Below are 57,484 nucleotides of genomic sequence, written 5' to 3' on the forward strand. Positions count from 1 at the left end.
TTCCGGGCATAGAATTGAATTGTTTTATGATGTCGTAAAGACAGAGGTAGAAGAACATCGACGTTCTGTGCTCAAGAATCAAACGTATAAAGCATGGGCAAAGGGTATTTCACCAAGGCGTTTCGATCATGTCAATATTCATACAGCTGCGCCGGAGAATACAGCTTATGATTTCTTTATTGAAGAATTAGGATTCCGCATGAATGAATGTATTGAAACCGAGGATGGGAAAATATTGGCGGGTTGGATGAGCGTTACTCCATTGGTGCATGATGTCGCACTTGTTGCTCATGAATCATTGGAAACAACAGCACGCTTCCATCATATCTCCTACTGGTTGGACAGTTCAGGGGATTTAATGCGGGCAGCTGATATTTTAAAAGAACATGACCTGAAATTCATAGGACCAGGTAAACATAGCATTTCGCAGGCTATCTATTTATATGTTATTGATCCGGGAAGTGGATGCAGAGTTGAATTATTTACAGGTGGATACTTAATATTTGAACCTGATTGGGAAACAGTGGTTTGGCGCCCGGAAGAAAGGGCTTTTGGCAATACGTATTGGGGAGATAGCATTACGGGAAATCCGTTAATTGTTCCAACAATTGAAGCATAGGGAGGCATGGGTAAATGGCAATGACAAAAGAGGTAACCATTACATCAAAGCATCTGAAAACAGGTCATTATACAACATGGATAAACGAAGCTGGTAAAGGAAATGCAGAAACCATTTTATTTTTACATGGTTCTGGACCAGGGGTAACATCATTGGCTAACTGGAATTATGCATTACAGGAATGCGCTGATTCTTTCTATTGTTTAGCACCAGATTTATACGGTTTTGCCCAAAGTGATCATCCGGCTGAGCCATTAAAAAATCGCCAAATGTGGATGGATTGTTGGATTGAACAAATCATAGAGTTGCTCGATTATTACGAATTAGAGAAAGTGCATGTTGTTGGAAACTCCTTAGGCTGTTCTATAGCCCTGGAATTGCTGTTGGAGTATCCAGAGCGTTTTGACCGAGTTGTCCTGATGGGGCCGGGTGGTACACCAAATACTAAACTAAGTTTTGAGCTGGCACGTGCTAAAGCATTTTATGATAACCCGTCAAAAAAACGACTTCAACAAATTATGAGCTGGTTTGTCTACGACAAGGAAGCAATGCAGCCAGTCATTGATGGGCTTACGGATTCCCGATATGAAAATGCAATGCGTGAAGAAGTTCGCCGTTCAAACAATTCTATTTTTTCAACGGCTGCTGTCCCAGTCCCAACCGTGGCATTACGCAGAATTAAGAACCAGATCTTACTGGTCCATGGCCGTGATGATCAAGTATGTTCGATTGAGTCAAGTTATTATTTATTAGAGCATCTAAATGATGCCCAACTCCACGTTTTTAGTAAATGTGGGCACTGGACACAAATTGAAAAGAAGAATGAATTCAACAATCTTATTCAGCAATTCTTTAAAGGTATTTTATGAAACTCTTATTAAGCGCTTACAAGATGGATAGGAGTGAATAAAATGAGCGAAGCAACAGACATTGTGGTGGTTGGGGCTGGAAATGCTGCTTTGTGTGCTGCGATTGCGGCAGCAGAAAAAGGAGCCCATGTGACGGTACTTGAAATTTCTTCAGAAGAAGAAAAAGGGGGAAACACGGCTTATACACATGGTTCGATTCGCTTCGCCTACAATGATGGAGCACAGGTTCGATCGCTAATGCCAGAAATGACAGATAAGGACTTCGAAATAACGGAGTTTGGGACATATATAGAAGGAAAATTTTTTGATGACTTGTGCCGGATGTCCAATTATCGCACAGATTACGATTTGGCTTCCATCATGACAAAGAAGAGTTATGAGACTGTACTATGGCTAACAGAGCACCATGTGAAATGGCTTCCGATTTATGGGCGCCAAGCTTATAAAATGAATGGGAAATTCGTGTTTTGGGGCGGCATGGTCATTGAAGCTGTGGGTGGAGGAAAGGGCTTAGTAGATTCTCTGCATAATGAAGCCAAGCGTTTAGGCATAACGATTCATTATAATACAGCAGCGGTCGAGCTTGTCACTGAGAATCGGACGATTGAAGGTGTGATTGTCCGTTCGAATGGAAAAGAGCGCAAAATAGCTTGTCAAGCAGTCGTGCTGGCATCCGGCGGTTTTCATGCCAATGTTGAAATGCGAACAAAGTATTTGGGGGCTGGTTGGGATACTGTCCATACACGCGGCTGTAAATACAATGTTGGTGACGGCCTGCGAATGGCCATGTCATTAGGTGCACGAACAACCGGCAATTGGTCTGCGGCACATGCCGTAAGTGGTGATCGATACTTAGCTGATTATAAAGAAGGGTTTCAAAAATTGAGCTTTCCATTCGGAATTATGGTCAACAAGGATGGCAAGCGTTTTATTGATGAGGCTGCTGATTTTCGCAATTATATTTATGCAAAAGTAGGACGTGAAATTTTAAAACAACCGGGTCAGCATGCATGGCAAGTGTATGACGCTAGAGCTAAACCTTATTTACGTGAAGAATATAATGGTCGTCATGTTTCAAAAGTGGCTGCAAATACACTCGAAGAATTAGCAGAAAAAATGGAAGGCATTGATGCCGATAGTTTTTTGAGAGAGATTGAGAGGTATAATGACTCGATTGATCAGAATATACCATTTAATCCAAACCAGTTAGATGGGAAAAAAACAACAGGCCTTTCTGTTCCTAAATCAAATTGGGCGAATCCAATTGATGAAGCGCCGTTTGAAGCATACGAAGTTACGTGTGGAATTACCTTTACTTACGGCGGTTTGAAGATTAACAAACGAGCGCAAGTGATCCACAATGATTTCACGCCTATTGAAGGCTTATACGCAGCCGGTGAAATAGTAGGGGGATTATACTATGACAATTATCCTGGCGGAGCCGGTTTAACCTCAGGTTCTGTATTTGGAAAAATTGCTGGGGAGAATGCGAGTCTATATAGTACGAAACGAAAAAATAAGATGTCGATTGTGAATAAAATGTAGTTGTAAACAAAGGAGGATTCTTATGACGATTTTACAAAGAAAAGTGAAAACCGGAGATTATGAAACCTATTTTCATGAAGGAGGTTCGGAAAATAAAGAAGTTGTGATATTAATTCATGGTTCCGGACCGGGGGCAAATGCAAAAGCAAATTGGCAATTTGTTTTAGAAGATTATGCGAAAGATTTCCATGTCATTGCACCTGATCTAGTTGGCTTTGGAGAAACGGATCATCCTGAAGTATATCCAGAAAACGGAGTACAGTGGATGTCATGGCGTATCAAACAAATTTTAGATTTAATGGATGTTTTAAATATTGAAAAAGCGAATTTAGTCGGCAATTCACTCGGTGGCGTCGTATCCATGTATTTAAATATGCAGGCTCCGGAGCGGTTTAACAAAATCGTATTAATGGGCGCCGGTGTATTGTTAAAGGAGCCGACACCTGAATTACTAAAATTAACAAACTTCCACTTAGATCCGAGTAAAGAGAACTTACGCAATCTATTAAGCTGGTTCGTTTATGATTTAGATAAAATGGAGGATTTCGTGACCCAAGTGGTCGAAGCACGTTTTGAAATGTTCCAGCGTCCAGAAATTTTCCGTTCTTATCGTGAAAACTTTACCAAGTCATCCTTAACCGAAATGCTGATTCCACAAACGGCACTTGAGAGAATGAAAAATGAATTTTTATTAATCCATGGTTACTACGATCGGTTTGTTCCTTTACAAAGCAGCCTTTACGCTTTAGAACACTTACCAAATGCCGAACTGCGCGTATTTAAAAAATGCGGCCACTGGGCCATGATTGAGCAACGTGAGGAGTTTTTACACGCAACCAAACATTTCTTTACAAAGGATAAAACGCAAGTTGAAATTTAAGAATATTCAAAAAGTGGGGGTGAACTTATGAGTGAAACTATAGTAAAAAGAGAAGAAATCAGCGAGGTATTAATCGAAAAGGCGCGTTCGCTGCAAAAGCAATTACGTGATGCAACCCTTGAAATTGATCAAACGAGCAAAATATCAGACGAGATTATTCAGGCGATACGTGAGAACGGATTACTGAAAATCCTTCGACCAAAAATGTTCGGAGGCTTTGAAACAGATATGCGTACGTATTTTGATGTAGTCACAGAAATTAGCCGCGGAAATCCGTCAGCCGGCTGGTTCGTATCGTTAAGCAATATTCGTGATTACATGATTTCATATGCATTTGGGCGCGAAGCTCTGCACGAGATTTTTGGACCGAATCGTGACCAGGATGTCGTTCTAGCCGGGAACTTCAAACCGATTCGTATTGATATTGAAAAGGTCGATGGTGGTTATTTTATCAAAGATGCACAATGGCCATTTGTTTCTGGATCTCCATATGCAGACTGGTTCTACTTTGGGGCACCGGTAGATGATGGGAATGGCGGAGTAGAAATGGCGATTTTAGTCATCCCACGGAGAGATGTAGAAGTAATGGATGACTGGAATGTAGTTGGTTTACGTGGTTCAGGCAGTAATAGTGTAGTAGTCAAGGATGTCTTTATTCCTGACCATCGTGTGTCATTAGATCGACTGGCACAGCAAGGTCACTATATTATTGAAGAATTACAGGGGAATCCATTATATCGAACGCCGTTTGTGCCATCCTTAACCTTGTCTATTGCAGCCCCAGCACTGGGAATTGCCCAAGGTGGATTTGATCTACATAAGGAGCGTGTGTCAAAAGCAAGCATTGGAAATACCTTTTATTCCAAAATGAGCGAGGCTGCCGTGACACATTTACAAATTTCTGAGACTGATATGAAACTGGAATGTGCTCGCATGCTGTTTAATCAAGCTATCAATGATTTAGATGATTATTCAACACGCGGACAGGATTTCACACAAAAGGAAAGTATTCGAATCAAAGCTATGTTTGGATATGCCAACCAGCTCTGCAAAGAAGCTTTTGATCTCATGCTTGCAGGAGCAGGATCTGTATTTGCTTACAATAATAATGTATTCCAAACCTTTTATCGTGATTTTATTTCTATGCATTTACACGGCTTCATTACTCCATCGAGTTTATTAGAGACATATGGACGCACTATGTGTGATTTGGAACCAAATACGTATTTTGCTTGATTGATAAATAGGAGGTAGGGAAAATGAGTAAACCGGAAATTTCAAAATTAGGGCATTTTGGATTAGTAAGTACAGATTTAGAGAAATCATTATGGTTCTTTAAAGAAGTTATTGGTTTGGAAGAAACAGATGTTCAGGATGGTGTGCATTATTTGCGCGCTTGGGGGGATTTTGAGCATCATACATTAACGATTCGTGCAGGAGAAGAATCCCATTTGGATCATATTGCCTGGCGTACAAAACGTCGTGAAGATGTGGATCTATTTGCGGAGCAGTTGCAAAATAGTGGTATGACAATCGAATGGGTAGAAGAAGGGGCAGAAAAAGGACAGGGGAAGGCATTTCGCTTTAAACTCCCTAGTAATCATACATTTGAAATTTACTTCGATATGGAAAAAACCTTGGCTTCACCTGAAACACGTTCTGTATTAAAAAACCAAACACATAAGTCTTGGAATCGTGGGGTTTCACCCCGAAGGATTGACCATGTTAATCTATTAAGCTCTCTTCCGGCTAACGAGCTATCCGATTTTATGCAAGAACACTTAGGTTTCAATTTACGGGAATATGTAGAAGCACCGGACGGTACCTATGTAGGTGCCTGGTTAAGTGTGACACCGCTTGTCCATGATATTGCATTTAGCTTTGATCCGAATTCACCATCCACACATGAAGTTCACCATATTGCCTATTGGTTGGATAACGCACAGGATTTATTGCGTGCAGCTGATATTTTGAAGGAGAATGGAATTTACTTCAAAGGACCAGGGAAGCACGGAATCTCGCAGGCTATGTATATTTATGCCATTGATCCAGGCAGTGGGGTAAGGCTGGAGATCTTCACAAATGGTTATCTCATTTTTGAACCGGATTGGGAGCCAATTCGTTGGACAGTCGAAGAAATGGAGATTGGTTTCACCTATTGGGGAGACCAAATGGACGCCAATACTGAAAACAATCCAACCATTAAAGCATAAAAAGGAGGTTAACCAAATGGATGATCGTTTATTTCGAAATGCAATGAGTAAGTTTGCTACGGGCGTGACCGTCATAACAACAGAGCATGAAGGACAGGCTCACGGTATGACAGCAAATGCATTTATGTCCGTCTCACTCGATCCGAAATTGGTTGTCATTTCAATCGGTGAAAAAGCGCGTTGTTTAAATAAAATCCGTGAAAGTAAACAGTTTGCGGTCAATATTCTGGCAGAGGATCAACAAGACTATTCAATGATTTTTGCTGGACAGAAGAAAGACGGTGCTGCTATTACATTTGATCGATTGGCGGATGTTCCGGTATTAAGCGGTGTTTTGGCACAGATTAGTTGTGACGTTGTTTCAGAGTATGTTGAAGGAGACCATACCTTATTTATTGGTAAAGTCCGGGCAATCCAGCTTGAAGATAAAAATCCCCTTGTATTCTTTGCGGGGCAATACAGGTTATTAGAGTCTTTAACCGTTTAAGGAGGCCATTTAAATTGGATATTCAAAAAGCAGCTTTCGATTTACTTGTAGCTGAACGTTTGAAAACACCGATTGAACCTTTTACATCGTCAACCGATCTCTCGGTTGACGATGCTTATCGTATTCAGCTTTTGCAAATTAATGAGAAGTTAAAAGATGCACATTTGGTAGGAATGAAGATTGGTTTAACAAGTAAAGTTATGCAAACGATGTTTAATGTCGATACTCCTGATTTTGGGCATATTTTAAATACGATGGTATTTGAAAATAGACAGACACTTTCGGTTTCTCAATTTATTGAACCGAAAGTTGAATTTGAGCTGGCCTTTGTTTTGAAGGAAGATTTAAAAGGTCCTGATGTGACCAGTGAACAAGTTTTGGCAGCGACTGAGGCAATTGTCCCTGCCATTGAAATCATTGATAGCCGTATTAAGAATTGGCAATTTAAATTTCAGGATACGGTTGCAGATAATGGATCCTCTGCCGGTGCAGTATTGGGGGAAAAACACCCTGTGCCTTCATTGGAGCAATTAGCTAATATTCGAGTTGTCGCCAAGAAGAATGGTGAAGTATTTGATGAAGGTATGAGCAGTGCAGTGATGGGAAATCCGGCCAAAGCGGTGGCCTGGTTGGCCAATATGCTTGCAGACTATGATATTACTTTGAAGGCAGGGCATTTTATTTTAGCCGGTGCGATTACGGCTGCGGTACCATTTGAATCAGGAGATGTCTTTGAAGTGGATTTTGGTTCCTATGGAGAAGTGAAACTATCTTTTACGGAATGAGGTGAGCATATGGAAAAGTTGAAAGTAGGAATCATTGGTTCAGGAAATATCGGGACAGATTTAATGTATAAAATCGAACGATGCGATGCTTTGGAAATGTCAGTTATGGTCGGGATTGATCCTGAATCGGAAGGTTTAAAGCGAGCCCGTGACCGGGGATATGTCACAATTGATAACGGTATTGAGGGTTTATCTGAAAAAATGGAACTGATCGATATCGTTTTTGATGCAACAAGCGCTTATGCTCACAAGGCAAATTATGAAGCTGTTAAATCAGCGGGAAAGAAAATGATTGATTTAACACCGGCGGCAATTGGACCATACACGGTGCCGCCGGTTAATTTAATGGAACATTTAGATAAAGATAATGTCAATTTGGTAACTTGCGGAGGCCAGGCTACGATACCAATCGTTCATGCAATTGGCCGGATTGTTCCTGTAGAATATGCAGAAATTATAGCAACAGTCGCAAGTAAAAGTGCAGGACCGGGCACACGCGCCAATATTGATGAATTTACAAGGACAACCTCTAAAGCAATAGAAGTTGTCGGAGGAGCTAAGAAAGGTAAAGCAATCATTATATTAAATCCAGCAGAACCGCCGATTATCATGCGCGATACGGTTCATGCCATTGTGGAAGCGTCAGGACAGGAAGCGGAAATTACACAGTCCATTCAAACAATGATTAAAGAAGTTCAACAATATGTACCTGGTTATCGGCTGCGGGGAGAACCTATTTTTGAAGGGAATAAGGTTTCTGTATTCCTCGAAGTAGAGGGTGCAGGAGATTTCTTCCCTTCCTATTCTGGGAATCTGGATATAATGACAGCTGCGGCTGCCCGTGTAGCTAATGAAATGGCGAAGAACATTGTGATGCAGGGAGGTGCTATTTCATGAGAGATATTCACGTATTAGACGTATCCTTACGTGATGGGAGCCATTCAATGAAACATGCTTTCACAGAGCAACAAGTCCGGAATATTGCGAGTGGTCTGGAGCGAGCGAATATTGAATATTTCGAAGTGGCACATGGAGATGGACTAGGTGGTTCAAGTCTGCAATATGGTCTATCTGCGGTTGATGAACTGAAATTAATAGAAGCTGCGGTAGAAGAATGCACCAATGCAAAAGTGGCTGTGTTACTCATTCCGGGAATTGGGATTAAAGATGACCTGAAAGAGGCGGTAAAAGCAGGTGCTAAAATGGCAAGAATTGCGACACATGTAACGGAAGCTGATATTGGAGCGCAACATATAGCCATGAGCCGTGAATTAGGTTTGAAAACGGTTGGTTTTTTAATGATGGCCCATATGGCACCGACAGATGTTATCGTGAAGCAGGCTCAATTATTTGAGAGCTATGGAGCTGAGATCGTATATGTGACCGATTCGGCAGGAAATATGTTACCTCATCAGGTGACAGAGCGGATCCGTGCATTGAAAGAAAATGTCGGAATTGAAATTGGTTTCCATGCACATAACAATCTATCTCTGGCTATGGCTAATTCATTAGCCGCGATTGAAGCAGGTGCCACGTATATCGACGGCTCACTGCGTGCACTTGGGGCGGGCAGCGGCAATACACAAACAGAAGTCCTGGTAGCTGTTTTGCAAAGACTTGGTATTCAAACGGGTGTTGATTTATATAACATAATCGATGTTGCCAATAAGATGGTTGCGCCCATCCTGCCAAGACCGCAAGAAATCTCAGGTTCCAGCCTTATTATGGGCTATGCGGGAGTTTACTCAAGCTTCTTATTACATACAGAAAAAGCTGCCCGACAATTTGGAGTGGACGAACGAGATATTTTAATAGAATTGGGTGAACGCAAAACGGTTGGGGGACAAGAGGATCTTATTTATGAAGTTGCCCAGCAATTAATGTTAGCTAAATAGATCTATAGCAATCTCTAAGAGAAAAGAAGGAAGATTAATTAGCGATCTTTCTTCTTTTTTCAAATTCTATCGATTTTTTGAATCATGAATGGTAGTTCCACTAAGAATTTTACCATTTGTAAGATTAATTGGCAGATAAGGTTTCAGGTGGTAGGGGAAATACTTTACTGGTTTTTAGATTATGGTGATGATGGCTTCTGTAAGGCACGGACATCCGAGTAAATGGATTTCATGCAGTTAAATTTTAATGAGGGATGGTGAATAGAAGAACTTCGATTAAATTGACACACTATCCATAAACGTAGGTGATGAAAATATGAAAAAATGTGGACAGTATCGTGCTAAATTTGGTAAAGGCCCCATTTGGCACGAAGCGTATGGAATTATGTGGCTGGATATCGCTTCTAAACGAATTATTACGTATAATCCCGCAACTGAACAAGAGAATGTATATGATGCTTTAGGCTGGATTAAGGCGATCATTCCATTAAAGGATGGAAGATTTATTGGTATATATAAAGACGGTTTATATCATTTAAACTTTAAACAGGGAATTAAGTCTCCTTTTGTTATACAGGAATCATGGAATAATATGTGTTATTTGAATGATGGAAAGTGTGGACCTGATGGACAAATTTGGGTTGGTTCATCGGATGGCTTTTTTAAAAGCTTTAAAGAATCACCTCATACTGCCTTTTCGCAATATCCTTTTTCGAATTCAAAATTATATTGTATAAATACGTTCGGTAATGTTTCAGTACAAGTGGATGGAATCACGCTATCTAATGGATTAGATTGGGACAGGAAAACAAATAAATTTTATCATATTGATTCGTCGAAATACTCTATTTACCAATATCAACTTATGGAAAACGATCAGATTCAATTTGAAAAAATTGTGTATACATTTGAGATGGATGAAGGGTTTCCTGCTGGCATGGCAGTAGATGGAGAGGGAAACTTGTGGGTTTCCCTTTTTAAAGGTGGAATTGTGGCATCCATTTCAAAAAAGCCGACTCGTATTGTTTGTATCAATCCGAGGAAGATGCAGGTTATTAAGGAAATTGTGATTCCCTTATCCCATATATCTTCGTGTACGATTGGCGGAGAGAAAATGGATACCTTATTTGTTACCACGGCCTATGAACCACTTTCTGAAGAAAAAGTGAAGCAGGAACCGTTTGCGGGTTATTTATTACAAATGAAGATTGAATCTATCGGTGTAGCAAACTATGAATTTGCACTGAATAATGAAAATAGTAAGAGATAAAATTCGGTATATTTTTATGGAAAATCAATTAGTTTTAAGAAAAATGCTGTGTAGCTATCCGTATTGTTGTTTTGTAAGATTAAAACGAAGTAAGCGGAAGGCTCAGATAAATAGAATTGTAGCAAGGAGGTCATGGAGAAGATGAAGCCGGAAATTGCAAAGCTTGGGCATGTTGCACTTGTGACAAGTGATTTAGAGAAGTCACTATTCTTTTTTAAAGAAGTCATTGGTTTGGAAGAAACAGAAGAAGTAGATGGTGTCCATTATTTACGCGCGTACAGTGATTTTCAACATCATACATTAAGTGTTGAAGCTGGTGACAGCGGTTACATTAAGCGGATCGGCTGGCGTACAAAAACACCTCAATGTCTGCAGGGATTTAAACAGCTGCTGGCAGATCAAGAGGTTGAAGTAACAGAATATCCAAAAGGGACAACAGTAGGTATTGGAGAGTCCATACGTTTTAAAATGCCAAGTGGCCATACTTTTGAATTGTATTATGATGTTGAAAAGCCAAAGGCACTCAATGGGCATGCTTCCGTTTTGAAAAATCAAGTTTATAAGTCATGGAGGAAAGGGATCTCTCCACGTCGTTTTGATCATGTTAATATACACACATCTACTGATGCTGATCAATCTTATGACTTTTTAATCGATGTCTTAGGATTCAATATGAGAGAGTATATGCGTGGGGATGAGGGGATTTTGGCAGGATGGTTAAGTGTTACCGCATTGGTACATGATGTTGCCTTATTAAAGAAAGACACGTTACCAACCCCTGCACGCCTACACCATATTTCATACTGGTTGGATGATTCGCAGGATATTTTACGTGCAGCTGATATTTTAAAAGAAAATGGAATGACGTTTATCGGTCCTGGAAAACATGGTGCATCACAAGCAATTTACTTATATGTCATGGACCCGGGCAGTGGCTGCCGGGTGGAACTGTTTTCCGGCGGTTATTTAATTTTTGAACCAGACTGGGAGCCGGTTGAATGGACATTGGAAGAACGCTCATTATGTAACACATATTGGGGAGATACCGTCCAAGATAAAGAGCTTAACAATATTACTATCGAAGCGCGGTAATACCTAAAAAGGCAGGGGAGGAATATGAAAACGATTATTGTCAACGAGAAAAATCTATCCATAGTGCAGGAGAATAGTCAGCAGAATGTCATGGCTTTAGGATTTTTTGATGGAGTTCATAGAGGTCATCAAAAAGTAATTATGCGTGCTAAAGAAATAGCAAATGAGAAAGATTGTTCTCTTGCCGTAATGAGTTTCTTTCCACACCCCAAAACGGTGTTTTCAAACCAGGAAGTTGATTATTTAATGCCAATGGAACAAAAGGCAGAGCGGCTAAAAGAGTTGGGTGTAGATATTTTTTATATTACTGAGTTCACGAAGGACTTTGCTGCTCTTTCACCAGAAACATTTGTACAAGAATATTTAGTGAAGATGCAAGTGAAACATGCTGTGGCTGGCTTTGATTACACCTATGGTAAAAGGGGAGCTGGCACCATTCATACGATTGCCCCGCACAGTCAGTTTAAGATTGGTGTTGAAGTTGTTGAAAAGTTTGAGATGTATGGCTCAAAGGTGAGTTCAACCAACATCCGGGAACTTCTTCAAAATGGTCAGATCGACACCGTCACAAAGTTACTGGGCAAGCCTTATCAAGTCAAATACTCCTTTAAAGAAGGCGTTGCGCCGTACTATACACTTCCTGAAAAAGGTCTGTATTATGTAAGCATTATTTTTGAAGGAAGAATGGTTTCGCAAACAATTTATGTACAGGATTGCCACACTATACTTTTTAATCGAGAATTCTCCAATCAAGATTGTACAATCATTTTTCATCAGCGAGTAACCCAGCATGAACAAGTAATTAGTTAAGGGATTGAACTGATATGATATCAAAAACAAAACAGTTTCAACATTTATTAAATCGTTCTGAAACATTTATTTTGCCAGGTGCTTATGATGCGATGACTGCCCGATTAGTCGAAGAAGCTGGATTTGGAGCTATATATGCGACAGGTGCAGGAATATCAAATGCCCAGCTAGGTTGGGCCGATGTTGGTTTAACCACGTTAACAGAAATTGCACAGGTAGTTGCCTGGATGGCTGATGTAACAACTGTTCCTCTTGTAGTGGATGCAGATACGGGGTTTGGCAATGCCATTAACATGCAAAGAACGGTCAGAATATTGGAGCGTGCCGGTGCGGCAGCCATTCAAATCGAGGATCAGGTGATGCCCAAAAAATGTGGTCATTTTAATGGAAAAGAAGTGATCTCTAAAGAGGAGATGATAGGAAAAATAAAAGCAGCCCTTGATGCTCGGGCCGATGAAGACTTTGCGATTATCGCGCGTACAGATGCACTGGCGGTCCATGGGATTGAAGAAGCGGTTGACCGAGCGAATGCGTATAAGGAAGCTGGTGCACATGCCATATTTGTTGAGGCACCAACTGCCATCGATCAGATAGCATCCATTCCAAAGTTAGTGCCGGATATTCCTTTAATATTAAACTTGGTGGAAGGCGGTAAAACACCTCTTATTTCAAAAGAAGAAGCCCAGGCAATGGGATATAAAATTGTGCTTTGTGCCAATACAGTGTTACGAGGTGCCATTAAAGGGGCAATGGATGCACTGCGAGTGTTGCAGCAGGACCAATCACAAGAAAATATTCATGACTATATATGCTCATGGAAAACAAGACAGGAGTTATTTAAATTACATGAAATAAATGAATTGGAAGTAAAATATTCTGAATCTTTAAAAAGTGGTGATTCCAGATGACTGAAGTAGATTACGATTTAATTATTGTTGGTTGTGGTGCAGCCGGAACAGCCACGGCTTTGGCGGCTGCTGAAAAGGCTAAAGAATCAGGAGAAAATATGTCAATTGCTATTCTCGAACGTGCGCCATTTGAAAAACGAGGCGGGAATACACGGTGGACAGCAGCTTATATGCGCATGGAAAACATTGATACACCTGCTCCAAACTTCGTTGAAGACATGTTGAATTTTTCGGATCAAGCGATGGGCCGCGAATATGCAGAGACCTTACAAAGCGAAGCAGGACCGACACTGCGTTGGGTTGAATCAAAAGGGGTGGATTTTGATTTTCTGCCAACCATGTTTTTGACAGCTTCACGTCCGCGTTTACTGCCTGTTGGGGGTGGGCGTGCCATCATCGATACCCTAAGTCAGCGTGCCCGTGCTTTGGGAGTAGAAATTATTTATGAAGCAGCAGCCTGGAATTTGTCCCTAAATGATGAAGGAGCTATTAACGGAATCTTCGTACGTTCTGCAGATGGAAGCAGTATGCATTTGAAAACAAATGCTGTTGTTTTGGCTGCTGGTGGATTTCAGGGAAATAAAGAAATGATGGCCCGGTATATAGGCCATGACGCTCATAAAATACCTCCCGTATCAGAAGGAGGGCTCTTTAATAAAGGTGAAGCTATTCGAATGGCTTTAAATATTGGGGCAGCGGGGAATGGCCAATTTGATTCCTTCCACGCTGAAACGGTTGATCCACGCAGTAAACGTGAGGAAGCCGGAGTCATGTTGTTTCCGTATGCTATTTTAGTAAATCAAAATGGAGAGCGTTTTACGGATGAGGGTGTAACCACCATTGATGAACAATATGAAGAAGTGGCCCGTAAAATCTTCTATACCTGTGAAAATCATATTGCCTATATGATTACAGATCAAAAAATGTATTCGATTCCAAACTATGAAGAAGCACTTCAGACAGATATACCAGCAGTTGTCGCTGATTCTATTGAACAATTGGCCGAAAAACTAAATGTGAATTCAGAGAATCTCGTAAAAACGGTGGAGGAATTTAATAGCGCTTGTCCGGAAGGTGAATTTATCTATAACCGGTTAGATGGATTAGCAACCAATGGATTGACTTTAAATAAATCCAATTGGTCCATTCCTATCAACGAAGGTCCCTATATTGCTTACCCAGTTCATTGCTGCAATGTGTTTACAAATGGCGGATTAGCTACTGATACAGATGGAAGGGTGTTAACGGGAGATGATATTGCTATTCCGGGTTTATATGCAGTTGGTGAAACTTCAGGCGTATACTACGGGAAATATCCGGGTGGTACATCTGTGCTTCGATGTCTGGTATTTGGTCGACGGGCTGGTAAACATGCGGTCTCGTATATTTCCAGTTTCCAAACAACCCGGTAAAAAGGAGATGATTGGGTGGAATTAAAGGGAAAAGTGGCTCTTGTCACAGGTGCAAGCCGTGGAATTGGTAAAGAAACCGTCGCTTTATTGGCTTCTCGTGGCGCGGATATCGCCATCTGTGCACTGGATCAGGAAGAGTGTGAAAAAGTTGCTGATTTTATTCGTACAACCTATTCAGTAAAAGCGATAGCTGTATCTTGTGATGTAGCCAATCAAGAGGAAGTAAAAAAAGCCGTATATGAGGTTAACAAGCAATTGGGACCGATTGATATATTAATTAACAATGCAGGTGCCATGCTGCTAAAGCCATTTACAGAAACGACAACCGCAGAATGGATGAACATGTTTGATGTTAATGTACACGGACCATATTATTTCTGCCGTGAGGTTGTGGACTCGATGAAAAATCGCCAGGAAGGGATTATTATAAATATTTCTTCCATTTGGGGAACAAAAGGCGGTCCCAATCGCAGTGCATATATTTCCTCTAAGCATGCAGTTATTGGTTTTTCAAAGGCATTGGGAGAAGAATTGAAACCTTTTGGCATACGCGTTAATGCAGTTTGCCCCGGTCCGGTAGACTCACAAATGACGGATGCATTGGGGACTAACATTGATAAAACAGGCTGGCTGCAGCCGATTGATATTGCTCATGTTATAGCTGATTTAGCACTGCCAAAAAGCAAAGCTATTACCGCTACTTCGGTTGAGGCTTTTGGTGCCGGAACGCCTGTCGGTATAGCAAAATAAATAATAAAGGGGATAGGATCATGAAAGAATTTACTTATGCTTACACGCAACAAACGATTACATTGGAACTAGCCAAAGCTATGCTTGAAAAAGCAGAGGAAAAGGGAAGAGAACTGGGAATGAAATTTGCGATTTCTATTGTTGATAAAGCAGGTAATTTAAAAGCATTTTCAGCAATGGATGGAGCACCTGTATTGGCATTGGAGATTTCTCAAAACAAGGCATTTTCAGCTGCAGCATACAATCGTGCAACCCATGAGTGGTATGATCGCTTAAAAGATGATCCACCTTTAATGACAGGTTTAGTACATACCAATCGCCTGGTCGTTTTTGGCGGCGGTTATCCAATTCACGTTAATGGTGAGTGTGTAGGCGGAATAGGCGTCAGCGGCGGTCACTATACGCATGATATGCAGCTTTGTGAGGCAGGATTAAGTGTAGTCGAGGCAGTAAAGGAAGTGTAGCTTTTTGAATCAGTTTGATTTGATTATTGTTGGTGCTGGCATGGCAGGTCTTTGTGCAGCTGTTGAGGCATCAGAGCGAGGTGCCAATGTTGTCATTTTCGAAAAGCAGGCAGACATCGGTGGCAGTTCATTGCTTAGCGGTTGTTTTATGGCGTTTGCTGAAACAGAACTTCAAAGTAAGCTTGGCATAAGTGATACTACCGAGAGTTTGATGAATGATTTGTATGTTGTCGGTCAATTTAAAAATGATAAAAATCTGGTTCAGGCATATGGGAAACATCAGCTTTCCACTTATAACTGGTTAGTTTCACATGGAGTAATATTTCAAAATTGTCAGGCCGTAAGTGGCCATTCAAGCCCTCGGGGGCATACGATCATTCCTGATCAGGCCATTCAAACACTGAAAAACCATGCTTTGAATAATGGTGTTTCACTGCATGTTAATAGTCCTGTCGTACGTTTGCTAACTGAGCAACAAAAAGTAGTGGGTGTACTTTATCAACAAAATGGCGAGCAAAAGGAATGCTATACATCTAAAGGGGTCGCTTTAACCGCAGGTGGATTCTCACAAAGTGAAGATTTATTAGGAGCCTTTGCACCACAGCTTGAACACACAATCAGGTTAGGTGGAGAAGGGAACCATGGAGATGGCATTAAATTAGCAGCTTCCGTAGGTGCCTGGTTAGAGGATTTTCCATACTTAAAAGGAACATACGGCTTTCATCCGAGTTCTACTAATCAAAAGAAACGGCAGGCTCATGCCTTTTATAAAGGCGGCATCATTGTGAATGAACAGGGGAAACGATTTGTTAATGAGTCGATTTCCTACAAATTATTGGGTGATGCTGCATTGCAGCAGCCTAATCAACATACATTTCAAGTTTGGGATCAAACGGTTATGGATCAGGGTGTCGAACATGATGCGCTATATGATTTTCAATTATTGTTTAATGAAGGCTTAATTATCCAGGCTGAGACACTTGAGGAATTGGCCGAAAAAACAGGTCTCCCAAGTCAATCTCTTCACCAAACGATTGACTCATATAATAGGCATCTTATTACCAGTGATGACCCATTCGGTCGTAACACATTGACCCATACATTTGGTAAGCCACCCCCGATTCAAACCGGTCCTTTTTACGCAATGGAAACAGTGACTGCTATGCTCGCTACATATGCAGGAGTTCGTGTAAACGAGGATGCAGAAGTTTTAAATCCGTTCGGCGACCCAATTAAAGGATTATATGCAGCCGGAGAAATGGTGGGTGGCTTCCATGGAGCGGGTTATATGACAGGGAGCTCGCTCGGAAAGGCAGCTATTTTTGGACGTATTGCTGCTGAACAAGCCCTTCGAATAAAGGAAGAGGAGGTAGCGCGATGAAAATTTGGCATCAAAGCTTAACTTCCATTGAAGACATACCTGAATATCGTGATGCGGTCATACAGCATGTATCCAAAATTGCTCGACCAGATGTTGATGTCGTCTTACATGGAATGACAAAGGAGACTTATCCTGCTCAATACCCGGGGCACTATATTACCTACAACTATCTGCAAAGCCTGCATAAAGAGCAATTTATTCGAAACACATTGATTGCTGAAAGGGCAGGGTATGATGCTGTTTTTATAGCTACCATACCGGATGTCGGCTTGATTGAGGCTCGTTCATTAGTGGACATCCCGGTTATTGGCTACGGCCAGGCATCCATGCATATTGCCTCAATGCTTGGAACAAGAATAGGCATCGTGAATTTTTTAGCTCCACTGGCAGATCAGTTACGTTTTAATGCGAAGCAATATGGTCTTGAACAAAAATTGGGCCCGATTATTCAGGCGGATATTGGATTTTATGATATTTTGGAAGGATTTAAAAATCCTGAGCCGATTTTGGAGAAATTTAAAGCTGCCGCAAAAACAGCTATTGCCGAAGGGGCAGATGTCATTATTCCTGGAGAAGGTCCGATGAATATATTTTTAGCAACCCACGGTATTCATCATATTGAAGATGTCCCGATTATCGATTCATTCGGCTCGGCCATTAAAATGTGTGAATCACTTGTCGATTTGCAGAAAATTAGTGGTATGACGACTACGCGAAAAGGGTATTATCATGCAAAACCACCCGAAGAGATTGTTGAAAAACTGCGTGACTATTATCAGTTGCAAGCTATAACCAAGGAAATGGATTTTGGATTATCCGTGCGTGAGTTTGCTGCTAATTAATACAATTGAGCATGATTATATTGATAGAATATAGCATAAAAGGTCTTTCCTAAGTTTTTGGAAAGACCTTTTGCGTACATTATTTTGTTGGAGCTGCTTCTTTTACAGACGCTACTCTAAATGTAGTTTGTTGGCTTCCTAACATAGGAGAGTCCTGTTTAGCTTCATCCGGTTTGCCTTCCGGACGTTTGTGCGCTTTTTTGAAGGAGTCGCTGTTTTTCCAGGCAAGGAAGCTTTCTTCATCCTCCCAGTACATATTGACGCTCATCTCATCATATTCTGTCAGGCCCTCTGTAAGTAAAACCTCTACTTTAACAAATCCTTTAAATTTATCTAATTCGTTACCGGAAGTGAAACGGCCTGCCATTTTTTCTGCGAAACCTGGTTTGGTTTTAATTTTGTTTTGAACAACAATCATGTGATCATTCTCCTTTTATTTTTATTTTTCTGGAAAATATATCAGATTACTTCTTTGAAAATCACTCTTACACTGCTATTATATATCTTTTTCGAAGATTTTGAATTCATTATGCTTTAGGATTTGCTAATCATGGCTCTATCATATTTTTTCTATATGATTGAAAAGCATTGCATGATGAAATAACCAACATAGTTCGTTCATCCTTCTATATAACCCTTCAAATAGATTAGTAATCAATTTTTCTATTATTTTTTGCAAAAAGATCTTAAATTAAGAGTTTTCGAGACTTACGAGTCAAAATTTGAGTGACTAAATGACTGTATAAGCTAGATTAGTCTAGTAATCCAGCCGATTTTCGCAGGAATTGAGCGGAAATTGATATTAATTGAGCGGAATTCCATATAATCGAGCGGAAATGGAGTGGAATTGAGCGATTTTCGTAATAATTGAACGAAACTCAACATAATTGCTCTAATTTACTTATTTATGAGCGAATTGAAAAGGAGAAAAGTGAAAATAATAGTAGATGAAGCGACTGTTTTTAAAACGTTTTCGTAAATTTTTATGGTGAACTATGTCCGTTGTCTTAAAGTATTTGCACGCTTGCATGGACTTATACATAAATTGTAAATAATTTTCCATTGAACACGAACGTATATTCGCTTATCATTAAGAATATAATAAAGACGAACATACATTCTATTTAAAAGAAGGTTTTTACATGATTGATTACAGTACTTTACCGCATCATTATGTTATGTGCGTGGATATGAAAAGTTTTTTTGCCAGCTGTTCAGCGGTGATGATGGGACTGGATCCGCTTGAATGTTATTTGGCTGTGGTGAGTGACACGGAACGGAGCGGCAGTGTGGTGCTGGCTTCATCGCCCAAAATGAAGAAAGAGTTTGGCATCAAGACGGGCTCAAGATTGTTTGAGATTCCGGATGATCCGCGCATTATAAAGGTTAATCCTAATATGGCTACGTATTTGCGTATCTCTACTGAAATCAGCCGTTTATTCAATCGATATGTACCTAAAAGCGCAATTCATACGTACAGTGTGGATGAAAGCTTCTTAAAGGTGGATGGGACGACTCGTCTATGGGGAGATATCGTAGAAATTGCTGAAAAAATCCAAGATGAAATCGATCGGGAATTCCAGCTTCCATGCGCGATTGGGATCGGTCCGAATATGCTGCTTGCTAAGCTGTGTCTTGATTTAGAAGCCAAGAAAAAAGGAATTGCCCAATGGACCTATGAGGATGTACCAGAAAAATTATGGCCCTTATCCCCCTTGAGCGAAATGTGGGGAATCGGAAAGCCGATGGAAAAGAAACTGAATGGAATGGGGATTTTTTCAATCGGTCAATTGGCGCGTTATGATCTGGAGACGCTTGAAAAGAAGTTTGGGATAATGGGCAATCAATTGTACCACCATGCCTGGGGTGTTGATTTATCGGATATCGGTGCTCCGATTATGGAAGGACAAATCAGCTTTGGAAAAGGCCAGGTATTACTGCGTGATTATAAAAAGCCTGAGGAAATCAAGCATGTCATTCTGGAAATGAGTGAGGAAGTAGCAAGAAGAACACGTGCAAGCGGGATGGCGGGCAGAACCGTCAGCTTGGGAATTTATTATAGCCAGGATGAATTTGGAGGCGGATTTCATCGCTCTATGACAAGAGAAACGCCGACCAATATTACGATGGATATTTATGAAATGTGTTTAACCTTGTTTGAACGGTTTTATACAGGCAAAACAGTTAGGAAAATTTCTATTACACTTTCGAATGTTATCCCCGATCGAGAGATGCAAATCAGTCTATTTGACCAGGATAGCTGGCGCAAACGCGAACTTGGCTTTGTGATGGATCGAATGCGTAAAAAATTTGGATCGAATGCGATTTTACGTGCCGTGTCGTATACAGAGGCAGGAACGGCCAAGCATCGAAGTACGTTGGTTGGAGGACATAGAGCATAACAGACAAGTGAAATGGAGGCTGCAGGGAATGATTCGAGATCGCGGAAAAATAAAATGGACATCAATGATGCTTCCTGAACACGTAACAATGCTTAGAGCATGGGCACATGAGGACAGCTATGAAACAAGGAATGAGCTTGATGAACAGCAAGTGGAAGCGATGAATACGATAATTATGGAGGCTTTGGAATATGGGAAGCCTGTGATGATCCGCTATTACCGTACAGCCAGTCGCCGGTACGGTACGGTGGAAGGACATATTCATTATTGCAATGAACAGGCTCAAAAGCTTCATATCGTTGATGAGGACGGAGATGTTTGTTTTGTATTTTATCAGGAAATTATGGACGTACAATTGAAAAATTGATGGCCTGCAATTTGCTATAAGCTTATGCATATGTTGGTTATGGCTCTTCTTTTTTGTTCTAAATAAACTTTACTACCCAATTTTGAGGACATGAAAACGCAAATATTAGACAAAATTCCACAAAAAGTTTACTATGTATATAGACCTAGAAGTAAGAAATATACAGATAATGAATTTTTAACATCGATTTCAGTTCTGATAACTTTGCCATGGGATATCAAAACAAAAGGGGTAAAGAAAAATGGAAAAAGAAAAATATAGCACGATTTATCAAGCACCTTATGGATTAGTTATAGGAGAGTTAAAAAAAGAAATGACTAAAGAAGATGCTGTAGCATTAGGGCAAAAATATTGCTCAGAGAATGGTTTCAGTTATAAAGGTACGTATACTGGCGATGAAGCAGTGGCGGCTTTACAAAGTTTGATACAAAAACATACGAGAGCAGTTCATTAAGCTGAACGTTCATTTTTAAGACATAGAGGCAGTGTTCATTGAATGCTGCTTTTTTTATTTCAGATTTAATTATTAACAGGTTTGCGGGTTAAGTGAAATCGGGAACCTATGAGATAAATAGAGAGAAAGCATGGTGGACAACAGTGGAAATTACATGGACAGACGCAGCATTAGAAAAGGTAAAAGACAAGCTGACAGATCAAGAAGGCGTATTTTGTTTGAAGTATGAAACAGAAGGCTGTGGCTGCGTAGTAAGCGGTGTAACCAATTTATATTTTGTTAAAGAAACTACTTCTCAAGAAGTAAAATGGGAAACCAATGCCTATCCTGTATGGTTAAATAAATATCATGAAATCTTTTTAGATGAAAAGCTTATTATTGATTATTCCAGCAGTACAAATAGCTATCAGCTGAAAAGCCCTAATCAGTATTTAAATCCAATGATGAATGTCATCTTTCAATAGGCTCTATAAGGAGAAAATTCAAAAGGTTCAGTCAGAAATTTTGACTGAACCTTTTTTTAAACGAAAGCAAAGGGAAATCCCACTCATTTTTTTGTATAAAACACCTTAGAAATAAGCAGCCCAATTACGCCAAGTATGATGAATAATATTGCTTTCCAAACTACATCTATACCTGATAGGTCGTAGAAAGTAACTTTTAATAGCGTAATAAACAGGAATATTAAGCCGATGTTTTTCCAAACTTTTTCTTTAAAGTAACTAAATAACCCGTATGTTACTCCAACGATAATGATCCAAGATAATGACAAACCGATATTCTTAATCATTAAAGAAGAATCATCTGTGAAATAGTATGCCATTTTGCTTATAAATATGATCAGTAATACTTCTATTATATAGGGTAAAGTAGATTTCATTATATTTCTGTCGATGATTTTTGTTATTGTTTCTTTTATATAGAGAACAAAGAAGAAGCTGATTATGATCATCCATACAACAAAAGTTTCTAGTGATAGCATGTATCCCGGCTTGTCGAATAATTGTACCAATACGGATAAGAGCAGTATTATGCTAGCTATTGTCCCTAATATACTCTTCCTTATTTGAGCAAAATAGTAAACTAGTACGGCTTGCATGGTAAAGAGGATTAATTTTGATGATGGATCAATCACTATATCGTTTAGCAGTATAAATATGTAGAACATCGAAATAACAAAGAAAATGTTTTTTAGTTCAGTGTGACTTTTATTTTTCACGTAACTAAGCAAAGAGTATACGATGGCCATTATTGAATAGAACGTGTATTGGTAGCTTGGTGTTTGATCAAACACATCAACTCCGATTAAGAGCATGAATAATGAACCGATCGTGATAGCTGGAATATACATATTTTTAACAAATATGTTGTTTGTTTTAAATGTTAAATAAATAATAAAGAAATGCTGAATAGCGATTGTGAGGAACGTTAAGGTTGAAATTTCCCCACTGCCTACTAATCCAAAAAATAATACAGTGAACATAAATGCATAGTTTGCCACATTCCAAGTGATTTTATATTGCCCTCTAAGAGATTCTAGTATTAATCCTATAAATACAGCAGTTTCGTATATATAAAATACATATTCATTCCCTTTGTCTCCTGCAAATAGGAAAGGGTAAAAATAAGCACCTACTCCTATAATGGTAAGCAAGGATTGAGATTTGTATTTTCTCGATAGATAAACTCCTATATATATTCCGAGCGCTAATAAACATACAGTCACATAGAATGGGATAATGTGGTACAAAACATTACCGGAGAAGACAGATATAAGATAAACAATTATACTTCCGCCTAACAATACTATTCCTAACGTATTCTTTGCCTTTTTATATTGCTTTTCTCCAATGATATATAAGAATCCAGCTAATAAGAAACCAACTATTACACGAACCACGGGATTTATCCATCCGTTTTCAGATGCTGCCATAAAAGCCCAAATAACACCTAAAATAAAAACGAATATAAATATTCTAGGTAACCAAGTTGAGATCATAGATTCAAAGCTGATTAATTCTTTTTCTGGTTTTATTTCAGGTTTTTTGATATTTCTTTTTATCTCAACTTTTTCACTTTTGTTTTCCACATTAAGATTAACTTCATTATGTATGGTTCTTAACTCTTTTTTTAACTCCACTAACTCTTCTTCCATATATCTTATTCGTTTGGATAAATCATAAATTTTATCGTCCAACCATTCCGCCTCTTCTCTGTTTAATCATTTACACACCTCTAAACTCAGAATTTTCAGTATCTCGTTTCCCTTATTATACCAGTATTTTTTCTGTAAACATATGCTAAAAGGAGGTGGGTATTAATAATTCAATCTTTATGTTATTTACGTTTCGAATCCTAATGTGTTTATTTAAATTTTCCCTTTTTCACTAAATAGGTCTAACAGTATGGGAAAAACAACTTTAAATATTCAGATTATTGTGTTAGTATTAATCATCTTTAAAATGGAATTTTATAGGAGGTTTGTTATGTTAGTCTTTGTCCCGGTTGGTTTAGGTGTAATTATTGGCATTATCTTTATTGTTATAACTTATTTTCTTAAGAAATATCAAAGCACTTATACAAAATTGCCCCCTTTTTTATCCTTACTAACTTCTGTTGTGATTTTCATCATCAGCTTTCAAGTAAGGGGTTTTGAAGGTGCTGCATATGGAATACTTGCAATTACTCTTTTATTTTTCACACCGTTTATCTTTGCTATGTCTTCTATAGGCAAAAAAAAGGATGCATTCTTGTAAACAATGATTAACAGTTTTATCAATAAATTATTAGACGTTGAGAATAAATGTATTTAAACAAACAGGGCGTTGATTTAAGAAGAATTAATGCCTTTTTGTGTTGAATTTCTAATGGAAGAAGGGACAGGTTAGCTCAAAAGGGACTATGATAAAATTACAATAATAAATGTATATAAAAACCAATTAAGGTTTTAATCCGGGGAGATAAAGTTAATCGAAAACGATTTTATGGGGGATATTTAAATGATTAAATATAATGAAGGTTATTTATGTGGCTGCTGTGGAAAGTTTCACGATGAACTCCCTATGAGCTATAGTAGCCCTGTTCCTGACTATTGTTACGATATACCATTAGAAGAACAAGAAAAACGGATTGAAATGAATGATGATTTGTGCATAGTGGACGATGAACATTTCTTTATACGTGGATGTATAGAAATTCCTGTGAAAGACGGAGATGGACCGTTTATTTGGGATGTCTGGGTTTCATTGAGTGAAACAAATTTTAATAAAACAATTGAATATTGGGCTGTGGAAGGAAGAGAAGATAAACTAGAACCGATGTTTGGTTGGTTATCAAATGATATTCCATGTTACCCGAATACAGTAAATTTAAAAATAAATGTACAAACTCGACCACTTGAGTTCCCCCCTTACATAGAGGTGGAACCAACTAAGCACCCCTTAGCTATTGAACAAAGAAAAGGTGTAACAATGGAACGTATAAAGCAGGTTGCTGAAGAATTATGTAATGAGGAGGAACAATAATACCTCATTCTAATTCAGCTGACGAAGGCATTGATTCAAGAAGGTCAATGCCTTTTTATAATGGGCTTATAATTGGATTGGTAAAGATCAACGAAGTATCAAACAAATAGGGCGTAATAAAAGAACTCATAAGATAGGATATCAAAGGAGATTCTAAATAATAGAATTGCTTTTTTCGACATGGACAAATTTTCAGAGCGAGTATTTACCAAAATGGTAATTATATTTAAGGAGATGTGATAAATGCTTGGTATTTTACTTTTGATTTTGGGCTTGGCGGCGTATCTATATTTTAAGCGTCAAAAAGAAAGCCCAGTAAATCGAAATCAACAAACGACGCGTGAGGCTGAACCAATAAAACAAGAAACTATACAGACCGTTATGCCGCCAAAAAATGAGACTGCACAAGACGCTGAAATCTTAAAACAAGAGCAAGCGCCCGTTGTATCTATTGAACCTGTTGAACAATCAAGCCCGGTTGAAAAGCTGGAAAAAGAAACCGTTACCGTTACATTTTCAGATGGAACAACTAAGGAATATAACCTTAACTTAACACTTAATGACAGCCATATTTGCTTGTTATCTGACGGCGGGAAAACGTATCATACACACGTTAATTGTTTTAAGAACTGGCCTGCCGAATATCAAGAAAATTTTAAAGGATGGAAAGCAATAGCAACAGATGAAGCAGAAAAAATGGGCTACAGAAAATGCAAATATTGTAATGAAGCTGATAGAACAGAATGGGACTATTACAAGGACACTAAACCCCTTAAAACTTTCACTGTCACTCATAGGGATGAATTTGCTATTACAGAGATTTATAACGTAGGTAATGAAGTAAATACGGGCTATGATTTTGAAAAGGACAAAGACACGTTAGAAATAGACTATGAAGAAATTTGTTATATGCCAAAAAGCGCAAGAGATTTCTTTGATGAGAATTACGGCGATTATAAAATGTTTGTATTAGATGTGTATGAAAATGACAATGGAAAAGTGAAGCTTAAGATTGGAATATTTGAGGAATTAGGGAAAAATAATTGATGATAAAGTATAAAACCGCCTAATGGATAGGCGGTTTTATTATATGTAAGGCGAGGGTATCCTTAACGGGTTCTGTTGTGTAATACAAAAATGAACCTATTTCTAAGGTAAAGAAGTATAGTTATTAATTTTAGATATACATCGAGCTTCTAAAGTGTTAGATAAGAACAGCCCATATCTCTTATGGTTAAGTAAAGTCGATATTTTGATTTTTACATATGTTTAATTAACTAAGGGGGCAGTAATAAGAAAAGTAAGGGATATGATATAGAACTTTGTAGAATATGAAAAATCAGAAGAAGTTTTTAATTTCTATACCAATAGATTAGATGAAAAGGGACGATAGATAGTGGAGAGTTGCATTAAAACGAACTGGAGCATAGATCTAGGGAGGATTAATGTTCTTTTCTGTTGAACTCTTAAGGAAGAAATGGAATTCGCAATGGTTATTATTGAACATGAGCTTTCTGGGAAACGAGTTGAAACTATGAATGGTTTTACTGTTAAAGGCAATCAAGGCTTTATCCGAATTGAATCACAAAATATAAGTGGTTTTCCTGAAGATACAAGTCATTTTGGTGGTTATGATGCTGTGGGCATCGTTGAAATTAAGAGCGGAAACTATTATGTCTTAGGTGAATTGTGGTTTACGACTGGGGATATATATAAGTTTTATAAGCAATTAGATAAGTGCTATCGTGAACTTAAAGGAATGGCTACTTTTTGGAATTACGAAACTTCTCTTAAATTAGAGGTTGTATTCAATCAAATGGGGCAAGTTGTTTTACAAGGTTACTTTAAGGAAAAAGCACATATGGAAAATGAATTACACTTTGAAATGGAATGTGACCAAACTTTTTTATCCTCAACATTAGAGGACTTGAGATCATGTTGACCATTACGGAAATACAAATGGAATAAAAAAGTAAGTTCTTATCTTACTTAGGGCATTGTTCTAATATCAGGAGCTGTGTAGGGGCAGGTTAGCGAAAGAAATAATTATTATAAGATATATAATACAAATGCCGTATAAAAGGAGGAGAAATGATGGAGCTTTTTGTTGGTCTTATCACTGCAGGGTTTCATTTTTTGCTTGCTTATATCATTTGGGGAAAGGGGAAAGTTCATATTTTAGCAGGATATGTGGAAGGTCAGGTTAAAGATAAAAAGAAACTTTCAAAGTATGCGGGCATATTATTTATTGGCCTGGGCATTATATCTGTTTTTTTTCCTTTGGTTCCGGACAGTTTTTTCTATTACGTATTTGCATTATATATTTTATGGCTTTTGATTGGTATTGTTGTTATCAATGTCAAAATAAAATAGAACATATCCTTGGTCAACCTTATAATACGAATGGGGTTTAGTTGAATAACGAGTTAAATGAACAATAGCAAAAATAATCCTTACGAAAACAGCCATTAAAAAAGTGCCACCCTAGAAGAAAGGGGGCACATGTGCTTTAAGAAAAGAATCGATTACTTTTTCATAAGCTTCAGGATTCGTATTATAGGATTGGGCATGTTGGCCTTTTTCGGCTAGGTATAGCTGTTTCGGTCCTTTTTTGTGTTCATATAATTCCTCGCTCATGGTTGAGGGAATATACGCATCCTCTAAACTATGGATAAAAAGAACAGGGCTTTTAATATTCTCTACTGCCTTTAAAGGAGAAACCTCTCTAAATGAATAGCCATCTCTCCGTTTAAGCCACCAATCCCCGAAGGGAAGAACCATCCATTTTGGAAGACGAAAGTCTTTTTTTAGGCGGTAAGCTATTTGCTCGGAGAATTCGGAGAATGGACAATCCGCTATGTAAAAATCAGCTCCATCCTCAACGGTGCCGGCATATAGTAACAGGGTGACCGCACCCATTGATTCACCGTGGATACCAAGCAAAATATCATGACCCTTTTGAGCCTTTAATTCATCAACAATAGCGGCAAGATCATCTTTTTCATAATATCCGTAGCTGCTTGTTTTTCCTTCCGAATCACCATGGCGGCGATGATCATAAATGACGGTGTTAAATCCTTTTTTTGCAAATAAATTGACATAGCGAATCGAATTCCACTTATTTTCAGTGATTCCGTGCGCAATGATCATCCATTTTTTTGATTCCTTATGTGGTTCTGCAAATATAGCATGAATCCGGTATCCATGTTTGGATTGAATCCATTTCTCCTCCTGAGGCAGTTTTTGAAAGGAAGCAGTGTCAAAACGGCCTGCCTCGATTTCACGTTTCCGAACGACCTCAACATCTTTTCGTTTCATATACATCAGCATGTTAGAGAAGAATACGCCAATTCCGATTATGTATGCAATCATGACACCGAAGATAAAATACCATCTTTTCTTTTTCAAATGAAACCCTCCGAAAAACACATTATCATCCTTTAGTTTACCATTCTGCAGAGAAAACAAACATTGAAATAATAGGCAGATTCACAAACGAAAAAACCCTATATTGCTATAGGGATAGATGCTATTGTTTAATTATTGTTTAGTGGCATGCATGAGCCAGACAAATGTATTTAGCTGCTCAAATGTTACATGAAATTGATGCTTTTCCAGGATTGATTTCAAGTAAGGGATCGTCGTGTAATATTCAGTTCGTAAATCCTCTGCTAATCGATCGAAATTGTTGCGCTCAGCGTTATCAATGACCGCCTGCTGATCCTCTTTCGTTAAAAACATCGTATCCGCAAAAACGATTTTTCCGCCTGGTGTTAGAAGATTGGAGTATAGAGCAAAAGCTTTCTCTTTTTCCTCATCGGTTAAATGGTGAAAGGCATAGGTGCTTACAAATGTGTCGACTCCATTTTCAACCGGAAAGTGAAAGAAATCACCGTCTACAATTGATAAGGATCCGAGCTTTTTCTTTGCCTTTTTTCTCATTTCTGTGGAAGGCTCAATTCCGAGAACTTGGTTTCCTTTTTCCAGTAGCCGTGCAGTCAAATTCCCTGTTCCGACTCCGAATTCGATTACAGAGCCATCCGCATGGGATGCAACTGTTTCTAGGATTTGTTCATAATGTAAAAAAACATCGGTATATTGGTCATCAGAACCGGATACCGTTTCATCATAATTAGCAGCCCATTCATCAAATAGCTGGTCAAATTCTCTGCCCATCATACCCCTCCTTTAGTTCCTAATAAATCATATCATATTTATATGAATAATATGGTATAAAGTTACAATTTTTACCTTAAATAGGAAAAAGGAAATAGAGGCTATTAAAAAGTATTAAAACCATACCTGACTTAATTTGACTGACCCATTATAATAGAAAGAAAAAAGGAGCTAATATCCGATGATGAAACATAAACCATCCAAGAAAAACGATGATGGCTCAATTAGCTTGGGAGATCTGCTAAATCAAGATATTTTGAGCCAATTGCAGAATAAAAAAGGTGAATTAAAGGAAGAAGAGCAACGTCGAATACAGCAAATGGAAAAACAAAAGCGTGAGGAACGAAAACGCCGCGAGAAAAATAAAAGCTTTGAAGAGCTATTAAATGAGAGCAATCTGAACTGGAAGCAGTTTAAGGGATAAAGGAAGGGACCACCCTAAATGTAATGCACTCTTAAAAGGAAGTTGAACACTACCTTTTCGAGGCACTGCAAAGCAGGGTGGTCTTTTTATTTGTATAAGTAAATAGTTCTAACCACTATTTACCATTATTTCTGCAAAAAATTATAGGTTTCTCCACAAAATGGTTACATATTACGCAGAACTGGCCGATATAGATAACGGGAAGATATATCGGGAATTTTTGGAGGAATTTTAGAGATGAATATCAGGCGAAAAATTGTTATCACTTTTATCAGCGTTACTGTTTTAAGTTTAATAGTAGCTGCTGTTCTCGCTTACAATCTGTATTCGAATGAAAAGCGCATTCAGGAAATAAATAAGAGTTCCTTAGAGATTGTACTACTAACAGATCAAATGAAAGTCAATGTTATTCAGGTGCAGCAGGTATTCAAAGGAATCAGTGCTACGAAAGGCTCGGACACGATTGATACTTATTCGTTGGCTGATACGTATGCAGAAGAATTTAAGAATCATGCCGAGGATTTAAAAAAACTGGGTGTATCATCCGGAAAATTGGATTCATTAGCAGATTCCTTTACCGAGTTTTATCAATCCGGGCAGCTAATGGCTGAGAGTTTCACAGAAAAGGGGATAGAAGCTGGTAATGAGCCTAAGGTGATCTTTACTCAATTTGAACAAACTATGGAACAGCAGCTTGGTGACTTACAGAAACAGGCTGTTGATGGAATTCATAAGGATATAAATCAATTGACAGAGCAGACGAGAAAGGCCTTAACGACTGCGTTAACGGTTTTTGTTATGAACCTAGCGATCGGCTACACCATGGTTTATAGAGTGACACGTCCGGTTACTCGGGGAATAGAGAAGTTATCTAAACAAGTCATGTTGATTGCCAAGGGAAATTTAACAGAACCAATTGTTGCAGAAACAAAGGATGAAATCGGCACACTTGCGAGTGGAATGGAACAAATGCGTACAGAGCTTGTGTACTTAATAGGTGCCATCAAGGAATCATCTGATAAAATCCATGCCAATACCGTTAAGATGGCAGAGGGTACTCAGCAAACCGGTGTGGCTGCTGATCAAATTGCCACCACTGTTTCGTATATCGCATCTGGAATTGATACTCAATCACATAAAGCTAACCATATCTTTGAGACAATGGTGAATATTACAAAACAGGTTGAAACAGGGACTTATTTTACAAAAGAAACATTGGGCAATGCAGAGGAATCATCACTTATAGCAAGGGATGGACAAGTGATGATTCTCGAAGGACTGCAGGTATTAGTAGCACTTGGTGACGATATTGCTCATGCCAACGAACAAGTGAAGCATTTAGGCGAACGAGCAAATGAAATTGAAAATATAATTCGGTTTATTACAGATATTTCGGCCCAAACGAACCTATTGGCTCTGAATGCAGCTATTGAAGCCGCAAGAGCGGGGGAGCAAGGGAGAGGCTTTGCAGTAGTGGCAGATGAAGTACGTAAGCTGGCCGAACAGACAAATAAAGCTACTGAAGAGATCAAGGATTTAATTAATAAAATTCAAAAAGACACATTTAACACGATGAACGTTATGGAAAATAATTTAAATCAGTTCCGTACTCAGGTTGAAACAGTGATGGAAGGCAGCAGTACACTGACAATCATAAATGAAAAGGTTGGGTATACAAAGAATCATTTAGAGAAATTAACTGAGTCCTTTCAAATGATTAATGAAGATGTTAAAAGAGTTGAGGGCATGATTGAAGAGACATCCACAACCATTCAGGAATCAGCGGCTTCTGCTGAAGAAGTTTCTGCATCCGCAGAGGAACAGAATGCGATGGTAAAAGAGACAGCAGAATATGCTAATGGACTTGCTCAAATTACAAATGAACTTATTGCTCTGACAGGGAAATTTAAAACTGAGAAATCAATGGAAGAATAATGGAAGGCCCTCATCACTGAAAAGTGATAGGGCTTTTTTGTAAGAAAGTACTATTTTCTCCACGGCAATAACCAATAGGCTTTTTATTCATATACTGTTACTGACTTATGCAGATAGAAGGTGAACAGGATTGCTGAGGGCAAGAATTGGAAATCATCAGCGAGAATGGTTTGGAGAGCTGGAGCAATATTTCCATGATTTTCGCAAATACATTATAGGAAATGACAAAACGTTTTCAACCCCATACGGAGAAAAGCCGATTATATATGCGGACTGGACAGCAAGCGGAAGATTATATAAACCGATAGAGGATAAAATCACGAAGGAATTTGGACCGTTTATGGCAAATACCCATACGGAATCAAACCAAACCGGCTCATTCATGACGAATGCGTATCATCATGCAAAGAAAATCATAAAAGAGCATGTAAACGCTGGTCCGGATGATGCGATTCTTCTTGATGGCTTTGGAATGACGTCGGTCATTAACAAATTTCAACGTATACTTGGCTTGCGCATACCAGAAAAATGGGAATCGAGGCTTGAACTAAAGCCTGAGGAAAGACCGGTTGTATTTATTACCCATCGGGAACATCATTCCAACCATACCTCCTGGCTTGAGACGATTTCCGATGTAGTTATCGTGGAACCTGATCAAAAAGGGAATGTCAGTCTGGAGCAATTAGAACGGCAGTTACAATCGTATTCAAACAGACCGTTGAAAATCGGTGCTTTTACCGCATGCTCCAATGTAACCGGACTCATTACTCCATATCATGAACTGGCAAGCGTGATGCATAAGCACGGTGGTATCTGTGTGATAGACTTTGCTGCATGCGCTCCATATGTAAATATCAATATGCATCCCGAGAATCCTGCAGAACAGCTGGATGCGATTTGTTTTTCTCCGCATAAATTCCTGGGCGGACCCGGTACGAGTGGTGTTTTAATTTTTAATAAAAATTTGTATCACAACCACATACCTGATCATCCTGGCGGCGGCACTGTCAATTGGACGGATCCGTGGGGAAACAAAAGCTATTATGAGGATATTGAAACGAGGGAGGACGGTGGAACACCAGGAATCCTGCAATGCATTCGAACAGCATTATGTATAAGGCTAAAGGAGGAAATGGGGGTAGACAATATGTTGGCAAGAGAGAAAGAATTGCTTTCCATCCTTCTTCCGGGATTGTTATCCATACCTGAAATTAAGGTTCTCGAACCAGAGAAAGAAGAACGATTGGGTATTATTTCATTTATGATTCCGGGGGTACACTATAATCTGATTGTTAAACTATTAAATGACCGGTTTGGAATTCAGGTACGGGGCGGATGTTCCTGTGCGGGAACGTATGGGCATTATTTATTGGGAATCTCCAAGGAGAGTTCCCAACAAATCATGGAATTGGTTGATCAGGGCAATTTAGAGGTTAAACCTGGATGGATTCGATTTTCCATTCATCCAACCATGACGAATGCGGAAGCCTACCAATTTATTTCAGCCATGAAATGGATTGTTGACCATTTCGAAGAGTGCCAGCAGGATTATGTGTATGATTCAAAAACGAATGATTATTTTTATTGTGATTACCAACGGGAAGATTTCGACTGGTTATTCTATGTATAGGATAAAAATAAGAAAAGGAATCAGGCTATTTAGATGAAATAGCCTGACTCCCGTTTAATCGCGATGTGTCTCATATTTATTTGCTTTAGTTAAGGAGCGCAATAGTTCCAGCTCTTCGGCTGCTAACGGTTTGCTGTTTATAGCCTTTATATTTTCAAGTAATTGTTTTTCGCTGCTTGCCCCAGGGATCACAGCAGCTACCGCTTTAGAAGAGAGGATATATTGTAAAGCCAGTTCATTCATGGAACGGCTCGCTATTTTTTCTTGAATGGATGGAAGCAGAGACTCTAGCTCCTCATATGTATAGTCCAAATATCCATTTTCACGGATAGAATCGGAAGCTTTATTTAACATTTCCTCTGTTAAAAGGCCTTTTGCTACAGGACCTCTGGCAATGATGCTGATTTGATGCTCCTCCAGTAATGGCATCCATTCCTCCGGTCTTCGATCGAGAAGACTGTATTGCATCATGACCGATATGATACTTGAGTGGTTTGCAAATTCCTTGATGACATTGGGACGGATGGAGGAAATGCCGTACTCACGTATATAGCCTTCTTTCTTTAATTCTTCAAAGGCGGAAATGGTTTCATCCAAGGGATCGTCTATTGTACCGCCATGAAGCTGGTATAAATCGATATAATCGGTCTGTAAACGCTTTAGGCTATCCTTTACGGCCTGCTTAATATAGGTTCGCGAAGGGTCCCAGGACCATGAAGTTTTCTCGTCATTCCATCTGTTACCTGCCTTTGTAGCTAATATCAGGTTCTGTCGATATGGTTTTAACACCCTTCCGACCATTTCCTCATTAAGGCCAAAATCATACAAATCGGCTGTATCAAAATAGTTGATTCCGTGTTCGATAGCTGTCTCCAGTATTAGTCGGGCTTGTTTTTCGTCTTTGCCGAGAGACATGCATCCTAGTCCCATCTCCGTAACATATAAGTCAGATTCTCCAATTTGTCTCTTTTTCACAGGAAATCTCCTTTCGCTATTACAGTGTGTCTTTTCTTTATTGTAATGGAAGGAGTTAAATCCGTCATTTTATTTGCCGAGCGGCCTGCAGCCAGTCCGTAACATACACATATTGATTGCTATATTGCTTTAATTTCTCTTTTACTTCCCAAGCTTTTCCGCTCAAAATGATTTGATTGTCACTGATCCATATTTTCATAACGCACCCCTTTGGACATGCTATATGGTAAAATGTATGAACAGAGGAATGCTTTTTAGAACAAAAGGAGAGATTTAACGATGTACAAATATGAAGAGAAAACGATCAAATCAGAACCTATTTTTAAAGGAAGAATTTTAGATGTACGTGTGGATGAAGTGCTTCTTCCGAATGGAAAGACGTCGACCAGAGAATTAATTAAACATCCTGGAGCGGTCGCAGTGATTGCCGTTACAGATGAAAATAAGCTCGTGCTTGTTGAGCAATACCGTAAGCCGATGGAAAAAGCGTTAGTTGAAATTCCTGCCGGTAAATTGGATGCCGGTGAAGATCCAAGAGATTGTGTGGTTCGCGAGATGGAAGAGGAAACCGGATATGCCTGCGAGTCCATTGAACATATTATTTCCCTCTACACATCGCCTGGATTTGCAGATGAGATTGTACATATTTACCTGGCTAAGGGTCTTTCTAAAAAGGAAGATGCAAGAGGCCTTGATGAGGATGAATTCGTGGACTTGATGGAAGTCACATTAGAAGAGGCTTTGGAACTGATTAAAGAAGAGAGAATTCAGGATGCCAAAACAGCCTATGCGGTTCAATATTTACAGCTCCAAGAGGCACTGTCTAAATAAATGAAGACATATTACGCGGATTTTCATATTCATGTGGGGAGAACGAAATCTGGGAAGCCTGTCAAAATTACAGGAGCGCGGACCCTAACGATTTCAACTATTCTTGAATATGCTGCGACAAGAAAAGGACTCGATATGGTTGGGGTCATCGACTGCCATGTTCCTGAGGTGATAGAAGAACTTGAGGGGCTCATGGCAAAAGGAGAGATGAAAGAACTCGAGGGCGGCGGTCTTCAACATAAAGACGGTACCGTTTTGATTCCTGGGAGTGAGATTGAAATCAATGATGCAAACTGCAAAGGGCCCATTCATGTGCTGGCTTATTTTCCTACTCTTGAAAAAATGAAGCTGTTTTCGGAATGGTTTGCAGCGAGAGTTAAAAATAATACTCTCAGCTCTCAGCGTATTTATGAGAGTGCTACCGTATTGCAGAAAAAAGTAAAGGATTTGAGCGGGTTATTTATCCCTGCACATATTTTCACTCCCCATAAAAGTTTGTACGGCAGAGGGGTCTTAAAGAGCCTAAACGAGGTTCTGAATCCAGACTGGATTGACGCTGTTGAGCTGGGGCTCAGTGCTGATACGACAATGGCATCCAAGTTAAGCGAGCTGAACCGCTATCCCTTTTTAACAAATAGTGATGCACATTCGTTGCCAAAGCTGGCTCGTGAATATCAAAAACTGTTGCTGCAGGAGCCTAACTTTACCGAATGGCATAAAGCACTTCAACAAGAAGAAGGACGTGCCATTTTAGCTAATTACGGACTGAATCCGTATTTAGGTAAATACCATGAAACAGTTTGCGAGAATTGCGGCGAAACTCTAGCTGTGTATTCAGAGCGCTGTCCTTATTGCGGCTCTAATCAGGTGACACGTGGAGTAGCTGAACGTATCAATGATCTTGCAGATGCAGAGCTGGGAGATGTTCTGCAAGAGAGACCGCCTTATATTCATCATATCCCGCTTGAGTTTATTCCAGGGCTAGGACCGAGAACATTGGATAAATTAGTAGCTGGTTTTGGTTCAGAAATGGCTGTCATCCATGAAGCCAGCCTGGAGGAGCTAAAGGGGCTAGTTCCTGAAAAAATAGCCATGCTCATCTATCAGGCACGGGGTGGTACATTGTCTCTGCAAAAAGGCGGAGGCGGTATTTACGGGAAGATTATTACGGATTAATGGAGAAAAAGGACAGTGAATAGCATTCACTGCCCTTTTTTCTATTTTACAAATCACTTCTGATTTTAGAGAAAATGCATGTATCACGAAGGGAGGTACCTGTAGAATCATAGCTGTCGTGTCTTAATGTCCCTTCAAGAGTGTAACCCAGTTTTTCAGGAATCCGTCTGGAGTTTATGTTTTTTGAATCACAGCGAATTTCCACCCGGTTAGCTAGTAATTTATCGAATGTGAAGTTCGTCAATAATTCAACAGCCTCTGTCATATATCCTTTTTTAGTGTAACGAGAATCCATCCAATATCCGATCTCGAACTTTCTTGTTTCCCAATTCATTCTATGTAGTCCGGTGGAACCAAGGAAAATATTATCTTCTTTTCTCATCACATATAGACGTATATCTTCTCTTAAAATAAACTCTGCCTGTGCTCTTCGTAAATTGTCCTCTGTCTCCTCTAATGTCTGATCTCGATTAGCCCAGGGCATCCAGGGTTTTAAATCTTCTTTTGAAGCCAATATGGCATCATGGACCATAGGCCCGTCTCCCGGTTTGCAAGAACGCAAATAAATTCGGCTTCCATCAAGTTTTTCTGGTATGTCCATCAGGATCGGATTCATGCCAATCTCCTCCTTTTATGTAAATTAAAGAGATTATATCATACTATTTAGACTAGTAAGAATTTATTTTTTACTAGAATACAATCTCTAGTAAATACATAGAATCTAGTAATGGAACCGGAGAGGAGAATTCCCCTGTGAAAAAATCGTATTATAAAAGAGCTTTGCTTTTTCATATTAAAGATCATTTATCTATTTTCATTTTTATTATGGTCCTATTCCTGATGGGAATCATTTTTGGGGCAATTATTGTCAACAGCTTATCTTTAACTCAGAAAGAGGACCTGTTTTATTATTTGTCTCAGTTCTTCGGAGAATTAAAGCAAGGGAAAGTCAGTGCAAGCAGTGAAATTTTCATCTATAGCTTTCAGGAGAATGCGAAGTTTATTATCTTAATGTGGATTCTTGGAATCTCGATTATCGGGTTACCAATGATTTTAATTCTTCTTTTTATAAAAGGAATCGTGATCGGCTTTACTGTCGGTTTTTTGGTTAGCCAAACAGGGTGGCAGGGCTTTATGCTTGCGTGTGTATCCATTTTACCTCAGAATATCATCCTTGTACCCGTAACCATTATCATGGCATCATGCGCCGTCATTATCTCCATTAAAATGATTAAACGCCAATTTTTAAAATCAAGCCGCGAAAAATTAAGGCCTTATTTTTTCCAGTATTCTCTGTTGCTTGGAATGGCCTTAGTGTCTTTTGTTGTTGCAGCCTTGATTGAATCCTTTTTATCACCGGGGCTAATGAAAGCTGTAATTGATAATATGAGTTAATAATAATTATTAGATAATAATCATTATTATAAGTTGTTTATAATTATTATATTTTACATGGACGTTTTTTTTGCTATACTATAAATGGTGATAGAAGGCCGGACTCATAATCCCTTTTTGCCTTCTTCTATAATATGATGATGAAATCCGGACAGATTCAGCGGCGAGGAGGAAAAGGGTTGGAATCTAGATTAGATCGAATAAAAAAGCAATTACATTCTTCAAGTTACAAGCTGACGCCGCAGCGAGAGGCCACGGTTAGAGTGTTGCTCGAGAATGAAGAAGACCATTTAAGTGCAGAGGATGTATATTTGCTCGTTAAAGAAAAAGCACCGGAAATCGGTTTGGCAACTGTATATAGAACGCTTGAATTGCTTACTGAGCTTAAAATAGTAGATAAAATTAATTTTGGTGATGGGGTATCCCGTTATGATTTGCGACAAGAGGGAGCAGCGCATTTTCATCACCATTTAGTCTGTATAGAATGTGGAGCAGTAGATGAAATTCTTGAAGATTTATTAGATGATGTAGAACCGATTGTTGAACAGAAATTCAGATTCAAAATTAAGGATCATCGCCTGACATTTCATGGGGTTTGCCATCGTTGCCAAGATAAAAAAGAAGAGCCGGAGACTGCAGGGTCCGGGAATAACCATGCAAGATAAGCCTTTCCGTTGTGGAAAGGTTTTATCTTTTACTCATAAAACGTGGATGATATGTATAAAACATGTCCAAACAGGCATAAATTGATAAAAAGGCCTGGAGGACTAGAGAATTATGAGAAATTTGATTAAATTATTTTGGCAAACAAGCAAGGTATTCATCATGTTTGTTGGCTTTACGATATTATTTTATTTTGCTATTGTTTGGTTTAATGAGGAATATGAAAATTATCATCGCTATGACGAGCCTAAGGGAACGGCTGTAAAGGTTTTTCAATCCATCAATGATGAAGAGGAGCCTGGATGGAGAGAAAGACTCTTTCTATTTTATTTAGATGGGGAGTAAATGAAAATGAAAGATCCATTGCAGGATTTTATCCATTATTTAACAATCGAAAAAGGGTTGGCTAAAAACACCCTCCTATCGTATAAACGAGATTTGGATTCCTATTATAAGTTTTTGAAAAATCAACAAATTGACAACTGGAAGGACGTTTCCCGTGTTCATATTGTCCAGTTCCTGGGTAAATTAAGGGATGATGGAAAATCGTCCAAAACGCTGGCACGCCATACAGCTTCCATTCGATCCTTCCATCAATTTTTATTAAGGGAACGTATTTCGGAAACAGATCCGTCTGTCTTGATTGAAAGCCCTCATACTGAGAAATCATTGCCAAAGGTTTTAAGCCAGGAGGAAACGGAGGCATTGCTGAATGCACCTAACCCAGCTGACGCTTTCGGTATACGGGATAAGGCTATTTTAGAGCTGCTCTATGCAACTGGTATGCGGGTTAGTGAATTAATAGAGTTAAATATTGATAATGTACATATAGAAATGGGATTTGTTCGCTGTATAGGGAAGGGAAATAAAGAGCGAATTATCCCGGTGGGGCAAATGGCCCTTGATTCGATTACCACCTACTTAACATCAGGTAGACCTAGATTGGTTAGCCAAAAGAATAAATCGGATGCTTTATTTTTGAATCATCACGGCGGACGTCTCAGCCGCCAAGGGTTATGGAAAATTATCAAGAAGCTTGCTGAGCAGGCGAATATTCAAAAGTCATTGACACCTCACACCCTTCGCCACTCATTTGCCACTCATTTACTAATGAATGGTGCGGATTTGCGGGCTGTTCAGGAGATGCTCGGACATGCTGATATCTCGACAACACAAATATATACACATGTCACGAATGTCCGTTTAAAGGATGTATACAGTAAGTTCCATCCCCGAGCTTAAAAGGGGATTCTCTAAGTTTAGGATAGTTACGGCGGCCTCCGGTAAGGGATGCCGTCTTTATTTTTGAACACGTTTCTAAAAAGAAATAAGCAGTAGGTCTAAAGACTTTTTGAATATTGAGTGAATACCGAAAAATAAAACTATTAAAATTTGGTAAACTTAAATTGGCAACGTTTCCCCGGTGATGTAAAATAAAGAAGTCAGACCTCTGACGCCTGCAACTTTTGACCCGTAAATTCCACTGAAATTTATGGAAGATTACAGGCGTTGAGAAAGGGTAACCTACATATAAAAGAAGCTGGAGGTTTCAGGTATGAAATTTAAGCGAGTATTTTTAACTGTAATGGATTCTGTTGGGATTGGTGAAGCGCCAGATGCAGAGAAATTTGGCGATAAAGGTTCGGATACACTTGGACATATAGCTGAAAAAATGAATGGGTTGAACATGCCTGTCATGGGTAAATTAGGCTTGTCAAACATCAGAGAAATTAAAGGGATTCAAAAGGCAGAAAAGCCAATGGCTTATTATACAAAAATGCAAGAGGCATCCAATGGGAAAGATACGATGACTGGCCACTGGGAAATCATGGGGCTGCGCATTGATACACCGTTCCGTGTATTTCCGGATGGATTTCCGCCGGAATTAATTCAGGAGCTGGAAGAAAAGAGCGGCAGAAAAATTATTGGGAATAAACCGGCGAGCGGTACAGAAATCCTAGTAGAATTGGGAGAAGAACACGTAAAAACCGGAGCATTAATCGTGTACACTTCTGCTGACTCCGTTCTGCAAATTGCAGCTCATGAGGATGTAGTACCTCTTGAAGAGCTCTATCGTATCTGTGAAATTGCCAGAGAAATGACTCTTCGTGAAGAATATATGGTAGGCAGAATTATTGCTCGCCCATTCGTTGGAGAGCCTGGTGATTTCAAACGTACGCCAAATCGCCATGATTATGCGTTAAAACCATTTGGACGCACGGTAATGAATGAGTTGAAGGATAGTAACTTTGATGTAATCTCCATTGGGAAAATTGCTGATATCTACGATGGCGAGGGCGTAACAAAAGCGCTTCGCACAACAAGTAATATGGATGGAATGGATAAGCAGGTCCAAACATTGGACATGGACTTTACTGGTCTAAGCTTCCTGAACCTTGTTGATTTTGATGCTGTATTTGGCCACAGACGCGATCCTATTGGGTACGGTAAAGCATTAGAAGAGTACGATGGAAGATTGCAGGAAGTACTGGATAAAATGAAGGAAGACGATCTGCTAATTATTACAGCAGACCATGGTAATGATCCGGTTCATCCTGGAACAGACCATACGAGAGAATATGTTCCTTTACTTGTATACTCCAAACAATTTAAAGAAGGTAAAGAACTGCCGATCCGCAGTACATTTGCGGACATTGGTGCAACCGTTGCTGATAACTTCGGTGTGAAAATGCCTGAGCATGGAGTAAGCTTCCTTAAGGAACTAAATTAAAAGGAGAGAACAGAATGTTTGAAAAAGTAAATGAAGCAGCAGCGCATATTTTAGAGGTATCCGGTCAAAAGCCGGAACTAGGATTGATTCTTGGTTCAGGGTTGGGAGTATTGGCTGATGAAATTGAAAATGCCACTGTAATCCCATACAGTGAAATACCTCATTTCCCAGTTTCTACTGTTGAAGGACATGCCGGCCAACTTGTTGTTGGAACGCTGGCAGGCAAAACAGTAGCGGCTATGCAGGGGCGTTTCCACTATTATGAAGGATATTCCATGCAAGAAGTTACATTCCCGGTACGTGTTATGAAGGCAATGGGAATGACGCATATTCTTGTAACAAATGCAGCAGGCGGAGTAAATGAAAGCTTCAAGCCTGGTGATTTGATGATTATCACAGATCATATTAATTACATGGGCGCACACCCATTAATTGGACCGAATCACAGTGAGTTTGGACCAAGATTCCCTGATATGACAAGTGCTTATACAAAATCATTAGTGGAATTGGCAGAACAAGTTGCTTCTAAACAAAATATTGCGATTCAAAAAGGTGTTTACATTGGATTTACAGGTCCTACTTATGAAACACCAGCAGAAGTAAGAATGGCACGTATTTTAGGCGGAGATGCAGTGGGAATGTCAACAGTTCCTGAAGTTATCGTTGCTGCTCATGGAGGCATGAAGGTACTCGGTATTTCATGCATTACAAACATGGCTGCTGGAATCCTGGATCAGCCTTTGGCACATGACGAGGTAATTGAAACGACTGAAAAAGTAAAATCTACGTTCTTGAACTTAGTGAAATCAATCGTATCAGAAATGAAAATTGAAGCGTAAGTAAGTTTTAACAGGAGGCTATCTAATAGTTTTTATTAGATAGCCTCTATTTTTTTACGGTTAATAGTAGGAGTAAGATACCATGCGTAATGACATGCTAGGGTAAAATGAATAAATAATTCACTTTGGCCTGATATAAATTGCTCTAGTGTCCAAATTTGATTCAATTACTGTGTAAATCGTTCGTTCAAATGCTTAATGATCGCACAATAGCCATGCTAATCGCTTAAGAGTCTTACATGATCGCTCAATCACCAGAATTCCCGCTCAATTAACCTCATTTTCCGCTAATTGCTTTACCGTTCGCTCAATAAATTGAAATATCGCTCAATTCCACTCCCTTTTCGCTCAATTCCTTTCAAAATCGAACTATTGCTATAAAATTTCGCTCAATTGTTTATAGGTTGCCTGTTATATAGATGAAATTTAAATACTGATTATAAAAAGCAGACTGAAAAGTCTTCGCTTTAACCAATTTCCTTTAAAAATAAGGATGTTTTTATGATTTACAGGCTCAAATTTCTCTCCTCTCGAGTTTTGCTCGATAATTTAATTTCAGAACATCTAATGTTAGTTAATTTGGTTCTACTAACACAGAAATAGCTGAATTCCCTTTGAAATTAAGACTGCATATTTAAAATCTTCATTCAAATTAATTAGGTCCTCACCAGGAAATATAATTTTATCTGAGATAAGATTCTGGACTGTATAAAAGTAGTGTTGTTGGTAAAACTGGAATTTATCATGAGTAGGAGGTCTGTCCATGAAACGGTATGTTTCAGCTTTATTAGTAGTAGTGTTCACTTTAAGTATGTCTGTACCATCATTTGCAGCCGAAAAAACAAAAACGGCGGAATTAGATTTAGCACCTAAAACGAAGTCAGCAATACTGATAGAAAAGGATACGGGTTCTGTCATATATGATAAAAATAAAGATGAGCGGCTGTCTCCCGCCAGTATGACGAAGATTATGACTATGCTGTTAATCATGGAGGCATTAGATCAAAAGCGTATAACGATGGAAGATAAAGTTCGAACAAGTGAATATGCTGCCTCAATGGGTGGTTCGCAAATCTTCCTTGAACCAGGTGAGGAAATGACAGTTGAGCAAATGCTTAGAGGAATTGCGATTGGTTCAGGGAATGATGCCTCCGTTGCCATGGCTGAGAAAATTGCTGGAAGCGAAGAGGAATTCGTGAAAAGAATGAATGCCAAAGTGCAGGAATTGGGATTGAAGAACACTAAATTTCAAAATTGTACGGGACTGCCGACAACTGATCATTACAGTTCAGCATTTGATATGGCGACTATAGCAAAAGAGTTACTAAAGCATGAGGAAATCACAAATTTTACGAGTTTATATGAATCTTACTTACGTGAGGATTCAGATAAAAAATTCTGGCTTGTGAATACGAACAAACTGGTGAAATTTTACCCAGGTGTGGACGGATTAAAAACAGGTTTTACACATCAAGCAGGATATTGCTTAACCGCAACAGCTAAAAAAGATAATTTACGAGTCATTGCAGTTGTATTTGGAGCTGAGAATCCAAAGGAACGAAATTCTCAAATTACAAAAATGCTGGATTATGCCTTTGCTAATTATCAATCACGTCCGGTCTATAAGAAAGAACAGCCTCTTGCACTTTTGAAAATTGAAAAAGGTCAACAGAAGAAAGTAAGTCTGGTCACAAACGATTCAGTTTCTCTTTTAAATAAAAAAGGGGAAGACAATGTGAATATCCGTCCGAATATCGTACTGAAAAAAGATGTACAGGCCCCAATCAAAAAAGGGGATCAGCTTGGTGTCTTAAAAATGATGAGAGACGACAAAGTAATTTCAGAAACCCCTCTTATTGCATCAAAAGATGTAAAACGAGCAAGCTGGTTTGATTTATTTAAGCGTTCTTTCGGCATGTTTACCCATACCGGCGACGAATAAGCATTGGTATGCGAAATTAAACGAATAGAAAGAGAATATCACTAGTTTTGTCTTTAAGAAGGAATTGAAGTGGAGCTTGGCGAAAATCACCACTATACTTTCTTTGAAGGGGGCAAAGGTACTGTGAGTCTAGAAATTGATATGAAGACGATTGAGGATATATTATGTATTCGCCTGAAGGGAGAATTGGATCATCATACGGCGGAGGATTTAAAGAACAAGGCATCTCAATTAATAGAAACTGGTGGCATTCGCCATATCATTTTAAATTTGGGCGAGTTGAGTTTTATGGATAGCTCCGGTCTTGGGGTGATCTTAGGCAGATATAAACAAATTCAGCAATTTGAAGGGGAAATGATTGTTTGTGCCATCTCGCCTTCTGTTCATAGGTTATTTGAGATGTCCGGAATGTTTAAAATTCTTCGTCTTGAATCTTCAGAGGAAGCAGCTATACAGGGATTGGGGGTAGCGTAAATGAAAAACGAAATGGCTATAGAATTTTCTGCATTAAGTCAAAACGAATCATTTGCACGGATTACGGTGGCAGCTTTCATCGCGCAATTGGATCCTACACTTGATGAGTTAACCGAAATTAAAACGGTTGTATCGGAGGCGGTCACCAACGCGATTATCCATGGATATGAGGGAGATGCCAAGGGCAAAATCTATATCACTGCGATATTGGATCTTGAGGAAGAAAGAGTGGAACTGACAATCCGGGATAATGGCATTGGAATCAGAGATATCGATGAAGCAAGGCAGCCTTTGTATACAACAAAGCCAGAATTGGAAAGGTCCGGTATGGGCTTTACCATAATGGAGAACTTTATGGATGAGATTTATATCGATTCATCCAGAGGTGAAGGAACAGAGGTAAGGCTTATGAAAAATCTTTCCAAAAGCAAAGCTTTATGTAATTAAGGAGACTAATACAATGGATGTGGAAGTCAAAAAGGGTAAAAAGACCGCCCAGCTTAAGGACGAAGAGGTAAAAACACTTATACTTCAAAGCCAGCAAGGTGACCAATTAGCTAGAGACGAAATCATCCAGAAAAACATGAGGCTTGTATGGTCAGTTGTACAAAGATTTCTTAACAGAGGATATGAACCAGATGACTTATTTCAAATAGGGTGTATTGGTTTATTGAAATCTGTAGATAAATTTGATTTATCCTATAATGTTAAATTTTCAACCTATGCAGTTCCCATGATTATTGGAGAGATTCAGCGTTTCATTCGTGATGACGGCACGGTAAAAGTCAGTCGTTCATTGAAGGAAATGTCCAACAAAATCAGAAGAGCGAAGGATGAATTATCTAAGCACTTCGGACGGACGCCAACCATTACAGAAATCAGTGAGTATTTGGATTTATCACCTGAGGAAATCATTATGGCACAGGAGGCAAGCCGATCGCCTTCTTCAATCCATGAAACGGTTTATGAGAATGACGGCGATCCGATTACCTTGCTAGACCAAATAGCAGATAGTTCAGAGACAAAGTGGTTTGAAAAAATTGCTTTGAAAGAGGCAATCGCCTTATTGGATGAACGAGAGAAATTAATTGTTTATTTACGGTATTATAAGGATCAAACGCAGACGGAGGTTGCAGAGAGGCTAGGAATCTCCCAGGTACAAGTATCTAGATTAGAAAAAAAGATTTTAAATCAAATGAAAGACCGTATGGACTAGAGTGCTGGTTCGTACGGTTTTTTTTTGCGATTGAATGTATCTCTCTATAAACTAATTTATGATTTTTGGTATGGTTCCTGATTTTTCTAACCATACTATAAATACATGTGAATTAAGGAAATGGGGATGAAAATATTCATGGAGGAATGTGTTTATATCCGTTTAAAATATCGGGCGAAAGTTTTGCCGAACCATCCGATAAGACTTTCGGATATTGCCAATATAATTGGGACAGACGAAGTAAAAGAAAAGGTTGGAAGTTTAGTTCTGGGTGAATTTTCGAAGAATAAAAATGTTTTTATTCTGGATGTAACGGTTGTTCTCCAAGCAATTTTTCAGCATTTTCCCGAAATGAAAATGGACACCTATGGCCCATCGCAAACAATTGTAGAGGTAGAACGTAAAACGAAGAAAGTATCGAACCTTTTGTTTATTCTTGTGTGGATTGTCCTTTTTATAGGGGCTGGCTTTGCGATTATGAATTTTCATGAGGATGTCAGTATGAGGGAGCTGCATGAACGTCTCTATTATATGATTACCGGTAAGCATTCTGCAAATCCACTTGTATTTCAAATACCCTATTCATTTGGACTCGGAATTGGGATGATTTTGTTCTTTAATCATATTTTCACAAAAAGATTAAATGATGAACCAAGTCCAATGGAAGTAGAGATGTTTAACTATCAGCAGGATTTAGATCAATACATCATTATGAATGAAAACAAACATTCGATTACTTCCGTAAAAGATGACTGAGTTCGTTTTTGTGCTGATAGTTGGATTCTCAGGTGGGGTATCGGTCGGAGCCGGATATGTGGCTTTCCTGACTGTCCTTAATATTATACCAAGGCTTACACAGCTTACGAAGGTTCAATCTGTTCATTATTTTGAAAGTGCGGTTATACTCGGAGCAATAGGTGGGACCATATCCAGCTTATGGGACTTTTCATTGGGATTAACTCCGATACTCCTATCAATCATGGGCATATTTAGCGGCGTTTTTAACGGGATGCTAGCAGCAGCTTTGACAGAGGTTTTAAATGTCTTTCCGATCTTGGCAAAAAGAATCGGAATGCAGGAGCGGATTCTATATATTCTGATGGCGCTTGTTCTCGGGAAAATAATGGGCTCACTATTTCAGTGGATTGTTTATAATCAATAAAAGTCATAGGGCGGTGAAAGAGTTGAAAGGGAAGCGAAATATCATCATTATCACAGATGGAGACGAATATGCGAAAAGAACGATCGAACATGTAGCAAAAGAAATCGGCGGTCGCTGCATTTCATCCTCCTATGGAAATCCAACAAAAATGGGCGGAGCTGAACTGATTAAACTCATTAAATCTGCAGCCCATGACCCGGTGTTGGTTATGTTTGATGACAGTGGTCTGGTCGGAGAAGGGGCTGGTGAGCAGTTAATGAAATATGTTGCGGAACACCCTGATATCAATCTTCTTGGAATTCTTGCCGTTGCTTCAAAAACGAAACAGGAAGAATGGACAAAAGTAGATGTCTGTATTGATCGCGAAGGGAATCTTACCGGATTTGGCGTTGATAAATTTGGAATACCAGAAATGGATGTTAAACGAATTAATGGAGATACAGTCTATAGTATCGATTCTATTCATGCACCTATTGTTGTCGGTATTGGTGATATAGGCAAAATGTCTAAATATGATGATATTGCTAAAGGCAGTCCCATAACACTTAGTGCTGTAAAACTGATTCTCGAAAGGAGTGGATACCATGCAGGCCAATCAAAAGGAGAAAACACCCATATCGAGTGACATACAGGCCGTAAAGCAATACATGGAGAAAAATGTGGGTCTTGGAGTAAGTTTTGATTTAGGGGTAAGAGAAATCCTGATTCGCGATACAATGATGCAAATGTATTATGTGAATGGTTTGTGTGATACCAGTTTTATCATAGAGATTTTAGAGACATTGACTGATATTAATGAACAAGAAGACAATGCCTTGGATGTCCCTATCTATGACCTCGTTAAAAATCGGCTAGTACAACAATCTGTCGAGGTTGTTCAAACGATGGATGAAATGGTAGATCAGGTATTGTCAGGCTTGATCTCCATTATTGTTGCAGGCAGCGGAAAAGCTCTGATCGTAGATGTGAGGAGTTATCCGGGGAGACAGCCCCAGGAACCGGATACAGAGAGGATCACAAGAGGAGCAAGGGACGGTTATGTTGAAAATATTATTATTAACACTGCCTTAACACGCAGGAGAATTCGCGATGAACGTTTGCGATTCGAAATTATGCGTGTTGGAGAACGCTCCAAAACAGATATTGCGATTGGATATATTGATGGGGTAGCTAATCCGAAGCTCGTTAATATCATTCGGGATGAACTGAAATCAATTGAAATTGATGGATTGACGATGGCCGAAAAAACGGTTGAGGAATATTTGGTCAATCAAGGGTATAATCCTTATCCAATGGTTCGCTATACCGAGCGGGCAGATGTAGGAGCCAACCATTTACTCGAAGGGCATGTCCTTATTTATGTAGATACGTCGCCAAGTATCATGATTACACCGACGACCTTTTTCCATCATGTCCAGCATGCAGAGGAATACAGACAGGCAGCTTCAGTGGGCACCATTCTTAGATGGTTCCGTTTTCTCGGTATTTTTGCCTCTCTTTTTATATTGCCATTATGGTTATTATTTGTATTGGAACCCCATTTGCTACCAGAAACTATGAAGTTTATTGGTCCGCAGGATGATGCACATGTTCATATTCTATTACAGATTGCTGTAGCGGAGGTTGGAATTGAACTGCTCAGAATTGCTTCGATACATACACCTGCTCCTTTATCATCAGCCATGGGACTTATTGCTGCCGTCCTAATTGGTCAAATAGCCATAGATGTTGGTTGGATGGTACCCGAGGTATTACTTTATGTAGCCATTGCATCGATTGGCAGTTTTGCCACTCCAAGCTTGGAGCTCGGCTTGGCCAATAAATATATGCGGTACCTGATTTTAATATTAACTGCTTTGTTCCATGTACCCGGGTACATGATTGCCAATACGCTCTTCGTTTTTTTCCTAACCAGATTAAATACGTTATCTACACCTTATTTATGGCCGTTTATCCCATTTGCACCTAAAGCGCTTTCGAATATTATTATCAGAAGGCCGGTGCCTGGCAGACATTTAAGACCGCGGATTTTACATCCGGTGGATCGTACAAAATAATTCATTTTGAATTAGGGTATTAGTGTGATAAAGTAGTTATACTATTCAAAAAATAGACAGCATTAATGGCTGTCTATTTTTGTTATAACGTCAAGGAGGAGTTTACATGCACTTTTATGGGACAGGAAAAATGAGTGAACATGGCCATTTAGAAATAGGGGGAGTAGATACTGTTTCTCTTGCAGAGCAATATGGCACTCCCTTATACATATATGATGTGGCTTTAATTAGAGAACGGGCAAGAATGTTCAGAGATACGTTTGGCAGTCTGGGTGTTGATGCTCAGGTGGCCTATGCGAGCAAAGCTTTTTCTTCCATAGCGATGTTTCAGCTTGCTATGGAAGAAGGGCTATCTTTGGATGTAGTTTCTGCAGGCGAATTGTATACAGCCCTCCAGGCCGGATTTCCGGTTGAACGGATTCATTTACATGGAAATAATAAAAGTGTTGATGAATTAGAAATGGCGCTTGAAGCGGGGGTTGGCTGTATCGTAATTGATAATTTTCACGAGATTGCTATTTTAGAAGAGTTGTGCAAAATGAAAGGTAAACGATGCTCCATACTTTTACGGGTAACTCCTGGAATTGAAGCGCATACTCATGATTATATTCTAACAGGACAAGAGGATTCTAAATTTGGATTTGATCTATGGAATGGCCAGGCGGAACAAGCTCTGCAAATTGTACTGCGGAGCGAGTATTTTGACGTACTGGGTATACACTGCCATATTGGTTCACAAATATTTGAAACAACCGGATTTATTTTGGCCGCTAAAAAGATTAGTGAACAAATTGCGAATTGGAATCAAACATATGGATTTTCACCAAAGGTTTTAAATTTAGGTGGTGGTTTTGGAATCCGTTATACAGAAGAGGATGAGCCTATTCCTGTCTCTCGCTATGTAGAAGAAATTGTGAGTGAAGTAAAATCCGATTTTGAAGAAGCTGGTCTGTCTATGCCGGAAATCTGGATTGAACCAGGGCGCTCATTGGTGGGGGATGCCGGAACAACCATTTACGAAATTGGATCAAGTAAGCATGTGCCGGGAACTCGTAAATATTGGGCGGTTGATGGAGGAATGAGTGATAATATTCGTCCTGCTCTCTATCAGGCAAATTATGAAGCTGCTCTTGCCAATCGCCTGAATGATGAAGTATTTGAAGAAGTAGCCATAGCAGGGAAGTGCTGTGAAAGTGGGGATATGTTAATTTGGGATCTTCCGCTGCCTAAGGTTAAGCCTGGGGATCTGCTGGCGGTCTTTTGTACAGGTGCATATGGTTACTCAATGTCCAATAACTACAACAGGCTCCGTCGTCCTGCGGTTGTGTTTGTAGAAAATGGGGAATCGCGTCTTGTTGTGAGAAGAGAGAGTCTTGAAGATCTAATAAAAAATGACCTGCCATTATATGAATAAATAATGAGAGGCTGCCATTTCCGGCAGCCTCTCATTGTATTAGGAGAATAAGGATTTAATTGCGTCGATTAGACTTACAAAAAATGCTTTTAATTTATCAAGGAAGGATTGCCCTTCTTCTGATTGAAGATAATTGGTCACTTTATCTTTAGCGGCATTTATTTGCTCTCCAACTTTGTTCCAGTCAATTCCTAGATCCTGAAGCTTGTTAAATAAATCGATTAGGCTCTGGATCTGTTGCTCCGTTAACGTGATGCCAAGCTGCTCTGCTGCCTTTTCGATGATGCTGCGCAAATCAGCATCATTTTGAGGCGGGTTAACAGCGATCTCTTCTTTAATGGACTCAACCAGCGATGTAGCTTCATCTGTACCGATTTGGTCACCTAGTTTGGCTGTTTCAACCATTTCTTCATTGGCGGCTTGTTTTTGTTCCTCAGATATTTTGGTGTCTGTTGTCACTTCGTATGCTTTAATTAAGCCCGTTAAGGCAGCTGTACCGGAAACTTCAAAAGGAGCCGTTACATAAATCTCTGCATCTTTTATACCGGCAGTCGCCAAGGCGTTTTTATACATATCTTCTGTTACCCAATTGATATTTTTCGTTTTGACCGTAATCCCGGAACCTTTGGCAGCAATCGTAATGGATGAAGAGGAGATTGCTTTTGTTCCAATCAGTCTGCTTGCAATTTTACCATCCAAGTATTTATGCTCTTCTGAATTAGAAACTGTTACAATCTCTACATCCTTTGGAGCGTCCATTTCAGCTAACAATAATTTTTTTTGTTCCTGAGTCAGGTTTTCGCCAAGTGTAACGACCATGTCGCCTCTTTGCATATCAGCCAAAGCTACACTAGGGATGAGAAAACTAACTGCCAACAAAACTGACATTAATTTTAAAAGCTGTTTTTTCATTGTGATAACCTCCCGTACCAGTTAGACGTAAAAAAATGATAAAAGTTTCATTTTTTTATGTAGTTATAGTAATCTAGGCAAACAAATTGCCAATTGTGTTAACTCTGTCATATTATAATGGAATTGGAAGATTGTCTATTCTTTCTTGCATTCTTTTACAGTTATTTCTATCCATTTTGGCTATATTGTATAGGGTACGAATCGTTAGAATTGTATATATAAAGCCTTTTTGGGATAAAATGTATGTCTGTTGTCTAGCATGGCAAAGAAAGGACTTTGCATTTGTGTCAGTTGAATTCATTGTTAAAAACTAGTATGATAAGAAAGATTATTAAATACCATTCTATTATTCTCATTTAATGAGGGATCAAACATGTTAATTAGATACAAGAAGAGCTTTGAAAAAATCGCAATGGGTTTATTATCTTTTATGCCTGATGAAAAAGATTTAAAGAAGCTCCAGAATACTGTTAAATCATATGAAACAGAATCAGACAGGCAACTATATCTTTGGAAACAAGATGAGGACATTATAGGTCTGATTGGGGTAGATTTGGATGGAAAGACGGTTAGGGTAACCGATTTATCCGTTAATCCCTCTCATAGGGGACTGGGAGTTGGCCATGAAATGGTAAACTGTCTGATTGAATTATATGAGGGATACGAAATTATTTCCAGAGATATAACAGCGGAGTTTATTTCAAAATGTCTGGATTGTGAAGCCGATAATAAAGCATGAAAATAGAGAAACCCTTATTTAAGAGGGTTTCTCTATTTATTTTTGCTGCGCTTTTGAAGTTGCTTGAATCGTTCCTGAATGACATCTGTACGATCACGGGTAGAATGCCTATTCACTAATAATGGATCAGTAAGATTGCTGCTGCAATTCCATGAATATCCATATTCTTTGCAAATGGTTTGGCAGGCCGCGAGCAAATCTGGATCTTCAATTGGCAAAAATGGACTTTTGTATGGTTCATTGTTTTTTAACCTATGTATGGAGTCAGTCAGTAATTGGAGTAAACCATTTGAATCCATACCTAATTGATTCATTTCTTCGGTATGTTTGTTTAAAATTTGCTTTGATTTTTGTAAGGTGCGAATAGCTCCTGATTCATTATTTCTGCGGTAATGATACATACCGACGGCCAGCTGGATAAATCCGACCCATACAGATTCTCGATCTAACGGGAGATGTTTTTTCCAGTACTCTTCAAGTATTTCATGGCATTCAAAATAATCTCTGCTTCCATGAAATTCGGCTAAGTACTGAATGAACTCAATTGGGTAGTTCATTTGGTTATTGTCACCTCAATATCTCTCTATGATTATAGATAAATATACATGAACGAACATGGATAAGAAAAGAATAAGGATTTTAAATGGTGAGAAGAGCGGGATTATCTAGCTGATAACAATAGAAACAGGCTACCTAGTCGACAGCCTGTTCCTTAGATTCATCATTTAATTAACACCAAGCTACTCCAACAATTACGAGTAGAATGAATAACACTACGATTAGCGCAAATCCGCTACCGTAACCTCCAACTGCGCCATCTCCCATTTGTGAATCCTCCTCTTTGGATCTTTTCTTTACATTGTCATACTATGTAATCCATACTGGAATGTATGGGCTTTTGCCCACCTTTTAGAAAATCAATTTGTTCATTCTATTGGAAAGAAGCTTGAGTTAAATTATACTTAAACTAGTTGAAATAAGTAGGAGTGCCTATAAAGAGATGAGTTATAAAATAAAGATAGATGCATTTGAAGGTCCACTCGATTTATTACTGCATCTAATAAATCGATTAGAAATAGATATTTATGATATTCCTGTTTCTGAAATCACCGAACAATATGTTGCCTATATCCACACCATGAAGGAGCTGGAACTGGATATAGCCAGTGAATATTTAGTCATGGCGGCAACACTTTTAGCTATTAAAAGTAAAATGCTCCTACCCAAACATGAAGAGGAATGGGATGAGGAAGAGGATGAATTCTTGATGAGTGACGATCCTCGTGAAGAATTAGTTACACAGCTGCTTGAATATAAAAAATATAAAGAGGCGGCTGATGAGTTTAAAAATATGGAAGCTGAAAGGGCGTTATTATTTACTAAACCTCCGATTGATTTATCGCCATATACGGAAGATGTAAAAACGGAACGCCATGACTTAGATGTCAGCCTTTATGATATGCTGAGCGCCTTTCAAAAATTAATGAGACGAAAAAAATTAAGAAAACCGTTACAAACTCGAATTACACGTCAGGAAATTACGATAGATAAACGGATTCAGGAAATAAAGGATTATCTTAAGGAAAAAAGAGAAAAGGTCTTATTTACCTCTCTCTTTAACACAGAGGAAAAAGAGCAGTTAGTTGTCACCTTTCTTGCTGTCCTGGAATTGATGAAGCAAAATGAAATTCAGGTGGAACAAACAAATAACTTCGAGGAAATTTTCATAGAATGGAAGCAGGAGGATTTTACAATTGGATATTGTTAATTGGAAATCAATATTGGAAGCACTACTTTTTGCGGCAGGTGATGAAGGGTTATCTCTTGAGCAAATTTCATCCGTATTGGAAGTGACAGAAGAAGAGGCAAAAGATGCGTTATATGATCTTAAAGAGCTGTATCAAAATGAAGATCGGGGAATCTGTGTTGTTGAATTGGCCGGTGTCTACCAATTGGCGACAAAAAAAGTGCATGCCCCCTATTTGAAAAAGCTTGTTGAAACACCTTCGGCAAACACACTATCGCAGGCTTCCTTGGAAACATTGGCGATTATCGCCTATAAACAGCCTATAACCAGAATTGAGATTGAGGCTATCCGCGGTGTCAAAACGGAACGTCCTTTACAAACCTTAATGGCCAAGGCTTTAATTCAGGAAACAGGTCGTGCGGAAGGGGCGGGAAGGCCCTATTTATACGGAACGACCAAGGAGTTTTTGGATTACTTCGGTTTAAAATCTTTGGACGAGCTGCCGGCGCTACAGGATGACACAGATGATGGATTTAATGACGAGGAAGCAGATTTGTTTTTTCATAAATTCCAAGAGATGGAATAAGGAGGATGAAGCTTGAAAATCTTGTCTTGTATAGGATATGAGTTAGAAAAGGAAAAACCCAATTCACCTGAGGATTTTTTCAATCGTTCAACCGTGACATACAAGCAAAATGGAAAAATAAAAGAATTTCAGGTTATTTATCTTCGGTATTTTGAAGAAGTTTTGTTAGAACAAGAGGGTGAGTGGGTGTCCGAGGTTCAGGAATTACTGACAGGATATACGTTAAAAGATATTATTGCCCTCCTTTGTTTGTTGCAAAATTCGCATTTTCATGCAAGGAAACGGGTATATATAAATTCTGAGGCGATCTTTTTAACTATTTTCAAGGATTTACCATATGCCCAGATAAAAGAAATTTTAAATAAAATGCAGAAAAATCCAGAAGTTTGAGCTTGAATTGTCGTATAATAATGTAAAATATTCCTCCCTGAACGTTAATCAACAATAAAAAGTAGGTTGAATATGGTAAACTATTTAGTAACTGAGCTTAAAAGAAACGATTATGGCCAGGGAAGGTTAAGAGTTTGTTTGTCCTATTAGAAAGTAAATGAACACAAGGAATAGTGGAGTTTTACATGATCAAAGGGTTTGAATTTTTAAGGGAGGGTTCCGGTTGGGTAATACATTAGTGAAGAGCCAGTTGGAGGATGTAACAACATTTTTGGAGCAAACAGTACAAACTCTCGAGATTTACATGAATGAAATGACAATTGAACGTTTGATGGAGGAAAAAAGCGGCGATGAGCTCTATTATAAGGGCTTGTTTTCAACAATCCGTAAGCTGCTGGTTTATTGTGAAGAAGGCTTAGAGGCTTGCAGGATTGTCCTTAAAAACGAACCATTTAATAAAGGTGCTGCAGAGCGAGTTCTTTACCGCGTATATCATAAATGTATTGAAGAATATTTTGCTCCAAAAAGTGATTTATGGTTTGAGGACAGCCGTTCAGCGTATACAGGGCGCAATTGTATAAAATTCCGTGAAGAAGCACCAGAAAGCTTGAAAAGCCTGATTACAAAACTGGAATTTGATGTTCAAAAAATCAGAGAAGAACTTGAATACTATGAAACCGATTATCGAACAAAGATGGTTCAATCAAATTAACAGGATATAAAGTGCGATTACGTATAGTGTAATCGCATTTTTATTTTGGTTTATTTTTAATTGGAAAGTCATACCTATTTCATTGAAAAAATAAGAATTAAGTCAACCTCCTTTTGAATATTGTTGTATGACGGGGAGGTTGATGAATATGAATCCTTTTAAAAAGTATTGGGAAGAGGTAGATAAATGGAAGACAGCGGTTGTTGATTGGGCGGCCGATCAAGAGGAGTCATTTAGGAGTATGATCATGGGCCGAGTTGATCATCTCACGGCTTATTTAAACAGCATGAAAAATAAAACCCCATCCCAAAATGAGTTAATAGAGCTTCAGAATATGATGAAGGAGCTGGATGAATCTGTTCAAAAGGCACATAATGGCGATTCATATGTACCGCCTGGAAGACATGCCTTGCCGCCATTGCCATACTCCTATGATGCTTTGGAGCCCTTTATAGACCGTGAGATTTTGAGATTGCATCATACTATTCATCATCAGACATATGTCGATGGTCTGAATAAAGCCGAAACTAAAATGAAAGAAGCCCGCGATAAAGATGATTATGACCTTTTAAAGCATTGGGAAAGAGAAGCTGCTTTTCACGGATCAGGACATTATTTGCACACTATATTTTGGTACAATATGAAGCCTGATGGCGGTGGGGAACCAACAGGTGAATTAATGAACTTTATTAAAAGAGATTTTGGCAGCTTCACAAAATTTAAAAAGGAATTTACCGAAGCTGCTAAAAAGGTTGAGGGTGTAGGCTGGGCGATTTTAGTTTGGTCCAACCGAGCCCATCGGCTGGAAATTTTACAATCTGAACGGCATATGATTCTGACGCAATGGGATACAATCCCTTTATTAGTATTGGATGTTTGGGAGCACGCGTATTATTTACAATACAAGACTGACCGTCCGGCTTATATAAACAACTGGTGGAATTTGGTTAATTGGAACAATGTTAGCGAACGATTTGAACAGGCACGGAAAATTGGCTGGAAAATATATAAGAAATAAAAGTACGTTCAAATACGCCAGGTTTATTTTTGAAGGTTGACCAAGACTTTGGTTGACCTTTTTAGTTGAGGTCTAGTTTATCCCCTTATACTTCCTTACCTGAGCAAGTCTATTACTTCCATTATTTGTGATAATATGATGGGAGGGAGGGATAGGCATGAGTTTAATAGAGCATCGGAGATCGGCTCCGGATTGTGTGAAGGTAATGGTGCTTACGGTAAGTGATACAAGAGATGAGCATACGGATCGAAGCGGGCAGCTTATGATGCGTTTGTTGCAGTCAGCTGGACATATCATTACGCGCTACCAAATAGTGAAGGATGAGCAGGATGTTATTCAGCAGGAACTCTCAGCTGGGTTGGAGGATAGAGAGGTTGATGCCATTATAAGTAATGGCGGTACTGGGATTGCCTATCGGGATGTAACTATTGAAACAATTAAGGGTTTACTAGATAAAGAAATGCCAGGGTTTGGTGAGATTTTTCGAATGCTGAGTTATCAGGAGGATATTGGTTCCGCAGCTATTTTATCCAGAGCCATCGCTGGAGTAACTCAAGGGAAGGTAATCTTCGCAACACCTGGTTCCACTGGCGCAGTGGAGTTGGCAATGAATAAATTGATTTTGCCGGAGTTAGCACATGTCGTAAGAGAACTGAAAAAGGATCTATAAGGTATAAAAAAGATGAAGCCTTCATGTAATAGGTTTCATCTTTTTTAGTCAAATAATGATTCACTGGTGAGGTCTATTGTATTTAATTTTCTGATAATATAAAATGGAATACAATCCATTATCTGGTCGGCAGATTGGAGAACGTGTAAGACTATTAAAGAGATGAGTAGATAGTTCGTTTAAATAAAGGAGCCAATGAACATGGGTACCCGATTTTCTAGGCAAGAGTTGTTTAAGCCTATTGGCTGCGATGGTCAAATACGCTTGGCTGAATCAACAGTAGGTATTATCGGTTGCGGTGCACTTGGATCGGTAATAGCGGAGACACTTGTTCGTGCAGGTATAGGGGCGATACATTTAGTGGATCGTGACTTTGTAGAAATGTCCAACATACATAGACAGCAGTTATTTGTGGAGAAAGATGCTTTAAATCTGACAGCTAAAGTGATAGCTGCTGAGCAACGATTGAAGGAAATCCGTTCAAATGTTCACCTCTTTACGTATTTAGAAAATGCAGATGGTACACTCATTGAAGACATAGCAGAAAAATGTGATATCTTGGTAGACGCAACTGATAATTTTGAAACAAGAATGGCTATAAATGATGCTGCACATAAATATGGGATACCTTGGGTGTATGGGGCCTGTGTAAGTGCGAGTGGCACTGTTTTCACTTTCATACCGGGTAAAACGGCTTGTTT

General features: G+C 39.0%; 66 protein-coding genes (2 of these 66 only partly in view). 56 read left to right on the plus strand and 10 right to left on the minus strand.

What is annotated here, in order from left to right:
- From AC4BHP_RS03220 to AC4BHP_RS03310, 19 genes are all read left to right on the plus strand, one after another.
- A protein-coding gene (locus tag AC4BHP_RS03220) for a VOC family protein (protein ID WP_148629939.1) crosses the window boundary here: on the plus strand, positions 1-619 show its 3' portion. 332 nt of this gene lie to the left of the window's left edge; the window shows 619 of its 951 coding nt (coding positions 333-951); its start codon lies off the left edge, out of view; its stop codon occupies positions 617-619.
- 14 nt (positions 620-633) lie between these two features.
- The gene (locus AC4BHP_RS03225) at positions 634-1,488 is read left to right on the plus strand and encodes an alpha/beta fold hydrolase (RefSeq protein ID WP_490551289.1); all 855 of its coding nucleotides are present in this window, start codon (positions 634-636) and stop codon (positions 1,486-1,488) included.
- 42 nt (positions 1,489-1,530) lie between these two features.
- Positions 1,531-3,033, plus strand: a complete 1,503-nt coding sequence (gene tcuA / locus AC4BHP_RS03230) for an FAD-dependent tricarballylate dehydrogenase TcuA (protein WP_140461637.1) — start codon at positions 1,531-1,533, stop codon at positions 3,031-3,033.
- 22 nt (positions 3,034-3,055) lie between these two features.
- Complete coding sequence (locus AC4BHP_RS03235; protein WP_490551290.1) at positions 3,056-3,913, plus strand: alpha/beta fold hydrolase; 858 nt, start codon at positions 3,056-3,058, stop codon at positions 3,911-3,913.
- 27 nt (positions 3,914-3,940) lie between these two features.
- Complete coding sequence (locus tag AC4BHP_RS03240) at positions 3,941-5,149, plus strand: acyl-CoA dehydrogenase family protein (RefSeq protein ID WP_140461635.1); 1,209 nt, start codon at positions 3,941-3,943, stop codon at positions 5,147-5,149.
- A 23-nt stretch (positions 5,150-5,172) separates the two neighbouring features.
- Positions 5,173-6,126: a VOC family protein gene (locus tag AC4BHP_RS03245; RefSeq protein WP_139891657.1), complete on the plus strand. Its 954-nt coding sequence runs from the start codon at positions 5,173-5,175 to the stop codon at positions 6,124-6,126.
- Positions 6,127-6,142: 16 nt separating this feature from the next.
- Positions 6,143-6,613, plus strand: coding sequence for a flavin reductase family protein (locus AC4BHP_RS03250; protein WP_490551291.1), 471 nt, complete (start codon positions 6,143-6,145; stop codon positions 6,611-6,613).
- A 14-nt stretch (positions 6,614-6,627) separates the two neighbouring features.
- Complete coding sequence (locus tag AC4BHP_RS03255) at positions 6,628-7,398, plus strand: 2-keto-4-pentenoate hydratase (RefSeq protein WP_140461633.1); 771 nt, start codon at positions 6,628-6,630, stop codon at positions 7,396-7,398.
- Between the two features lie 9 nt (positions 7,399-7,407).
- Positions 7,408-8,295, plus strand: coding sequence for an acetaldehyde dehydrogenase (acetylating) (locus tag AC4BHP_RS03260; RefSeq protein WP_490551292.1), 888 nt, complete (start codon positions 7,408-7,410; stop codon positions 8,293-8,295).
- Positions 8,292-9,293, plus strand: a complete 1,002-nt coding sequence (dmpG, locus tag AC4BHP_RS03265) for a 4-hydroxy-2-oxovalerate aldolase (RefSeq protein ID WP_490551293.1) — start codon at positions 8,292-8,294, stop codon at positions 9,291-9,293. The genes AC4BHP_RS03260 and dmpG overlap by 4 nt, the downstream gene beginning before the upstream one ends.
- Before the next feature lie 316 nt (positions 9,294-9,609).
- Positions 9,610-10,563 (plus strand): SMP-30/gluconolactonase/LRE family protein, encoded by a 954-nt coding sequence (locus AC4BHP_RS03270; RefSeq protein WP_139891667.1) that lies wholly within the window; start codon positions 9,610-9,612, stop codon positions 10,561-10,563.
- 141 nt (positions 10,564-10,704) lie between these two features.
- Entirely contained in the window at positions 10,705-11,655 is a 951-nt protein-coding gene (locus tag AC4BHP_RS03275; protein ID WP_139891669.1) for a VOC family protein, read from the plus strand.
- A gap of 24 nt (positions 11,656-11,679) precedes the next feature.
- Entirely contained in the window at positions 11,680-12,465 is a 786-nt protein-coding gene (locus AC4BHP_RS03280) for an FAD synthetase family protein (protein ID WP_139891671.1), read from the plus strand.
- A gap of 14 nt (positions 12,466-12,479) precedes the next feature.
- A complete protein-coding gene (locus AC4BHP_RS03285) occupies positions 12,480-13,373 on the plus strand; it encodes an isocitrate lyase/PEP mutase family protein (protein ID WP_490551294.1) in 894 nt (297 codons plus the stop codon).
- Positions 13,370-14,785: an FAD-binding protein gene (locus AC4BHP_RS03290; RefSeq protein WP_148629937.1), complete on the plus strand. Its 1,416-nt coding sequence runs from the start codon at positions 13,370-13,372 to the stop codon at positions 14,783-14,785. Before AC4BHP_RS03285 ends, AC4BHP_RS03290 begins: the two co-directional genes overlap by 4 nt.
- A 15-nt stretch (positions 14,786-14,800) precedes the next feature.
- On the plus strand, positions 14,801-15,535 hold the full coding sequence (locus AC4BHP_RS03295; protein ID WP_139891675.1) for an SDR family NAD(P)-dependent oxidoreductase: 735 nt from the start codon (positions 14,801-14,803) through the stop codon (positions 15,533-15,535).
- A gap of 20 nt (positions 15,536-15,555) precedes the next feature.
- The gene (locus AC4BHP_RS03300) at positions 15,556-15,999 is read left to right on the plus strand and encodes a GlcG/HbpS family heme-binding protein (RefSeq protein WP_139891677.1); all 444 of its coding nucleotides are present in this window, start codon (positions 15,556-15,558) and stop codon (positions 15,997-15,999) included.
- Positions 16,000-16,003: 4 nt separating this feature from the next.
- Entirely contained in the window at positions 16,004-17,380 is a 1,377-nt protein-coding gene (locus AC4BHP_RS03305) for an FAD-dependent oxidoreductase (RefSeq protein WP_139891679.1), read from the plus strand.
- On the plus strand, positions 17,377-18,222 hold the full coding sequence (locus tag AC4BHP_RS03310; protein WP_148629935.1) for an aspartate/glutamate racemase family protein: 846 nt from the start codon (positions 17,377-17,379) through the stop codon (positions 18,220-18,222). Before AC4BHP_RS03305 ends, AC4BHP_RS03310 begins: the two co-directional genes overlap by 4 nt.
- A 79-nt stretch (positions 18,223-18,301) precedes the next feature.
- Here the strand turns inward: AC4BHP_RS03310 and AC4BHP_RS03315 are convergent, their stop codons facing one another.
- Positions 18,302-18,640: a heme oxygenase gene (locus AC4BHP_RS03315; protein WP_148629933.1), complete on the minus strand. Its 339-nt coding sequence runs from the start codon at positions 18,638-18,640 to the stop codon at positions 18,302-18,304.
- 724 nt (positions 18,641-19,364) lie between these two features.
- On the opposite strand from AC4BHP_RS03315, the gene AC4BHP_RS03320 reads away from it, so the two are divergent.
- From AC4BHP_RS03320 to AC4BHP_RS03335, 4 genes are all read left to right on the plus strand, one after another.
- Positions 19,365-20,624, plus strand: coding sequence for a Y-family DNA polymerase (locus AC4BHP_RS03320; RefSeq protein ID WP_490551295.1), 1,260 nt, complete (start codon positions 19,365-19,367; stop codon positions 20,622-20,624).
- A gap of 28 nt (positions 20,625-20,652) precedes the next feature.
- The gene (locus AC4BHP_RS03325) at positions 20,653-20,991 is read left to right on the plus strand and encodes a YolD-like family protein (RefSeq protein ID WP_066107721.1); all 339 of its coding nucleotides are present in this window, start codon (positions 20,653-20,655) and stop codon (positions 20,989-20,991) included.
- A 241-nt stretch (positions 20,992-21,232) separates the two neighbouring features.
- Positions 21,233-21,445, plus strand: coding sequence for a hypothetical protein (locus tag AC4BHP_RS03330; RefSeq protein WP_066107718.1), 213 nt, complete (start codon positions 21,233-21,235; stop codon positions 21,443-21,445).
- Between the two features lie 143 nt (positions 21,446-21,588).
- Positions 21,589-21,909: an iron-sulfur cluster biosynthesis family protein gene (locus tag AC4BHP_RS03335; protein WP_066107713.1), complete on the plus strand. Its 321-nt coding sequence runs from the start codon at positions 21,589-21,591 to the stop codon at positions 21,907-21,909.
- A gap of 83 nt (positions 21,910-21,992) precedes the next feature.
- Here the strand turns inward: AC4BHP_RS03335 and AC4BHP_RS03340 are convergent, their stop codons facing one another.
- Positions 21,993-23,642 (minus strand): DUF2339 domain-containing protein, encoded by a 1,650-nt coding sequence (locus AC4BHP_RS03340; RefSeq protein ID WP_490551296.1) that lies wholly within the window; start codon positions 23,640-23,642, stop codon positions 21,993-21,995.
- 289 nt (positions 23,643-23,931) lie between these two features.
- On the opposite strand from AC4BHP_RS03340, the gene AC4BHP_RS03345 reads away from it, so the two are divergent.
- The 5 genes from AC4BHP_RS03345 to AC4BHP_RS03365 all read left to right on the plus strand — a co-directional run bounded on the left by AC4BHP_RS03345 (position 23,932) and on the right by AC4BHP_RS03365 (position 27,342).
- Positions 23,932-24,201 (plus strand): YesK family protein, encoded by a 270-nt coding sequence (locus AC4BHP_RS03345; protein ID WP_490551297.1) that lies wholly within the window; start codon positions 23,932-23,934, stop codon positions 24,199-24,201.
- 243 nt (positions 24,202-24,444) lie between these two features.
- On the plus strand, positions 24,445-24,969 hold the full coding sequence (locus tag AC4BHP_RS03350; protein WP_490551298.1) for a DUF2199 domain-containing protein: 525 nt from the start codon (positions 24,445-24,447) through the stop codon (positions 24,967-24,969).
- A 243-nt stretch (positions 24,970-25,212) separates the two neighbouring features.
- Complete coding sequence (locus AC4BHP_RS03355) at positions 25,213-26,016, plus strand: hypothetical protein (RefSeq protein WP_066107704.1); 804 nt, start codon at positions 25,213-25,215, stop codon at positions 26,014-26,016.
- Between the two features lie 442 nt (positions 26,017-26,458).
- Complete coding sequence (locus AC4BHP_RS03360) at positions 26,459-26,911, plus strand: WapI family immunity protein (RefSeq protein ID WP_139891691.1); 453 nt, start codon at positions 26,459-26,461, stop codon at positions 26,909-26,911.
- A gap of 152 nt (positions 26,912-27,063) precedes the next feature.
- Positions 27,064-27,342, plus strand: a complete 279-nt coding sequence (locus AC4BHP_RS03365; protein WP_066107697.1) for a DUF3784 domain-containing protein — start codon at positions 27,064-27,066, stop codon at positions 27,340-27,342.
- A 111-nt stretch (positions 27,343-27,453) separates the two neighbouring features.
- Here the strand turns inward: AC4BHP_RS03365 and AC4BHP_RS03370 are convergent, their stop codons facing one another.
- Positions 27,454-28,377, minus strand: a complete 924-nt coding sequence (locus AC4BHP_RS03370) for an alpha/beta hydrolase (protein ID WP_308810535.1) — start codon at positions 28,375-28,377, stop codon at positions 27,454-27,456.
- Positions 28,378-28,509: 132 nt separating this feature from the next.
- Entirely contained in the window at positions 28,510-29,145 is a 636-nt protein-coding gene (locus AC4BHP_RS03375; RefSeq protein ID WP_066107690.1) for a class I SAM-dependent DNA methyltransferase, read from the minus strand.
- A gap of 181 nt (positions 29,146-29,326) precedes the next feature.
- Here AC4BHP_RS03375 and AC4BHP_RS03380 point away from each other — a divergent pair, with 181 nt between their 5' ends.
- The 3 genes from AC4BHP_RS03380 to AC4BHP_RS03390 all read left to right on the plus strand — a co-directional run bounded on the left by AC4BHP_RS03380 (position 29,327) and on the right by AC4BHP_RS03390 (position 33,134).
- Positions 29,327-29,569, plus strand: a complete 243-nt coding sequence (locus AC4BHP_RS03380; protein WP_306821548.1) for a YqkE family protein — start codon at positions 29,327-29,329, stop codon at positions 29,567-29,569.
- A gap of 237 nt (positions 29,570-29,806) precedes the next feature.
- A complete protein-coding gene (locus AC4BHP_RS03385) occupies positions 29,807-31,504 on the plus strand; it encodes a methyl-accepting chemotaxis protein (protein WP_066107687.1) in 1,698 nt (565 codons plus the stop codon).
- A 130-nt stretch (positions 31,505-31,634) separates the two neighbouring features.
- Positions 31,635-33,134, plus strand: coding sequence for an aminotransferase class V-fold PLP-dependent enzyme (locus AC4BHP_RS03390; protein ID WP_490551299.1), 1,500 nt, complete (start codon positions 31,635-31,637; stop codon positions 33,132-33,134).
- 54 nt (positions 33,135-33,188) lie between these two features.
- Here AC4BHP_RS03390 and AC4BHP_RS03395 read toward each other — a convergent pair whose 3' ends face one another.
- Together AC4BHP_RS03395 and mciZ are read right to left on the minus strand one after the other, a co-directional pair.
- A complete protein-coding gene (locus AC4BHP_RS03395) occupies positions 33,189-34,109 on the minus strand; it encodes an aldo/keto reductase (RefSeq protein ID WP_139891698.1) in 921 nt (306 codons plus the stop codon).
- Positions 34,110-34,173: 64 nt separating this feature from the next.
- The gene (gene mciZ, locus AC4BHP_RS03400) at positions 34,174-34,308 is read right to left on the minus strand and encodes a Z-ring formation inhibitor MciZ (RefSeq protein WP_077248152.1); all 135 of its coding nucleotides are present in this window, start codon (positions 34,306-34,308) and stop codon (positions 34,174-34,176) included.
- 80 nt (positions 34,309-34,388) lie between these two features.
- On the opposite strand from mciZ, the gene AC4BHP_RS03405 reads away from it, so the two are divergent.
- Together AC4BHP_RS03405 and AC4BHP_RS03410 are read left to right on the plus strand one after the other, a co-directional pair.
- Complete coding sequence (locus AC4BHP_RS03405; RefSeq protein ID WP_139891700.1) at positions 34,389-34,940, plus strand: NUDIX domain-containing protein; 552 nt, start codon at positions 34,389-34,391, stop codon at positions 34,938-34,940.
- Positions 34,941-36,116: an endonuclease Q family protein gene (locus AC4BHP_RS03410; protein WP_490551300.1), complete on the plus strand. Its 1,176-nt coding sequence runs from the start codon at positions 34,941-34,943 to the stop codon at positions 36,114-36,116. It abuts the gene before it with no gap.
- A gap of 46 nt (positions 36,117-36,162) precedes the next feature.
- On the opposite strand, the gene AC4BHP_RS03415 is transcribed toward AC4BHP_RS03410, so the two are convergent.
- Entirely contained in the window at positions 36,163-36,732 is a 570-nt protein-coding gene (locus AC4BHP_RS03415) for a GNAT family N-acetyltransferase (RefSeq protein WP_066107671.1), read from the minus strand.
- Positions 36,733-36,869: 137 nt separating this feature from the next.
- On the opposite strand from AC4BHP_RS03415, the gene spoIIM reads away from it, so the two are divergent.
- The 15 genes from spoIIM to lysA all read left to right on the plus strand — a co-directional run bounded on the left by spoIIM (position 36,870) and on the right by lysA (position 50,009).
- Positions 36,870-37,511 carry a stage II sporulation protein M gene (gene spoIIM / locus AC4BHP_RS03420; RefSeq protein WP_066107668.1) on the plus strand — a complete coding sequence of 214 codons (642 nt, stop codon included), beginning with the start codon at positions 36,870-36,872 and terminating at the stop codon, positions 37,509-37,511.
- Between the two features lie 179 nt (positions 37,512-37,690).
- A complete protein-coding gene (gene fur / locus AC4BHP_RS03425) occupies positions 37,691-38,176 on the plus strand; it encodes a ferric iron uptake transcriptional regulator (protein WP_066107665.1) in 486 nt (161 codons plus the stop codon).
- A gap of 112 nt (positions 38,177-38,288) precedes the next feature.
- Positions 38,289-38,519 carry a YqzK family protein gene (locus tag AC4BHP_RS03430; protein WP_066107661.1) on the plus strand — a complete coding sequence of 77 codons (231 nt, stop codon included), beginning with the start codon at positions 38,289-38,291 and terminating at the stop codon, positions 38,517-38,519.
- Positions 38,520-38,525: 6 nt separating this feature from the next.
- A complete protein-coding gene (gene xerD / locus AC4BHP_RS03435; protein WP_066107858.1) occupies positions 38,526-39,416 on the plus strand; it encodes a site-specific tyrosine recombinase XerD in 891 nt (296 codons plus the stop codon).
- 313 nt (positions 39,417-39,729) lie between these two features.
- Positions 39,730-40,905 carry a phosphopentomutase gene (gene deoB / locus AC4BHP_RS03440; RefSeq protein WP_490551301.1) on the plus strand — a complete coding sequence of 392 codons (1,176 nt, stop codon included), beginning with the start codon at positions 39,730-39,732 and terminating at the stop codon, positions 40,903-40,905.
- A gap of 14 nt (positions 40,906-40,919) precedes the next feature.
- Positions 40,920-41,744, plus strand: a complete 825-nt coding sequence (locus AC4BHP_RS03445; protein ID WP_139891702.1) for a purine-nucleoside phosphorylase — start codon at positions 40,920-40,922, stop codon at positions 41,742-41,744.
- Positions 41,745-42,507: 763 nt separating this feature from the next.
- Positions 42,508-43,686, plus strand: a complete 1,179-nt coding sequence (locus AC4BHP_RS03450; protein WP_066107653.1) for a D-alanyl-D-alanine carboxypeptidase family protein — start codon at positions 42,508-42,510, stop codon at positions 43,684-43,686.
- Between the two features lie 123 nt (positions 43,687-43,809).
- Entirely contained in the window at positions 43,810-44,160 is a 351-nt protein-coding gene (gene spoIIAA / locus AC4BHP_RS03455) for an anti-sigma F factor antagonist (RefSeq protein WP_066107855.1), read from the plus strand.
- Positions 44,161-44,607 carry an anti-sigma F factor gene (gene spoIIAB, locus AC4BHP_RS03460; RefSeq protein ID WP_066107650.1) on the plus strand — a complete coding sequence of 149 codons (447 nt, stop codon included), beginning with the start codon at positions 44,161-44,163 and terminating at the stop codon, positions 44,605-44,607.
- Between the two features lie 13 nt (positions 44,608-44,620).
- Positions 44,621-45,376 (plus strand): RNA polymerase sporulation sigma factor SigF, encoded by a 756-nt coding sequence (gene sigF / locus AC4BHP_RS03465; RefSeq protein ID WP_066107647.1) that lies wholly within the window; start codon positions 44,621-44,623, stop codon positions 45,374-45,376.
- 138 nt (positions 45,377-45,514) lie between these two features.
- Complete coding sequence (locus AC4BHP_RS03470; RefSeq protein ID WP_066107645.1) at positions 45,515-46,132, plus strand: stage V sporulation protein AA; 618 nt, start codon at positions 45,515-45,517, stop codon at positions 46,130-46,132.
- A complete protein-coding gene (locus AC4BHP_RS03475) occupies positions 46,125-46,538 on the plus strand; it encodes a stage V sporulation protein AB (protein WP_066107644.1) in 414 nt (137 codons plus the stop codon). The genes AC4BHP_RS03470 and AC4BHP_RS03475 overlap by 8 nt, the downstream gene beginning before the upstream one ends.
- Before the next feature lie 22 nt (positions 46,539-46,560).
- Positions 46,561-47,163: a stage V sporulation protein SpoVABEA gene (gene spoVAEA, locus AC4BHP_RS03480; protein WP_066107642.1), complete on the plus strand. Its 603-nt coding sequence runs from the start codon at positions 46,561-46,563 to the stop codon at positions 47,161-47,163.
- Positions 47,123-48,595: a spore germination protein gene (locus AC4BHP_RS03485; protein ID WP_490551302.1), complete on the plus strand. Its 1,473-nt coding sequence runs from the start codon at positions 47,123-47,125 to the stop codon at positions 48,593-48,595. The genes spoVAEA and AC4BHP_RS03485 overlap by 41 nt, the downstream gene beginning before the upstream one ends.
- Before the next feature lie 106 nt (positions 48,596-48,701).
- Positions 48,702-50,009, plus strand: coding sequence for a diaminopimelate decarboxylase (gene lysA / locus AC4BHP_RS03490; RefSeq protein ID WP_490551303.1), 1,308 nt, complete (start codon positions 48,702-48,704; stop codon positions 50,007-50,009).
- A 39-nt stretch (positions 50,010-50,048) separates the two neighbouring features.
- On the opposite strand, the gene AC4BHP_RS03495 is transcribed toward lysA, so the two are convergent.
- Positions 50,049-50,921, minus strand: a complete 873-nt coding sequence (locus AC4BHP_RS03495; RefSeq protein ID WP_066107633.1) for a DUF1002 domain-containing protein — start codon at positions 50,919-50,921, stop codon at positions 50,049-50,051.
- Positions 50,922-51,294: 373 nt separating this feature from the next.
- On the opposite strand from AC4BHP_RS03495, the gene AC4BHP_RS03500 reads away from it, so the two are divergent.
- Positions 51,295-51,660 carry a GNAT family N-acetyltransferase gene (locus tag AC4BHP_RS03500; protein ID WP_490551304.1) on the plus strand — a complete coding sequence of 122 codons (366 nt, stop codon included), beginning with the start codon at positions 51,295-51,297 and terminating at the stop codon, positions 51,658-51,660.
- Positions 51,661-51,692: 32 nt separating this feature from the next.
- Here the strand turns inward: AC4BHP_RS03500 and AC4BHP_RS03505 are convergent, their stop codons facing one another.
- Together AC4BHP_RS03505 and AC4BHP_RS03510 are read right to left on the minus strand one after the other, a co-directional pair.
- On the minus strand, positions 51,693-52,217 hold the full coding sequence (locus tag AC4BHP_RS03505; protein ID WP_490551305.1) for a DUF309 domain-containing protein: 525 nt from the start codon (positions 52,215-52,217) through the stop codon (positions 51,693-51,695).
- A gap of 172 nt (positions 52,218-52,389) precedes the next feature.
- A complete protein-coding gene (locus AC4BHP_RS03510; protein WP_066107625.1) occupies positions 52,390-52,485 on the minus strand; it encodes a YjcZ family sporulation protein in 96 nt (31 codons plus the stop codon).
- A 175-nt stretch (positions 52,486-52,660) separates the two neighbouring features.
- Between AC4BHP_RS03510 and AC4BHP_RS03515 the strand changes: the two genes are divergently transcribed.
- From AC4BHP_RS03515 to AC4BHP_RS03545, 7 genes are all read left to right on the plus strand, one after another.
- A complete protein-coding gene (locus AC4BHP_RS03515; RefSeq protein WP_140461613.1) occupies positions 52,661-53,428 on the plus strand; it encodes a segregation/condensation protein A in 768 nt (255 codons plus the stop codon).
- On the plus strand, positions 53,415-53,993 hold the full coding sequence (scpB, locus tag AC4BHP_RS03520) for an SMC-Scp complex subunit ScpB (protein ID WP_140461612.1): 579 nt from the start codon (positions 53,415-53,417) through the stop codon (positions 53,991-53,993). Before AC4BHP_RS03515 ends, scpB begins: the two co-directional genes overlap by 14 nt.
- A 12-nt stretch (positions 53,994-54,005) precedes the next feature.
- A complete protein-coding gene (locus AC4BHP_RS03525; protein WP_140461611.1) occupies positions 54,006-54,383 on the plus strand; it encodes a hypothetical protein in 378 nt (125 codons plus the stop codon).
- Between the two features lie 223 nt (positions 54,384-54,606).
- Positions 54,607-55,095, plus strand: a complete 489-nt coding sequence (locus AC4BHP_RS03530; protein WP_066107615.1) for a DUF3907 family protein — start codon at positions 54,607-54,609, stop codon at positions 55,093-55,095.
- Between the two features lie 148 nt (positions 55,096-55,243).
- Positions 55,244-56,113 carry a superoxide dismutase gene (locus tag AC4BHP_RS03535; protein WP_490551306.1) on the plus strand — a complete coding sequence of 290 codons (870 nt, stop codon included), beginning with the start codon at positions 55,244-55,246 and terminating at the stop codon, positions 56,111-56,113.
- Positions 56,114-56,270: 157 nt separating this feature from the next.
- Positions 56,271-56,783 (plus strand): MogA/MoaB family molybdenum cofactor biosynthesis protein, encoded by a 513-nt coding sequence (locus tag AC4BHP_RS03540; protein WP_066107611.1) that lies wholly within the window; start codon positions 56,271-56,273, stop codon positions 56,781-56,783.
- Positions 56,784-56,984: 201 nt separating this feature from the next.
- Positions 56,985-57,484, plus strand: the 5' portion of a protein-coding gene (locus AC4BHP_RS03545) for a ThiF family adenylyltransferase (protein WP_490551307.1). The gene runs 520 nt beyond the window's last position; 500 of the gene's 1,020 nt are visible here — the first part of the coding sequence; the start codon lies at positions 56,985-56,987; its stop codon lies off the right edge, out of view.

This window comes from Pradoshia sp. Z4_20, from assembly GCF_058216035.1.

What these genes read in the sequence shown, in the direction of transcription:
- AC4BHP_RS03300 (WP_139891677.1), top strand. Translation starts at nt 15,556, where the DNA reads ATGAAAGAATTTACTTATGCTTACACGCAACAAACGATTACATTGGAA.
- AC4BHP_RS03515 (WP_140461613.1), top strand. Translation starts at nt 52,661, where the DNA reads ATGAGTTATAAAATAAAGATAGATGCATTTGAAGGTCCACTCGATTTA.
- AC4BHP_RS03290 (WP_148629937.1), top strand. Translation starts at nt 13,370, where the DNA reads ATGACTGAAGTAGATTACGATTTAATTATTGTTGGTTGTGGTGCAGCC.
- sigF (WP_066107647.1), top strand. Translation starts at nt 44,621, where the DNA reads ATGGATGTGGAAGTCAAAAAGGGTAAAAAGACCGCCCAGCTTAAGGAC.
- AC4BHP_RS03505 (WP_490551305.1), bottom strand. Translation starts at nt 52,217, where the DNA reads ATGAACTACCCAATTGAGTTCATTCAGTACTTAGCCGAATTTCATGGA.
- AC4BHP_RS03235 (WP_490551290.1), top strand. Translation starts at nt 3,056, where the DNA reads ATGACGATTTTACAAAGAAAAGTGAAAACCGGAGATTATGAAACCTAT.
- dmpG (WP_490551293.1), top strand. Translation starts at nt 8,292, where the DNA reads ATGAGAGATATTCACGTATTAGACGTATCCTTACGTGATGGGAGCCAT.
- AC4BHP_RS03275 (WP_139891669.1), top strand. Translation starts at nt 10,705, where the DNA reads ATGAAGCCGGAAATTGCAAAGCTTGGGCATGTTGCACTTGTGACAAGT.
- lysA (WP_490551303.1), top strand. Translation starts at nt 48,702, where the DNA reads ATGCACTTTTATGGGACAGGAAAAATGAGTGAACATGGCCATTTAGAA.
- AC4BHP_RS03310 (WP_148629935.1), top strand. Translation starts at nt 17,377, where the DNA reads ATGAAAATTTGGCATCAAAGCTTAACTTCCATTGAAGACATACCTGAA.
- AC4BHP_RS03260 (WP_490551292.1), top strand. Translation starts at nt 7,408, where the DNA reads ATGGAAAAGTTGAAAGTAGGAATCATTGGTTCAGGAAATATCGGGACA.
- AC4BHP_RS03510 (WP_066107625.1), bottom strand. Translation starts at nt 52,485, where the DNA reads ATGGGAGATGGCGCAGTTGGAGGTTACGGTAGCGGATTTGCGCTAATC.
- AC4BHP_RS03415 (WP_066107671.1), bottom strand. Translation starts at nt 36,732, where the DNA reads ATGAATCCGATCCTGATGGACATACCAGAAAAACTTGATGGAAGCCGA.
- AC4BHP_RS03250 (WP_490551291.1), top strand. Translation starts at nt 6,143, where the DNA reads ATGGATGATCGTTTATTTCGAAATGCAATGAGTAAGTTTGCTACGGGC.
- deoB (WP_490551301.1), top strand. Translation starts at nt 39,730, where the DNA reads ATGAAATTTAAGCGAGTATTTTTAACTGTAATGGATTCTGTTGGGATT.
- AC4BHP_RS03350 (WP_490551298.1), top strand. Translation starts at nt 24,445, where the DNA reads ATGATTAAATATAATGAAGGTTATTTATGTGGCTGCTGTGGAAAGTTT.
- tcuA (WP_140461637.1), top strand. Translation starts at nt 1,531, where the DNA reads ATGAGCGAAGCAACAGACATTGTGGTGGTTGGGGCTGGAAATGCTGCT.
- AC4BHP_RS03535 (WP_490551306.1), top strand. Translation starts at nt 55,244, where the DNA reads ATGAATCCTTTTAAAAAGTATTGGGAAGAGGTAGATAAATGGAAGACA.
- AC4BHP_RS03330 (WP_066107718.1), top strand. Translation starts at nt 21,233, where the DNA reads ATGGAAAAAGAAAAATATAGCACGATTTATCAAGCACCTTATGGATTA.
- AC4BHP_RS03355 (WP_066107704.1), top strand. Translation starts at nt 25,213, where the DNA reads ATGCTTGGTATTTTACTTTTGATTTTGGGCTTGGCGGCGTATCTATAT.
- AC4BHP_RS03325 (WP_066107721.1), top strand. Translation starts at nt 20,653, where the DNA reads ATGATTCGAGATCGCGGAAAAATAAAATGGACATCAATGATGCTTCCT.
- AC4BHP_RS03485 (WP_490551302.1), top strand. Translation starts at nt 47,123, where the DNA reads ATGCAGGCCAATCAAAAGGAGAAAACACCCATATCGAGTGACATACAG.
- AC4BHP_RS03475 (WP_066107644.1), top strand. Translation starts at nt 46,125, where the DNA reads ATGACTGAGTTCGTTTTTGTGCTGATAGTTGGATTCTCAGGTGGGGTA.
- AC4BHP_RS03445 (WP_139891702.1), top strand. Translation starts at nt 40,920, where the DNA reads ATGTTTGAAAAAGTAAATGAAGCAGCAGCGCATATTTTAGAGGTATCC.
- AC4BHP_RS03385 (WP_066107687.1), top strand. Translation starts at nt 29,807, where the DNA reads ATGAATATCAGGCGAAAAATTGTTATCACTTTTATCAGCGTTACTGTT.
- AC4BHP_RS03285 (WP_490551294.1), top strand. Translation starts at nt 12,480, where the DNA reads ATGATATCAAAAACAAAACAGTTTCAACATTTATTAAATCGTTCTGAA.
- AC4BHP_RS03320 (WP_490551295.1), top strand. Translation starts at nt 19,365, where the DNA reads ATGATTGATTACAGTACTTTACCGCATCATTATGTTATGTGCGTGGAT.
- AC4BHP_RS03240 (WP_140461635.1), top strand. Translation starts at nt 3,941, where the DNA reads ATGAGTGAAACTATAGTAAAAAGAGAAGAAATCAGCGAGGTATTAATC.
- AC4BHP_RS03365 (WP_066107697.1), top strand. Translation starts at nt 27,064, where the DNA reads ATGGAGCTTTTTGTTGGTCTTATCACTGCAGGGTTTCATTTTTTGCTT.
- AC4BHP_RS03540 (WP_066107611.1), top strand. Translation starts at nt 56,271, where the DNA reads ATGAGTTTAATAGAGCATCGGAGATCGGCTCCGGATTGTGTGAAGGTA.
- AC4BHP_RS03380 (WP_306821548.1), top strand. Translation starts at nt 29,327, where the DNA reads ATGATGAAACATAAACCATCCAAGAAAAACGATGATGGCTCAATTAGC.
- AC4BHP_RS03245 (WP_139891657.1), top strand. Translation starts at nt 5,173, where the DNA reads ATGAGTAAACCGGAAATTTCAAAATTAGGGCATTTTGGATTAGTAAGT.
- AC4BHP_RS03430 (WP_066107661.1), top strand. Translation starts at nt 38,289, where the DNA reads ATGAGAAATTTGATTAAATTATTTTGGCAAACAAGCAAGGTATTCATC.
- AC4BHP_RS03495 (WP_066107633.1), bottom strand. Translation starts at nt 50,921, where the DNA reads ATGAAAAAACAGCTTTTAAAATTAATGTCAGTTTTGTTGGCAGTTAGT.
- AC4BHP_RS03450 (WP_066107653.1), top strand. Translation starts at nt 42,508, where the DNA reads ATGAAACGGTATGTTTCAGCTTTATTAGTAGTAGTGTTCACTTTAAGT.
- AC4BHP_RS03345 (WP_490551297.1), top strand. Translation starts at nt 23,932, where the DNA reads ATGTTAGTCTTTGTCCCGGTTGGTTTAGGTGTAATTATTGGCATTATC.
- mciZ (WP_077248152.1), bottom strand. Translation starts at nt 34,308, where the DNA reads ATGAAAATATGGATCAGTGACAATCAAATCATTTTGAGCGGAAAAGCT.
- spoIIAB (WP_066107650.1), top strand. Translation starts at nt 44,161, where the DNA reads ATGAAAAACGAAATGGCTATAGAATTTTCTGCATTAAGTCAAAACGAA.
- AC4BHP_RS03225 (WP_490551289.1), top strand. Translation starts at nt 634, where the DNA reads ATGGCAATGACAAAAGAGGTAACCATTACATCAAAGCATCTGAAAACA.
- AC4BHP_RS03405 (WP_139891700.1), top strand. Translation starts at nt 34,389, where the DNA reads ATGTACAAATATGAAGAGAAAACGATCAAATCAGAACCTATTTTTAAA.
- AC4BHP_RS03375 (WP_066107690.1), bottom strand. Translation starts at nt 29,145, where the DNA reads ATGGGCAGAGAATTTGACCAGCTATTTGATGAATGGGCTGCTAATTAT.
- AC4BHP_RS03360 (WP_139891691.1), top strand. Translation starts at nt 26,459, where the DNA reads ATGGTTATTATTGAACATGAGCTTTCTGGGAAACGAGTTGAAACTATG.
- AC4BHP_RS03280 (WP_139891671.1), top strand. Translation starts at nt 11,680, where the DNA reads ATGAAAACGATTATTGTCAACGAGAAAAATCTATCCATAGTGCAGGAG.
- AC4BHP_RS03270 (WP_139891667.1), top strand. Translation starts at nt 9,610, where the DNA reads ATGAAAAAATGTGGACAGTATCGTGCTAAATTTGGTAAAGGCCCCATT.
- AC4BHP_RS03410 (WP_490551300.1), top strand. Translation starts at nt 34,941, where the DNA reads ATGAAGACATATTACGCGGATTTTCATATTCATGTGGGGAGAACGAAA.
- AC4BHP_RS03500 (WP_490551304.1), top strand. Translation starts at nt 51,295, where the DNA reads ATGTTAATTAGATACAAGAAGAGCTTTGAAAAAATCGCAATGGGTTTA.
- xerD (WP_066107858.1), top strand. Translation starts at nt 38,526, where the DNA reads ATGAAAGATCCATTGCAGGATTTTATCCATTATTTAACAATCGAAAAA.
- AC4BHP_RS03470 (WP_066107645.1), top strand. Translation starts at nt 45,515, where the DNA reads ATGGAGGAATGTGTTTATATCCGTTTAAAATATCGGGCGAAAGTTTTG.
- AC4BHP_RS03315 (WP_148629933.1), bottom strand. Translation starts at nt 18,640, where the DNA reads ATGATTGTTGTTCAAAACAAAATTAAAACCAAACCAGGTTTCGCAGAA.